The sequence below is a fragment of the Streptomyces sp. NPDC088252 genome, assembly GCF_044740965.1.
Classification (GTDB): Bacteria; Actinomycetota; Actinomycetes; order Streptomycetales; family Streptomycetaceae; genus Streptomyces.
In genome coordinates, this window is sequence record NZ_JBIURS010000005.1 from 1 (window position 1) to 57671 (window position 57671).

Annotated in this window: 45 protein-coding genes, 1 tRNA gene and 3 pseudogenes (1 of these 49 running past the window's edge); 27 read left to right on the top strand and 22 right to left on the bottom strand. The window is 69.9% G+C overall.

Translation table 11 applies throughout. The features are described from left to right. Positions 1-274 precede the first annotated feature (274 nt). Positions 275-347 (top strand) — tRNA-Thr (locus ACIOHC_RS12115). A gap of 58 nt (positions 348-405) precedes the next feature. Here the strand turns inward: ACIOHC_RS12115 and ACIOHC_RS12120 are convergent. Continuing rightward, positions 406-1129, bottom strand: a pseudogene (locus tag ACIOHC_RS12120) (aldo/keto reductase). Between the two features lie 42 nt (positions 1130-1171). Then, the gene (locus tag ACIOHC_RS12125; protein ID WP_389636978.1) at positions 1172-3787 is read right to left on the bottom strand and encodes a SpoIIE family protein phosphatase; all 2616 of its coding nucleotides are present in this window, start codon (positions 3785-3787) and stop codon (positions 1172-1174) included. A gap of 414 nt (positions 3788-4201) precedes the next feature. Between ACIOHC_RS12125 and ACIOHC_RS12130 the strand changes: the two genes are divergently transcribed. The 8 genes from ACIOHC_RS12130 (at position 4202) to ACIOHC_RS12165 (ending at position 18048) form a co-directional block, all read left to right on the top strand. Continuing rightward, complete coding sequence (locus ACIOHC_RS12130; protein ID WP_351086126.1) at positions 4202-9628, top strand: HAMP domain-containing protein; 5427 nt, start codon at positions 4202-4204, stop codon at positions 9626-9628. A gap of 244 nt (positions 9629-9872) precedes the next feature. Further along, positions 9873-10550 carry a response regulator gene (locus tag ACIOHC_RS12135; RefSeq protein ID WP_351086124.1) on the top strand — a complete coding sequence of 226 codons (678 nt, stop codon included), beginning with the start codon at positions 9873-9875 and terminating at the stop codon, positions 10548-10550. 248 nt (positions 10551-10798) lie between these two features. Further along, on the top strand, positions 10799-13564 hold the full coding sequence (locus tag ACIOHC_RS12140; RefSeq protein WP_351086122.1) for a DNA translocase FtsK: 2766 nt from the start codon (positions 10799-10801) through the stop codon (positions 13562-13564). Positions 13565-13768: 204 nt separating this feature from the next. Next, on the top strand, positions 13769-14569 hold the full coding sequence (locus ACIOHC_RS12145; RefSeq protein ID WP_351086120.1) for a RodZ domain-containing protein: 801 nt from the start codon (positions 13769-13771) through the stop codon (positions 14567-14569). Between the two features lie 144 nt (positions 14570-14713). Next, a complete protein-coding gene (gene rimO / locus ACIOHC_RS12150) occupies positions 14714-16198 on the top strand; it encodes a 30S ribosomal protein S12 methylthiotransferase RimO (RefSeq protein ID WP_351086118.1) in 1485 nt (494 codons plus the stop codon). Next, complete coding sequence (gene pgsA / locus ACIOHC_RS12155; protein WP_351086116.1) at positions 16195-17049, top strand: CDP-diacylglycerol--glycerol-3-phosphate 3-phosphatidyltransferase; 855 nt, start codon at positions 16195-16197, stop codon at positions 17047-17049. The genes rimO and pgsA overlap by 4 nt, the downstream gene beginning before the upstream one ends. Beyond that, positions 17046-17555: a CinA family protein gene (locus ACIOHC_RS12160; RefSeq protein ID WP_365691951.1), complete on the top strand. Its 510-nt coding sequence runs from the start codon at positions 17046-17048 to the stop codon at positions 17553-17555. Before pgsA ends, ACIOHC_RS12160 begins: the two co-directional genes overlap by 4 nt. 109 nt (positions 17556-17664) lie before the next feature. Next, a complete protein-coding gene (locus tag ACIOHC_RS12165) occupies positions 17665-18048 on the top strand; it encodes a helix-turn-helix transcriptional regulator (protein WP_351086112.1) in 384 nt (127 codons plus the stop codon). A gap of 58 nt (positions 18049-18106) precedes the next feature. On the opposite strand, the pseudogene ACIOHC_RS12170 reads toward ACIOHC_RS12165, so the two are convergent. The 4 genes and pseudogenes from ACIOHC_RS12170 to ACIOHC_RS12185 all read right to left on the bottom strand — a co-directional run. Further along, positions 18107-18301: pseudogene (locus tag ACIOHC_RS12170) on the bottom strand (hypothetical protein); the annotation flags it as partial. Positions 18302-19063: 762 nt separating this feature from the next. Then, on the bottom strand, positions 19064-19828 hold the full coding sequence (locus ACIOHC_RS12175) for an SDR family NAD(P)-dependent oxidoreductase (RefSeq protein ID WP_351086108.1): 765 nt from the start codon (positions 19826-19828) through the stop codon (positions 19064-19066). 37 nt (positions 19829-19865) lie between these two features. Next, positions 19866-20666, bottom strand: a complete 801-nt coding sequence (locus tag ACIOHC_RS12180) for a DNA-formamidopyrimidine glycosylase family protein (RefSeq protein WP_389636975.1) — start codon at positions 20664-20666, stop codon at positions 19866-19868. A gap of 50 nt (positions 20667-20716) precedes the next feature. Further along, complete coding sequence (locus ACIOHC_RS12185; RefSeq protein WP_401842655.1) at positions 20717-25384, bottom strand: DEAD/DEAH box helicase; 4668 nt, start codon at positions 25382-25384, stop codon at positions 20717-20719. Positions 25385-25465: 81 nt separating this feature from the next. On the opposite strand from ACIOHC_RS12185, the gene ACIOHC_RS12190 reads away from it, so the two are divergent. The 3 genes from ACIOHC_RS12190 to ACIOHC_RS12200 are packed head-to-tail and all read left to right on the top strand — an operon-like array spanning position 25466 to position 27577. Beyond that, the gene (locus tag ACIOHC_RS12190; RefSeq protein WP_351082704.1) at positions 25466-26386 is read left to right on the top strand and encodes an AraC family transcriptional regulator; all 921 of its coding nucleotides are present in this window, start codon (positions 25466-25468) and stop codon (positions 26384-26386) included. Between the two features lie 10 nt (positions 26387-26396). Next, on the top strand, positions 26397-27275 hold the full coding sequence (locus tag ACIOHC_RS12195) for an AzlC family ABC transporter permease (protein WP_389636972.1): 879 nt from the start codon (positions 26397-26399) through the stop codon (positions 27273-27275). Continuing rightward, entirely contained in the window at positions 27272-27577 is a 306-nt protein-coding gene (locus tag ACIOHC_RS12200) for an AzlD domain-containing protein (RefSeq protein ID WP_351082706.1), read from the top strand. The genes ACIOHC_RS12195 and ACIOHC_RS12200 overlap by 4 nt, the downstream gene beginning before the upstream one ends. Here the strand turns inward: ACIOHC_RS12200 and ACIOHC_RS12205 are convergent. Further along, on the bottom strand, positions 27574-28536 hold the full coding sequence (locus ACIOHC_RS12205) for a hypothetical protein (protein ID WP_351082708.1): 963 nt from the start codon (positions 28534-28536) through the stop codon (positions 27574-27576). The genes ACIOHC_RS12200 and ACIOHC_RS12205 overlap by 4 nt on opposite strands. Before the next feature lie 79 nt (positions 28537-28615). On the opposite strand from ACIOHC_RS12205, the gene ACIOHC_RS12210 reads away from it, so the two are divergent. Both ACIOHC_RS12210 and ACIOHC_RS12215 read left to right on the top strand, forming a co-directional pair. Next, positions 28616-28810, top strand: a complete 195-nt coding sequence (locus tag ACIOHC_RS12210; protein ID WP_351082710.1) for a DUF3046 domain-containing protein — start codon at positions 28616-28618, stop codon at positions 28808-28810. A gap of 257 nt (positions 28811-29067) precedes the next feature. Next, complete coding sequence (locus ACIOHC_RS12215) at positions 29068-30243, top strand: AI-2E family transporter (protein ID WP_365691955.1); 1176 nt, start codon at positions 29068-29070, stop codon at positions 30241-30243. A gap of 274 nt (positions 30244-30517) precedes the next feature. Here the strand turns inward: ACIOHC_RS12215 and ACIOHC_RS12220 are convergent. Then, positions 30518-31435: pseudogene (locus tag ACIOHC_RS12220) on the bottom strand (aminoglycoside phosphotransferase family protein). 332 nt (positions 31436-31767) lie between these two features. Here ACIOHC_RS12220 and recA point away from each other — a divergent pair. Both recA and recX read left to right on the top strand, forming a co-directional pair. Further along, the gene (gene recA, locus ACIOHC_RS12225) at positions 31768-32892 is read left to right on the top strand and encodes a recombinase RecA (RefSeq protein ID WP_351082712.1); all 1125 of its coding nucleotides are present in this window, start codon (positions 31768-31770) and stop codon (positions 32890-32892) included. Between the two features lie 3 nt (positions 32893-32895). Next, the gene (gene recX / locus ACIOHC_RS12230; protein ID WP_389636971.1) at positions 32896-33630 is read left to right on the top strand and encodes a recombination regulator RecX; all 735 of its coding nucleotides are present in this window, start codon (positions 32896-32898) and stop codon (positions 33628-33630) included. A 498-nt stretch (positions 33631-34128) separates the two neighbouring features. On the opposite strand, the gene ACIOHC_RS12235 is transcribed toward recX, so the two are convergent. From ACIOHC_RS12235 to ACIOHC_RS12245, 3 genes are all read right to left on the bottom strand, one after another. Next, positions 34129-35724 (bottom strand): MFS transporter, encoded by a 1596-nt coding sequence (locus ACIOHC_RS12235; protein ID WP_351082716.1) that lies wholly within the window; start codon positions 35722-35724, stop codon positions 34129-34131. Between the two features lie 176 nt (positions 35725-35900). Beyond that, positions 35901-36380: a MarR family transcriptional regulator gene (locus ACIOHC_RS12240; RefSeq protein WP_351082717.1), complete on the bottom strand. Its 480-nt coding sequence runs from the start codon at positions 36378-36380 to the stop codon at positions 35901-35903. Between the two features lie 226 nt (positions 36381-36606). Next, entirely contained in the window at positions 36607-38061 is a 1455-nt protein-coding gene (locus ACIOHC_RS12245) for an MFS transporter (protein ID WP_351082719.1), read from the bottom strand. Between the two features lie 161 nt (positions 38062-38222). On the opposite strand from ACIOHC_RS12245, the gene ACIOHC_RS12250 reads away from it, so the two are divergent. Next, entirely contained in the window at positions 38223-38870 is a 648-nt protein-coding gene (locus ACIOHC_RS12250) for a TetR family transcriptional regulator (RefSeq protein ID WP_351082720.1), read from the top strand. 95 nt (positions 38871-38965) lie between these two features. Here ACIOHC_RS12250 and ACIOHC_RS12255 read toward each other — a convergent pair whose 3' ends face one another. From ACIOHC_RS12255 to ACIOHC_RS12295, 9 genes are all read right to left on the bottom strand, one after another. Beyond that, positions 38966-39604: a hypothetical protein gene (locus ACIOHC_RS12255; RefSeq protein ID WP_365691948.1), complete on the bottom strand. Its 639-nt coding sequence runs from the start codon at positions 39602-39604 to the stop codon at positions 38966-38968. Between the two features lie 396 nt (positions 39605-40000). Further along, positions 40001-40408: a rhodanese-like domain-containing protein gene (locus ACIOHC_RS12260; RefSeq protein WP_365691947.1), complete on the bottom strand. Its 408-nt coding sequence runs from the start codon at positions 40406-40408 to the stop codon at positions 40001-40003. Continuing rightward, entirely contained in the window at positions 40405-40962 is a 558-nt protein-coding gene (locus tag ACIOHC_RS12265; RefSeq protein ID WP_351082727.1) for a cysteine dioxygenase, read from the bottom strand. Before ACIOHC_RS12265 ends, ACIOHC_RS12260 begins: the two co-directional genes overlap by 4 nt. A 72-nt stretch (positions 40963-41034) precedes the next feature. Beyond that, entirely contained in the window at positions 41035-41121 is an 87-nt protein-coding gene (locus tag ACIOHC_RS12270) for a putative leader peptide (RefSeq protein ID WP_311605579.1), read from the bottom strand. 32 nt (positions 41122-41153) lie between these two features. Next, positions 41154-42767 carry an FAD-dependent monooxygenase gene (locus ACIOHC_RS12275; protein ID WP_401842660.1) on the bottom strand — a complete coding sequence of 538 codons (1614 nt, stop codon included), beginning with the start codon at positions 42765-42767 and terminating at the stop codon, positions 41154-41156. A gap of 225 nt (positions 42768-42992) precedes the next feature. Further along, a complete protein-coding gene (locus ACIOHC_RS12280) occupies positions 42993-43904 on the bottom strand; it encodes an amino acid ABC transporter permease (protein ID WP_351082731.1) in 912 nt (303 codons plus the stop codon). Continuing rightward, positions 43901-44566 carry an amino acid ABC transporter permease gene (locus ACIOHC_RS12285; RefSeq protein ID WP_351082732.1) on the bottom strand — a complete coding sequence of 222 codons (666 nt, stop codon included), beginning with the start codon at positions 44564-44566 and terminating at the stop codon, positions 43901-43903. Before ACIOHC_RS12285 ends, ACIOHC_RS12280 begins: the two co-directional genes overlap by 4 nt. Positions 44567-44641: 75 nt before the next feature. Then, positions 44642-45487 carry a glutamate ABC transporter substrate-binding protein gene (locus tag ACIOHC_RS12290; RefSeq protein WP_351082733.1) on the bottom strand — a complete coding sequence of 282 codons (846 nt, stop codon included), beginning with the start codon at positions 45485-45487 and terminating at the stop codon, positions 44642-44644. A 69-nt stretch (positions 45488-45556) separates the two neighbouring features. Beyond that, complete coding sequence (locus ACIOHC_RS12295; RefSeq protein ID WP_351082735.1) at positions 45557-46342, bottom strand: amino acid ABC transporter ATP-binding protein; 786 nt, start codon at positions 46340-46342, stop codon at positions 45557-45559. A 349-nt stretch (positions 46343-46691) separates the two neighbouring features. Here ACIOHC_RS12295 and ACIOHC_RS12300 point away from each other — a divergent pair, with 349 nt between their 5' ends. Together ACIOHC_RS12300 and ACIOHC_RS12305 are read left to right on the top strand one after the other, a co-directional pair. Then, positions 46692-47384 carry a response regulator transcription factor gene (locus ACIOHC_RS12300; protein WP_351082737.1) on the top strand — a complete coding sequence of 231 codons (693 nt, stop codon included), beginning with the start codon at positions 46692-46694 and terminating at the stop codon, positions 47382-47384. Positions 47385-47399: 15 nt separating this feature from the next. Further along, positions 47400-48794 (top strand): HAMP domain-containing sensor histidine kinase, encoded by a 1395-nt coding sequence (locus ACIOHC_RS12305; RefSeq protein WP_351082739.1) that lies wholly within the window; start codon positions 47400-47402, stop codon positions 48792-48794. A gap of 76 nt (positions 48795-48870) precedes the next feature. Here the strand turns inward: ACIOHC_RS12305 and ACIOHC_RS12310 are convergent, their stop codons facing one another. Continuing rightward, positions 48871-49869, bottom strand: coding sequence for a TAXI family TRAP transporter solute-binding subunit (locus ACIOHC_RS12310; protein WP_351082741.1), 999 nt, complete (start codon positions 49867-49869; stop codon positions 48871-48873). Positions 49870-50064: 195 nt separating this feature from the next. Here ACIOHC_RS12310 and miaB point away from each other — a divergent pair, with 195 nt between their 5' ends. Further along, on the top strand, positions 50065-51558 hold the full coding sequence (miaB, locus tag ACIOHC_RS12315) for a tRNA (N6-isopentenyl adenosine(37)-C2)-methylthiotransferase MiaB (protein WP_351082783.1): 1494 nt from the start codon (positions 50065-50067) through the stop codon (positions 51556-51558). A gap of 67 nt (positions 51559-51625) precedes the next feature. Next, positions 51626-52339: a class III extradiol dioxygenase subunit B-like domain-containing protein gene (locus ACIOHC_RS12320; RefSeq protein ID WP_351082743.1), complete on the top strand. Its 714-nt coding sequence runs from the start codon at positions 51626-51628 to the stop codon at positions 52337-52339. A gap of 97 nt (positions 52340-52436) precedes the next feature. Here the strand turns inward: ACIOHC_RS12320 and ACIOHC_RS12325 are convergent, their stop codons facing one another. Continuing rightward, on the bottom strand, positions 52437-52712 hold the full coding sequence (locus tag ACIOHC_RS12325; protein WP_389636966.1) for an antitoxin: 276 nt from the start codon (positions 52710-52712) through the stop codon (positions 52437-52439). A 622-nt stretch (positions 52713-53334) separates the two neighbouring features. On the opposite strand from ACIOHC_RS12325, the gene ACIOHC_RS12330 reads away from it, so the two are divergent. From ACIOHC_RS12330 to ACIOHC_RS12355, 6 genes are all read left to right on the top strand, one after another. Continuing rightward, complete coding sequence (locus tag ACIOHC_RS12330) at positions 53335-53529, top strand: hypothetical protein (RefSeq protein ID WP_351082747.1); 195 nt, start codon at positions 53335-53337, stop codon at positions 53527-53529. Between the two features lie 171 nt (positions 53530-53700). After that, positions 53701-54714, top strand: a complete 1014-nt coding sequence (locus tag ACIOHC_RS12335; protein ID WP_351082749.1) for a DUF6879 family protein — start codon at positions 53701-53703, stop codon at positions 54712-54714. 87 nt (positions 54715-54801) lie between these two features. Beyond that, on the top strand, positions 54802-55071 hold the full coding sequence (locus ACIOHC_RS12340; RefSeq protein WP_351082751.1) for an acyl carrier protein: 270 nt from the start codon (positions 54802-54804) through the stop codon (positions 55069-55071). A gap of 37 nt (positions 55072-55108) precedes the next feature. Continuing rightward, the gene (locus tag ACIOHC_RS12345; RefSeq protein WP_351082753.1) at positions 55109-56395 is read left to right on the top strand and encodes a beta-ketoacyl-[acyl-carrier-protein] synthase family protein; all 1287 of its coding nucleotides are present in this window, start codon (positions 55109-55111) and stop codon (positions 56393-56395) included. Then, positions 56392-57588, top strand: coding sequence for a beta-ketoacyl synthase N-terminal-like domain-containing protein (locus tag ACIOHC_RS12350; protein WP_351082755.1), 1197 nt, complete (start codon positions 56392-56394; stop codon positions 57586-57588). The genes ACIOHC_RS12345 and ACIOHC_RS12350 overlap by 4 nt, the downstream gene beginning before the upstream one ends. A gap of 5 nt (positions 57589-57593) precedes the next feature. Then, positions 57594-57671 carry the beginning of a beta-ketoacyl synthase N-terminal-like domain-containing protein gene (locus ACIOHC_RS12355; protein ID WP_351082785.1) on the top strand. 969 nt of this gene lie beyond the right edge of the window, so only the first 78 of its 1047 coding nucleotides appear in the window; the start codon lies at positions 57594-57596; its stop codon lies off the right edge, out of view.

Sequence of the window (57671 nt, forward strand, 5' to 3'; positions counted from 1 at the left end):
GTACTGCAGGGGGGACCCTGTGGGAGAGTAGGACGCCGCCGAACTCCTTTTACGGGAAGCCCCGTGTCCTTGTGGCACGGGGCTTTTCCGCGTTTTAGGACCCACTCATGCTGTCGTTCGGCTGTGCCTGTCCTCCTCCGGGCCGGCGACGTCGGCGCGACGTGGCGAGAGGGCCGGTGGTACGGATGAGAGCTCGTCAGAATCTTCTGTGGCCAGTGGTTTTGAGTACCCCTGAGTTCCGGGTATGCTTTACCTCGTTGCCACAGCGCAGCAGGCCCCAATAGCTCAGTCGGTAGAGCGTCTCCATGGTAAGGAGAAGGTCTGCGGTTCGATTCCGCATTGGGGCTCAGTGAGAAGAAAGGCCCCCGCCAAGCAGCGGGGGCCTTTCGCGTGTTCGGTGCGTCCTTACGCGGCGCCCGTGTGGTGCGAATCGAGGCGGGCGACCTCGTCCGCTGAGAGGCGCAAGGCACCTGCGGCCGCGTTCTCCGTCAAGTGGCCCGGATTACCGGTGCCGGGGATGGCAAGGACGTGTGAATCCTGATGCAGCGTCCAGGCCGGCCGCACCTGCGCCGCTGTCACACCGTGCGCGTGGGCGACGGCGAGCAGTTCGTCCGCGTCGGAGCCCCCGGAGCGCGTGGCACCCACGCCCTGCTCGCGTCCCTGGCCGGCCAGGGCGAAGAAGGGGACGGAATGCGATGCCTCGCTCGCCACAGATTCGCAGGACGTCATCCGTGCCCGCGCTGGGCGTATCGAGGCCGTAGCGGTTCTGTACACAGACCACTGGGGCGATGGCCTGGGCCTCGGTCAGATGGACGGCCTTGACCCCGGAGATGCCGAGGTGGCGTACGGGGCCCGCCTCGCGCAGCTCGGACAGCGCTCCGAAGTGCTCGGAGAGCGATTCCTGGCCCATGAGACGCAGATTCACCAATCGAGGTGGTCGCGGCCCAGTCGGCGCAGATTCTCCCGCCCGTCGGAGCACGCCGATCGACTGTTCACGGTTGCTCGGGGTGCCGGGGTGGAAGGCGGCGCTGCCGGTCAGGCGCATCGCACCGAAGCCGAGCCGATTGACTGTCAGGTCGCCGAGCTCCCACGTACCCGCGGCTGATGCGGTGATCGTCTTTGGGTTCATGGGCCGCAGTTTCACAGGGGCCCGAGCCTTGATGAAATGTGTTCAGGCGGTGGGGGGTTCGGGGACGCGCATGGCGAGGATGGCCATGTCGTCGGAAGCCGGATCCGCGGCGAAGCGTTCGACTGCCCGCAGGATGCGTGCCGCCACCGCGCCGGCCGTCAGACCGGTACACGTGGAGAGGACGTCCGCCAGACCGTCGTCGCCGAGCATGCGGGTGCCCTCACGGCGTTCCGTGACGCCGTCGGTCACGCACAGCAGGACGTCGCCCGGGGCGAGGGTGACCGTCTGCTCGTACAGTTCGAGGTCCTCGATCACGCCCAGCAGCGGCTGAGGTTCGGCCGCCGCCTCGACCGAGCCGTCCTGACGCAGGCGCAGCGGCAGGGGGTGGCCGGCGCAGACCACCTTCAGGAGAGCGCTCCCGTCCTCCTGGGGCCACAGCTCCCCGTACAGGAGGGTCAGGAAGCGACTGCGGGCTCCCTCGTCCAGGATGGCGGCGTTGAGACGCTCCAGGACCGCCGGGCCGCCGAAGCCCTCGCGGGCGAGCAGGCGCAGGGCATGGCGGGCGAGGCCCGTGACGGCCGCGGCCTCCGGACCCGTTCCGCAGACGTCGCCGATGGCGAAGCCGTAGGCACCGTCGCGGATCGGGAAGACGTCGTAGAAGTCGCCGCCGACCTCGTTGCCTTCGCCCGCCGCGCGGTAGATGACCTCGATCTCGACATTGGGGACCTCGGGCAGCCCCGGCGGCAGCAGGCTGCGCTGGAGGGACTGACTGATCGCCATGCGCTCCGAGTAGAGGCGGGCGTTGTCGAGTGCGAGGGCGGCACGGCGGGAGAGGTCCTCGGCCAGCTCCAGGATCTCCTGGCGGAAGTGGTCGTCGGAGGGCTTCCCGAGCGTGATCATGCCGATGACGCGGTTTCGGGCGACGAGTGGCAGGACCACTGTCTCTCCGCCCACCGCGGCGGCGGTGGCGAGTGTCGTGCGGGCGCCGGAACCGAGCCCGCCGGGCTCGCCGAGGCCGAGCGTACGCATGGAGGCGCGCAGGGCCGCCTGGTGGGCGGCCTCGGTCGGGGCCGCCCAGACTCGGGCGCCGGGGGTCGGTACCGGGTCGGGGGGAGCGATCTTGGAGAGCAGAGCCTTCAGACCGTCGATGCGCTCCTCGTCCTCGTGAAGGACGTACGAGAGGTAGGGATCCGAGGACTGGTCGGCGATCGTGTAGACGGCGCACCAGGTGGCCAGGGTAGGAACCGTCATCTGGGCCATCAGGGCCAGGGTCTGGTCCCGGTCCAGGGTGCCGGCGAGCAGATCGGACGCCTCGACGAGGAAGGAGAGGGAACCGCGGCGCAGGCGCTCCAGTTCGCCCAGCCGGGCCGACTCGACGGCCAGCGCGATGCGGTCCGCGGCGAACTGGAGGCGCAGGGCCTCCTCGTTGGAGTAGCGGCCGGCGGCTTCCGCGGCGACGCCGAGCGAGCCCGTCAGACGTCCCTCGACCTTCAACGGGACGGTGACGACCGAGCGCATCCCCGTGCCCCCGAGCAGCGGGACGGCGCCGGGGACGTGGTCGAGGTCTTCGTGGACGGCGGGCATCCGTGCGGAGCCGTAACGTCCGGTACCGGCCTCCACCGGAACCCGGGCGAAACGCTGACGGGCGGAAGGCAGGCCGGTCGTGGCCCGTACCTCCAGTTCCGTCTCGTCGTCCGTCGCCAGCAGCAGGAAGGCCGAGTCGGCGTCGAGCATGTCGCGCGCCCGTTCGACCGTGCGCTGGAGCAGGCCGTCGAGGTCGTCGGGGGCGGGGGAGCCGATGAAGATCTCGAACGGATCCGCCTTGCGGTGCTCGGTGTTCGCGTCGGACACGGGCGCGCGTGCCGGGGACTGGAGGACGGCGCGTTCGTAGTCGCGGACGAGCAGGCAGACCGTGGACGGTTCACCGCCGGTGTCGCGGACCCGGAGGTGCGAGGCGTAGACGGGGATGGTGCGGCCGTCGGCGCCACGGATTCCGTAACTGCCCTCCCAGCGTGAGAGTTGCAGTGCTTCGACGATGCCCGTGTTGGTGCCGGGTGTCTGCGGCCAGGCGGTGAAGTCGGTGAGCTGTTTCCCTGTGACCTGGTCCACGGCGTATCCGAAGAGGAACGCGGCGTCCTCGTTCCAGGCGGCGATGGAGCCGGTGCTGTCGATCTGCACGACGGCCACCCGGACGCGCTCGTCGGCGACCGGGAGCAGGCCGACCGGGAGCAGGGGACCGGCGGAACGGATGCCCACCGGGCGCTCGGGAAGATCGAGCTGGAACCAGACATGTTTGTGGGTGGGCGAATACTCGACGCCCCACCGGGAGGCGAGCGCCGAGCAGAGCAGCAGCCCGCGGCCGTTCTCACGGTCCGGGCTGCCGAATTCCGGGCCCGAGCTCTGGAGCGGGACCTCGCGCTCCGGATAGTGGTCGGAGACCTCGATGCGGACGCCGTCCTCCGTACGCAGACACAGTACGTCCGCGGCGGTGCCCGCGTGCACCACCGCGTTGGTCACGAGCTCGCTGGTGAGGACGACGGCGTCGTCGACGACATCCGTGTATCCCCATCCCTGGAGCGTGTCACGGACGAATGCGCGGGCGGTCGCGACCGAGCGCCCGACCGGGTCGAAGGTGGCAGCCGCGCGCGCGGTGATCACAGCACTCCCCATTTGGTGTCTCGTCGCTTCCCTGAGTCCTGTGCCCGTTTCTCGCCGCTTCGATTCGCCTGCCAGGCTAGACGCTCGGTCTCGGTGCCGGATACACGAGGGCCGACTTCGGGCAGGAACGATGAGAAACAGGCACGTGACGGGACAAGCGTGGGCTTCCCAACAGGGTGATGTGGGGCAACCCTTGGAGGCTGCACCCCGATCGGATGGGGCCTGGTACGTTTCAACGATTTGACGTCCGCATGGTCACCCGTCGACGGTGGGCTGTGGCGGTGAGCCAATGAGGAACTGGGCAAGCTCCCAGATAAGGCCCGAGCTATACGGTCAACCCCTGCGGGAGGGATCACGGTGGAGTCTGGCGTGGCGGCGCGGGGATCAGGCACGCGCACAAAAGGCGGACAGTCCGTGAAGAAGCAGCGCAATGGAACCATCGAGGTCGACGCGGCGGCACTGAACAGATTGCTGGCGGGCCTGGTGGCCATGCGCGACGGGAATTTCCGCAGGCGCCTGACCGTCTCGGGCGACGGCGTGATGACGGAGATCGCGGCAGTCTTCAACGAAGTCGCCGACCGCAATCTCCATCTCACCGGCGAGCTGGCTCGGGTGCGGCGGGTCGTCGGGCGTGAGGGGAAGCTCGCGGAACGGCTGGAGACGGGTGCCTGCGAGGGCTCCTGGGCCGCCGCCATCGACGCCTCCAACGAACTGGTCGACGATCTGGCCCGTCCGGTCTCGGAGGTCGGCCGGGTGCTTTCAGCGGTGGCGGACGGTGATCTGGAACAGCGGATGGAGCTGCGGTCGCACACCTCCGACGAGACGGTGCGCCCGCTGCGCGGTGAGTTCCTGAAGGTTGCCCGTACGGTCAACAACCTGGTCGACCAGCTGTCGGCGTTCACCGAGCAGGTGACGCGGGTCGCGGTCGAGGTGGGTACCGAGGGCAAGCTGGGCGGACAGGCCCAGGTGCGTGGTATGTCCGGTTCGTGGAAGGACCTCACGGACTCCGTGAACACCATGGCGTACCGGCTGACCGCACAGGTGCGGGACATCGCCCTGGTGACGACGGCAGTCGCCAAGGGCGACCTGTCACGGAAGGTCACCGTGCACGTGGCCGGCGAGATGCTTCAGCTGAAGAACACCGTCAACACGATGGTCGACCAGCTGTCGTCGTTCTCCTCCGAGGTGACCCGGGTCGCCCGTGAGGTGGGCACGGAGGGCGAGCTGGGCGGGCAGGCGACCGTGCCCGGTGTGGCAGGGGTCTGGAAGGACCTGACCGACTCCGTCAACACGATGGCCGGGAACCTGACCTCCCAGGTGCGCGGGATCGCCGAGGTGACGACCGCCGTCGCCAACGGTGACCTGTCCCAGAAGGTCACCGTGAGCGCCCGCGGCGAGGTCGCCCAGCTCGCCGAGACGATCAACCAGATGACCGAGACGCTGCGGACCTTCGCCGACGAGGTGACGCGTGTGGCGAGCGAGGTCGGCGGCGAGGGCCTGCTCGGCGGCCAGGCCCAGGTGCCGGGTGCCGCCGGCACCTGGAAGGACCTCACCGATTCGGTGAACACGGTCTTCCGCAACCTGACGACGCAGGTGCGCGACATCGCGCAGGTGACCACGGCAGTGGCCAGTGGTGATCTGTCGCAGAAGGTCACGGTCGACGTGGCCGGCGAGATGCTGGAGCTGAAGAACACCGTCAACACGATGGTGGACCAGCTTCAGTCGTTCGGGTCCGAGGTGACGAGGGTCGCCCGGGAGGTCGGCGTCGAGGGCCGGCTGGGCGGCCAGGCGGAGGTGCCGGGCGCCGCGGGCACGTGGAAGGACCTCACCGATTCGGTGAACACCGCTTTCCGCAACCTGACCGGTCAGGTACGGGACATCGCCCAGGTGACCACGGCGGTCGCCAACGGTGATCTGTCGCAGAAGGTCACCGTCGATGTGGCCGGCGAGATGCTGGAGCTGAAGAACACCGTCAACACCATGGTGGCGCAGCTGTCCAACTTCGCCGACCAGGTGACGCGGATGGCCCGCGACGTGGGGACGGAGGGGCGCCTCGGCGGCCAGGCACGGGTCGACGGTGTCTCCGGTACGTGGAAGGAGCTCACCGACTCCGTCAACTTCATGGCAGGGAACCTGACCTCCCAGGTGCGCCAGATCGCTCAGGTGACCACGGCGGTGGCGCGGGGCGACCTGTCGCAGAAGATCGACGTGGACGCGCGCGGCGAGATCCTGGAGCTGAAGAACACCATCAACACGATGGTCGACCAGCTCTCCGCCTTCGCCGAGCAGGTGACGCGGGTGGCCCGCGAGGTGGGTACGGACGGGCGGCTCGGCGGCCAGGCGCAGGTTCCCGGCGTCGCCGGTGTGTGGCGTGATCTGACGGACTCGGTGAACGGCATGGCCGGCAATCTCACGGATCAGGTCCGCAGCATCGCCCAGGTCGCCACGGCGGTGGCGCGGGGCGACCTGTCGCAGAAGATCGACGTGGACGCGCGCGGCGAGATCCTGGAGCTGAAGAACACCCTCAACACGATGGTCGACCAGCTCTCGAACTTCGCCGAGCAGGTGACGCGGGTCGCCCGTGAGGTGGGCACCGAAGGCATCCTCGGCGGCCAGGCCGAGGTGCAGGGTGTCTCCGGTACGTGGAAGGACCTCACCCAGTCCGTCAACGGCATGGCGAACAACCTGACCCTCCAGGTCCGTAACATCGCCGAGGTCACCACCGCGGTCGCCAAGGGCGATCTGTCCAAGAAGATCACCGTCGACGCCAAGGGCGAGATGCTCGAACTCGTGACGACGGTCAACACCATGGTCGACCAGCTGCTCAACTTCGCCGACGAGGTGACGCGGGTCGCCCGCGAAGTGGGTACCGAGGGAATCCTCGGCGGTCAGGCCCGGGTGCGCGGTGCGACGGGTATCTGGAAGGACCTCAGCGACAACGTCAACCTGATGGCCAACAACCTGACCAGCCAGGTGCGGAACATCTCCCGGGTCTCGTCCGCGGTCGCCACGGGCGACCTGACGAAGAAGGTCACCGTCGAGGCGCGCGGCGAGATTGCCGAGCTCGCCGACACCGTCAACACGATGGTGACGACGCTGTCCTCGTTCGCCGACGAGGTGACGCGAGTCGCCCGTGAGGTGGGCACGGAAGGTGAGCTGGGCGGACAGGCACGCGTTCCGGGCGTCTCCGGTACGTGGAAGGACCTCACCGAGTCCGTGAACTCGATGGCGTCCAATCTGACCGGTCAGGTGCGGCAGATCGCCACGGTCACCACGGCCATCGCCAAGGGCGACCTCACCAAGAAGATCGACATCGACGCGCGCGGTGAGATCCAGGAGCTGAAGAACACCATCAACACGATGGTCGATCAGCTGTCCTCGTTCGCCGAGCAGGTGACCCGCGTGGCCCGTGAGGTGGGCACGGAGGGGCAGTTGGGCGGCCAGGCCCGGGTCCGGGACGTCGACGGCACCTGGCGCGACCTCACCGAGTCGGTGAACGAGATGGCCGGGAACCTCACCCGTCAGGTGCGGGCCATCGCGGCCGTCGCCACGGCGGTGACCCGCGGCGATCTCAATCTCAAGATCGATGTGGACGCGTCCGGCGAGATCCAGGCACTGCAGGACAACATCAATACGATGATCGCCAACCTGCGTGACACCACGGCCACCAACAAGGAGCAGGACTGGCTCAAGGGCAATCTCGCCCGGATCTCCGGCCTGATGCAGGGGCGGCGCGATCTCGACGACGTGGCCTCGCTGATCATGAGCGAGTTGACTCCGGTCGTCTCCGCGCAGCACGGTGCGTTCTTCCTGGCCATGCCGACCGGTGACACCGACGCGGTGGGGCCGGACAGTGACAAGGACAGCTCGTACGAACTCCGGATGAGGGGCAGCTACGGATACTCGGCGGGATCGATGCCGACCTCGTTCCGGCCCGGTGAGACGCTCATCGGCACCGCGGCGGAGGAGAAGCGGACGATTCAGGTGGACAATGTTCCGCCTGGATATCTGAAGATTTCCTCCGGGCTCGGTGAGGCGCCGCCCGCGCATGTGATCGTGCTGCCGGTGCTGTTCGAGGGGAAGGTCCTCGGTGTGATCGAACTGGCCTCGTTCCAGCCGTTCACCCATATCCAGCGGGACTTCCTCAATCAGCTCGCCGAGATGATCGCGACGAGCGTCAACACCATCAGTGTCAACACGAAGACAGAGAAGCTCCTTGAGCAGTCGCAGGAGCTGGCCGAGCAATTGCGGGACCGTTCGAAGGAGCTGGAGATCCGGCAGCAGGCGCTTCAGGCCTCCAACGCCGAACTGGAGGAGAAGGCCGAGCTGCTGGCCCAGCAGAACCGCGACATCGAGGTCAAGAACACCGAGATCGAGGACGCCCGGCAGGTCCTGGAGGAGCGCGCCGAGCAGCTCGCGGTCTCGATGCGCTACAAGTCCGAGTTCCTGGCAAACATGTCGCACGAGTTGCGTACCCCGCTCAACTCGCTGCTCATTCTGGCCAAGCTGCTCGCGGACAACGCCGAGGGGAATCTCTCGCCGAAGCAGGTGGAGTTCGCCGAGACGATCCACGGGGCCGGTTCCGACCTGCTGCAGCTGATCAATGACATCCTCGACCTGACGAAGGTCGAGGCGGGCAAGATGGATGTCAGTCCGACCCGGATCGCGCTGGTCCAGTTGGTCGACTACGTGGAGGCGACATTCCGGCCGCTCACCGCGGAGAAGGGGCTCGACTTCTCCGTACGGGTGTCGCCGGAGCTGCCCGCGACGCTGCACACGGACGAGCAGAGGCTGCTCCAGGTGCTTCGCAATCTCCTTTCCAACGCGGTGAAGTTCACCGACAGCGGAGCGGTCGAGCTGGTGATCCGGCACGCCAGCACGGATGTGCCGAACGCCATTCGTGAGCAGCTGCTGGAGGCCGGATCACTGCATGACGCCGATGCCGATCTGATCGCCTTCTCGGTCACCGACACCGGTATCGGGATCGCGTCCAGCAAGATGCTGGTGATCTTCGAGGCGTTCAAGCAGGCCGACGGGACGACCAGTCGCAAGTACGGCGGCACGGGGCTCGGCCTGTCCATCAGCAGGGAGATCGCCCGGCTGCTGGGCGGTGAGATCCATGCGGCGAGCGAGCCGGGCCGCGGCTCGACGTTCACGCTGTATCTGCCGCTGCACCCGAGCGAGCTGCCGCCGCAGGGCTATCCGCAGGTGGGTCCGGGGACCGTCGAGGCACACGGTGCAGCGGTCGAGGAAGGTCCGTTCACAGACGTCCGTCCGGGCGCCGGCCCGACGGTGACTGTGCACGATTCGGCCGGAGCGGGCGGACCGGCGCGGAGCCGCAAGCCCCTGGGGAGCTCGGAGCGACGGCTCGCGTTGCCGTCGCGCGCCGCCGCTCCGGCGTCTTTGCAGGAGCCGTGGACGCTCGGCGGGCAGGAGGAACCGGAGGTTCGCAGGACGTTCCGGTTCCACGGCGAGAAGGTGCTGATCGTCGACGACGACATCCGTAACGTCTTCGCGCTCACCAGCGTGCTGGAGCAGCACGGTCTCGCGGTGCTGTACGCGGAGAACGGGCGGGTGGGCATCGAAGTCCTGGAGCAGCACGACGATGTGACGGTCGTACTGATGGACATCATGATGCCGGAGATGGACGGCTATGCCACGACGGCGGCGATCCGCAGGATGCCGCAGTTCGCCGGGCTGCCGATCGTCGCGCTCACGGCCAAGGCCATGAAGGGCGACCGGGAGAAGGCCATCGAATCCGGCGCTTCCGACTATGTCACCAAGCCTGTCGATCCTGATCATCTCCTCTCCGTAATGGAGCAGTGGATGCGCGGAGAGTGATCATTTATTGAGAGAATCGCGATGAGTTGATGATTGGCTGTGCCCGCAGGAGTGTGAGAAGGCGCTGTACGGGGAACCTTCTGGTCCCCCACCGCGTTTTTGCTGTGTGCACAGTGACATCGCGGTGACAGGGTGTGGCGACGGGCGGGGTGCGGCTACCATGACCGGCACAAGGACGGACGGCGTAAGGGAGTCGTCCCCTGGGGCGGCGCCCGGTGCAATTCCGGGGCGAGGAGGACGGGCCATGGTGCAGAAGGCCAAGATCCTCCTGGTCGATGACCGGCCGGAGAATCTGCTGGCGCTGGAGGCCATCCTCTCTGCGCTCGATCAGACCCTGGTACGGGCATCGTCAGGGGAGGAGGCGCTCAAAGCGCTGCTCACGGACGACTTCGCGGTCATTCTGCTGGACGTCCAGATGCCGGGCATGGACGGTTTCGAAACGGCCGCGCACATCAAGCGGCGGGAACGGACCCGGGACATCCCGATCATCTTCCTCACCGCGATCAATCACGGTCCGCATCACACCTTCAGGGGTTACGCGGCGGGCGCGGTGGACTACATCTCGAAGCCGTTCGACCCGTGGGTGCTGCGGGCCAAGGTCTCGGTCTTCGTCGAGCTGTACATGAAGAACTGCAAGCTGCGCGAACAGGCGGCGTTGCTGCGGCTCCAGCTCGAAGGCGACGTCAACGGCGACACGGGCCACGAGAAGGAGCCCGCGGGGCTGCTGGCCGAACTCTCGGCGCGTCTCGCAGCCGTCGAGGAGCAGGCCGAAGCGCTGTCCAAGCAGCTCGACGACGAGTCGGCGGACGCCGCGGCCGTGGCCACCGCCGCCCACCTGGAACGGAAGCTGACCGGCCTGCGCCGGGCGCTCGACGCGCTGGAACCCGGCACCGGAAGCGGCGCGAGCGTCGTTCCCTCGTAACGCAGTGCCGCGGCGCGGAGCCACGGCGGGAGCGGTCCGGCCGTGCGACCTGCCGTCGGCGAACGGCGCTTGTCCGGGACGTCGGCCCAACTTCCCTGCCGCCCGGCCCGTTCGACAGCGGGAACGGGGGCTTCCACCGGCGCGGACGCGTGAGAGCGCGTCAGTTTGCCGCCTCTATAAGGCGACACGGACGGGTGAAGCGGCAGGCACGCGTGTTCACGGTCGTCGACACCGGTAACCTCGGCACCATGGCCTCACGTACGTCCGGCAAGGGTTCCCAGGGCACGGCGGGCACCGCGAAGCGCGTCGGCCGTACCGCGGGGCCGGCCAAGAAAGCCGCGCCCGCGAAGAAGACCGCCGCGAAGAAGACCGCGCCCGCGAAGAAGGCTCCCGCCAAGAAGGCGGCCGCGCCCAAACCGGCACCGTCGCCCACCGGTGGTGTGTACCGGGTGGCGCGTGCCGTCTGGCTCGGCGCGGCCCACGCCGTGGGTGCGATGTTCCGCGGCGTGGGCCGCGGGGCCAAGGGACTCGATCCCGCACACCGCAAGGACGGCGTCGCCCTGCTGCTGCTCGGCCTCGCGCTGGTCGTCGCCGCGGGTACCTGGTCGAATCTGCGCGGACCCGTCGGTGACCTCGTCGAGATGCTCGTCACCGGGGCCTTCGGGCGACTCGATCTGCTGGTGCCGATACTGCTCGGCACCATCGCCGTACGGCTGATCCGCTACCCGGAGAAGCCCGAGGCCAACGGCCGTATCGTCATCGGACTCTCCGCCCTGGTCATCGGGGTGCTCGGGCAGGTGCACATCGCATGCGGATCGCCCGGCCGGGGGGACGGCACCACGGCGATGCAGGACGCGGGCGGACTCATCGGCTGGGCGGCCTCCAAGCCGCTGATCTACACGATGGGCGAGGTTCTCGCCGTACCGCTGCTGTTGCTGCTCACCGTCTTCGGACTGCTGGTCGTCACCGCCACCCCGGTGAACGCCATTCCGCAGCGGCTGCGTCTGCTCGGCACCAAGCTGGGCATCCTCGACCCGCTGCACGACCCCGAGGCGGACGAGGAGAACGACGACGAGCGCTACGACGAGCAGTGGCGCGAGGCGCTCCCCGCCCGCTCCCGCCGCTCCTCCGCACGCCGTTCCGAAGCGCCCGCGGAGTACGACCCCGACCGGGCGGAGGCCGACGCTCTCTCCAAGCGCCCGAGGCCGCGCAGGCCTTCCGCGCAGCCCGCGATGAACCGCACCATGGACGCGGTGGATGTGGCGGCGGCCGCGGCCGCGGCGCTCGACGGGGCGGTGCTCAACGGCATGCCGCCCTCTCCGATCGTCGCCGACCTCACCCAGGGCGTCTCCGTCGAGCGTGAACGCCCGGGTACGCCGGTGCCGGGTGCCAGGGAGGGCGAACCCGTCACCGGGGGAGGCAAGCCGGAGAAACGGGCGGTGCCCTCGGGCGGCGTACCCGATCTGACGAAGCCCGCGCCCGACCGGTCGCAGTCCGAGCCGCTGCCGGCCCGCGCCGAACAACTGCAGCTCTCCGGCGACATCACCTACTCGCTGCCCTCGCTCGACCTGTTGGAGCGTGGTGGCCCGGGCAAGACCCGCAGCGCCGCCAACGACGCGATCGTCGCGTCCCTGACGAACGTCTTCACCGAGTTCAAGGTCGACGCCGCCGTGACCGGCTTCACCCGCGGACCGACGGTCACCCGCTACGAGGTGGAGCTCGGTCCCGCGGTGAAGGTCGAGCGGATCACCGCGCTCGCCAAGAACATCGCGTACGCCGTCGCCAGTCCCGACGTCCGGATCATCTCCCCGATCCCGGGCAAGTCGGCGGTCGGCATCGAGATCCCCAACACCGACCGGGAGATGGTCAACCTCGGCGATGTGCTGCGCCTCGCGGACGCCGCCGAGGACGACCACCCGATGCTCGTCGCGCTCGGCAAGGACGTCGAGGGCGGCTATGTGATGGCCAACCTGGCGAAGATGCCGCACGTCCTGGTGGCCGGTGCGACGGGTTCCGGCAAGTCGTCCTGCATCAACTGCCTGATCACCTCGGTCATGGTGCGGGCGACGCCGGACGACGTCCGCATGGTGCTGGTCGACCCCAAGCGGGTCGAGCTGACCGCGTACGAGGGCATCCCGCACCTGATCACACCGATCATCACCAACCCCAAGCGCGCCGCCGAGGCTCTCCAGTGGGTCGTACGGGAGATGGACCTCCGGTACGACGACCTCGCCGCGTTCGGATACCGGCACATCGACGACTTCAACCAGGCCGTCCGCAACGGCAAGGTCAAGCCGCCGGAGGGCAGCGAGCGCGAGCTCTCGCCGTACCCGTACCTGCTCGTGATCGTCGACGAGCTGGCCGACCTGATGATGGTCGCTCCGCGTGATGTGGAGGACGCCATCGTCCGTATCACCCAACTGGCCCGCGCCGCCGGTATCCACCTGGTGCTCGCGACGCAGCGGCCCTCGGTCGACGTCGTCACCGGTCTGATCAAGGCGAACGTGCCTTCACGGCTCGCCTTCGCTACCTCCTCGCTGGCCGACAGCCGCGTCATCCTCGACCAGCCCGGCGCCGAGAAGCTGATCGGAAAGGGTGACGGTCTGTTCCTGCCGATGGGGGCCAACAAGCCGACCCGTATGCAGGGTGCCTTCGTCACCGAGGACGAGGTCGCGGCCATCGTCCAGCACTGCAAGGATCAGATGGCGCCGGTCTTCCGCGAGGACGTGGTGGTCGGCGCGGCCAAGAAGAAGGAGATCGACGAGGACATCGGCGACGACCTGGATCTGCTGTGCCAGGCCGCCGAGCTGGTCGTCTCCACCCAGTTCGGTTCCACCTCGATGCTGCAGCGCAAGCTGCGGGTCGGCTTCGCCAAGGCCGGCCGGCTGATGGACCTGATGGAGTCGCGAAACATCGTCGGTCCGAGTGAGGGATCCAAGGCCCGCGACGTCCTGGTGAAACCGGACGAGCTGGACGGGGTGTTGGCACTGATTCGCGGGGAATCCGCTTCGTAGGTGAAGTGCGGGCAACCGTTTCGCCGGGTCGTACGTCAAGTTGAAGGGAGGGACGGCAAAATTGTCCTTCTCGGGGTGGCCCGGTGAAGCCGACGGCGTTCGAGTCTGATGGCGTACAAAGTCCTTCCTCCCGGTTGCCCCACCCTTTCGTACCCCCCCTAGACTGAACATCCAGCAGGTGGCTCACGCTCGAAAGGCGCCCCCGTGTCCATCGGCAACTCCCCCGAAGACGACCGGCCTTCGATCGGTCGAGTGCTCCAGCAGGCTCGTATCGCCGCAGGTCTCACGGTCGAAGACATCAGTTCGTCCACCCGGGTGCGCATCCCCATCGTGCACGCGATCGAAGAGGACGACTTCTCCCGCTGCGGCGGCGACGTGTATGCGCGCGGCCATATCCGTACCTTGGCGCGTGCCGTCGGCATCGATCCGGAACCGCTGGTTTCGCAGTTCGACGCCGAGCACGGCGGCCGTCCCGCACCCACGCCCGCGGCGCCGCTGTTCGAGGCCGAGAGAATCCGTTCCGAGCCCCGGCGGCCCAACTGGACCGCGGCCATGGTCGCGGCGATCGTCGCCGTCGTCGGGTTCGTCGGCTTCACCTTCTTCAAGGGCGGCGACGACACCCCCAAGACCACTCAGGTCGCCGAGGGCTCGACGCCCAACACGAAGAGCCCCGCGCCGAAGACCAGCAAGTCCGTCGATCCCAAGCCGGCGCCCTCCGACAGTGCCATCGCCGCGGCACCCCGCGACAAGGTGACGGTGAAGCTCAGCGCCAACCAGGGCAAGAGCTGGATCTCCGCCAAGGACCACAACGGCCGGCTGCTCTTCGACGGTCTGCTCCTCCAGGGCCAGTCCAAGACGTTCCAGGACCAGGAGCGGGTCGACCTCGTCCTCGGTGACGCCGGGTCCATCGAGCTCTTTGTGAACGGCAAGAAGGTCGAGGACAAGTTCCAGCCCGGTCAGGTCGAGCGGCTCTCGTACACGAAGGGCGATCCGGCGGTCGGCTGACCAGTACACGCGAGGTTCCGAAGCGGGACCGGCGACAGGGCGGGTGCCCGGCAGGACTGCCGGGCACCCGCCCTCTTGTTACTCGGTGTAACGGGGGAACCCTGCACGGCAGGGCGAGTGCTGGGACAAAGTAGTCTTGAGCCCATGCCCGAACGCCGTACCGTCGCCCTTGTCACTCTTGGCTGCGCCCGTAACGAGGTGGACTCGGAGGAGCTCGCAGGCCGCTTGGCAGCGGACGGCTGGGAGCTCGTCGAGGACGCCTCCGACGCGGATGTCGCAGTCGTCAACACCTGTGGATTCGTCGAGGCCGCCAAGAAGGACTCCGTCGACGCCCTCCTCGAAGCCAATGATCTGAAGGACCACGGCAGAACCCAGGCCGTGGTCGCCGTCGGCTGCATGGCCGAGCGCTACGGCAAGGACCTCGCCGAGGCCCTGCCCGAGGCGGACGGCGTCCTCGGATTCGACGACTACGCCGACATCTCAGACCGCCTCCAGACCATCCTCAACGGTGGCATCCACGCCTCGCACACCCCGCGCGACCGCAGAAAGCTCCTGCCGATCAGCCCGGCCGAGCGGCAGGACGCCGCAGTGGCCCTGCCAGGGCACGCGCAGGACGCCGCACCGGTCCCCGCGCCCGCGGACCTCCCCGAGGGCGTCGCACCGGTCTCCGGACCGCGGGCGCCGCTGCGCCGGCGGCTGGGCACCAGCCCCGTGGCCTCGGTGAAGCTCGCCTCGGGTTGCGACCGTCGCTGCTCGTTCTGCGCCATCCCGTCCTTCCGGGGCTCCTTCATCTCGCGGCGCCCCTCGGACGTGCTGGGGGAGACCCGCTGGCTGGCCGAGCAGGGCGTGAAGGAGGTCATGCTGGTCTCCGAGAACAACACCTCGTACGGCAAGGACCTCGGCGACATCCGGCTGCTGGAGACGCTGCTGCCGGAGCTCGCCGACGTCGAGGGGATCGAGCGGATCCGGGTCAGCTACCTGCAGCCCGCGGAGATGCGGCCGGGCCTCATCGACGTACTGACCTCGACCCCGAAGGTGGCGCCGTACTTCGACCTGTCCTTCCAGCACTCGTCTCCCACCGTGCTGCGGGCGATGCGGCGCTTCGGTGACACCGACCGCTTCCTGGAGCTTCTGGACACCATTCGCGGCAAGGCGCCGCAGGCCGGTGCGCGCTCCAACTTCATCGTGGGCTTCCCCGGCGAGACCGAGGAGGACCTGGCGGAGCTGGAACGCTTCCTCACCGGTGCCCGGCTCGACGCCATCGGCGTCTTCGGCTACTCCGACGAGGAGGGCACCGAGGCGGTCGGTTACGAGAACAAGCTGGACGCCGACGTCATCGCGGAGCGGCTCGCGCACATTTCGCAACTGGCCGAGGAGCTGACCTCGCAGCGTGCGGAGGAGCGCCTCGGGGAGACCCTGCAGGTGCTGGTCGAGTCCGTCGACCCCACCGAGGACGAGCCACGCGCGGTGGGGCGCGCGGCGCACCAGGCCCCCGAGACGGACGGCCAGGTCCTCTTCACCACACGCGAGGGTCTCGCGCCCGGCCGTATGGTCGAGGCAAAGGTGGTGGGCACCGAGGGAGTGGACCTGGTGGCCGAGTGTTCCGAGCTCGTGGAGGCGGCCAGATGACGGGAGCCCCGGCATCCGCGGCAGGCGGCTCCGGCGCGAAGCCGGTCCGCGGCGGCAAGCTGGGCAGTACGGCCGTCAACCAGGCCAGCCTGTGGAACATCGCCAATCTGCTCACCATGCTGCGTCTGGTGCTGGTGCCCGGCTTCGTGATGCTGCTGCTGCACAACGGCGGTTACGACCCGGTCTGGCGGTCGTTCGCCTGGGCGGCGTTCGCCGTCGCCATGATCACCGACCTGTTCGACGGTCATCTCGCGCGCACGTACAACCTGGTCACCGACTTCGGAAAGATCGCCGACCCGATCGCGGACAAGGCGATCATGGGCGCGGCGCTGATCTGCCTGTCGTACCTCGGTGATCTGCCCTGGTGGGTCACGGGTGTGATCCTCTTCCGCGAGATCGGCATCACTCTGATGCGGTTCTGGGTGATACGGCATGCGGTGATTCCGGCCAGTCGTGGCGGAAAGATGAAGACTCTGGCGCAGGGGACGGCTGTCGGGATGTACGTCCTGGCGCTGACCGGTCCACTTGCCACCCTTCGCTTCTGGGTGATGGCAGTGGCGGTCGTGCTGACGGTCGTCACCGGGCTCGACTATGTGCGCCAGGCCGTCGTACTGCGGCGCAAGGGGCTCGCGGCCGAGAAGGCCGCTGGAGCGAATGCCACCTCCGGGGCTGCCGCGGTGACCGCGGGTTCTGTGGGGGCCGCGGGCTCCGGGACGTCCGAGGGAGCTGCCGGTTCCGGGGGAGCCGGGGCGTCCACGCGGGCTGGCGGTTCCGGGGGAGGGGCGACCGAGGGGGCCGGCCCGGTCTCAGGCTCCCCGGGTGGCCGTGGGTCGGCGGAGGCCGAGCGGTGACTGCCGCGGCCCGGGTGCTGGAGCTGCTGGAGGAACGCGGTGAGACCCTTGCCGTCGCCGAATCGCTGACCGGCGGTCTGGTCGCGGCGGAGCTGACGTCCGTACCGGGTGCCTCCCACTCCTTCCGCGGGTCCGTGACGGCGTACGCAACGCCCCTGAAGAGGGAATTGCTGGGTGTGGACGGTGGCCTCCTGGCGGAACGCGGCGCAGTCGACCCGGAGGTGGCGCGACAGATGGCGGCAGGCGTGCGCCGGGTTCTCGGTACAGACTGGGGTATAGCCACCACCGGGGTCGCGGGCCCCGAGTCACAGGACGGCAAGCCCGTCGGCACGGTCTATGTTGCGGTGGCCGGGCCGGACGGCGCGGAGAATGTGGCCGCGCTGCGATTGAACGGCGGGCGTGCGGACATCCGTAGAGAGAGCGTACGGGGCGTGCTCGCATTGCTCTCCGCCGAACTCGGCAAGAATGCAAGCGCACAGGATACGGAACAGAACGGGGGGAATTGATGTTTGCAGCCCTGAGTGAACACGACATCGCTCCCCGCACGGCCGCGGCGCAAGGCGGTACGGTGGGGCGTGAAGGATGCGGCTACGCGGTCCGAGGAGGGAGCCACCGATGATTCTGCTCCGTCGCCTGCTTGGTGACGTGCTGCGTCGGCAGCGCCAGCGCCAAGGCCGTACTCTGCGCGAAGTCTCCTCGTCCGCCCGAGTCTCGCTCGGCTATCTCTCCGAGGTGGAGCGGGGGCAGAAGGAGGCATCCTCCGAACTGCTCTCCGCTATTTGCGACGCGCTTGACGTACGGATGTCCGAGCTCATGCGTGAAGTGAGCGATGAGCTGTCGCTGGCCGAACTGGCCGAGTCGGCAGCAGCCGGCGATCAGGTGCCTGTGCCGGTACGTCCCATGCTCAATTCCGTCTCCGTGACGTCGGTCGCAGGTGTGCCGACGGGACGGGTGACCATCAAGGCGCCCGCGGAAGCGGTGGATGTCGTCGCCGCCTGACCCGCGCGGTCCGGTGTGAATCGGAGCCCCGGTCGGCCCCTCCGGGGTAGGCCGGGGCTTACGCATGTCCTGGTGATCCCGGGCGTGCACAGGCCCCGGTCGATGGGGTTACGGGACAGCACGCAGGCAGCGGACGGTGGAGTGTGTCAGGGCGTTCCTGACTGACCGGATCGGGGTCACCGGTCTCCTCGATCCGGTCCCGCATGCGGCCGATCACCACCCCGAGGGCGCTTACCAGGGCCTTCACCGCGTCCACGTGAGCACGCCTGGATGTTCCAGGCGGAGAGCGCCTGAACCGTTCGGAGCGGCAGGTGCTTTGCCGTCGGCGCTTGTCAGGGCAACTGCATCCGCTCTGCCCTGAACGGGTCCCCTCCGCCGTGGCAAGCACTGAGCGTGCTTGCCGGGCCCCCGGCCGAGGCGGTGGGGCTCAGCGCTTCCGAGACGTCGTTCGCTCTGGATGCGGTATGGGCACTACCGGGTGAGACTGCGGAGAGAAGGGCGCCGACCGGCGGGATCGCACAGGGGTCGCGCATCGGGCCCTCCGCCGGGGAGTCTCCGGCAGAGGCAGGGCACAGCACGCTCGGGGAGTTCCAGGCGAGAGCGCACAACGGTATACGGCTGCGTACTGCGCGCCGGTGGTGCACCGGTGCGCCCTCCCGCCGCGCGAGCGGGCCGGACTAGGTTCGGCCGGAGGAGGCAGCCATGGTACGGCGATGGGTGCCGGCGCTCGTTCTCGGCGGGGCGTGGTGGTGGGCCGTGCTACGGCTCGTGCTGGAACCGGCCCACGCGGGGCTTGTCGAGGGTGCGGTGGCGGCGGGCGGATGGGGGTTGAGCCTGCTGCCCGTGCATGCGGCCGCGACCGCCGGGCCCGCGGGGGCCGGCGGGGCGAATGCGGACACGGGACGGTGGTCCGGTGTCCCGGTACGGTGCGCACGCTGGTGCTCCACTGCCGGAACGCGGTTCGCGGGTCGATGGTCCGGTGTCGCGACACGGGGCGCCGACCGGGCTCGGCGGACTACCAGGGCATGGCTACGCCGCCGTTCGGGCGGAGGATCTGGCCGGTCATGAAGGCCGACGCGTCGGAGGCGAGATACAGCAGGGTGTGGGCGACGTCCTCGGCCTCGCCGACCCGGCCGAGCGGGGACATCCGCGCCATCGTGGTCTCCGCCCGGTGTTGCAGGTCGGCGTCGTGGCGGGCGGTCATGGGTGTACGGATCCAGCCCGGGGCGACGGCGTTGACGCGGATCGAATAGGGTCCCAGCTCGGTCGCCAGGGTCTTCGTCAGCTGGACGGCCGCCGCTTTGGCCGCGCTGTAGCAGAGCAGGCCCGGGCTCGCGGCGTCGACCGCTCCCGAGGCCATGGTGATCAGCGAGCCGGGTGCGCCGCGCGCGATCATGCCGCGCGCCACTTCCTGGCAGGCGTACAGAACACCCTTGAAATTGACGGAGAGGACCCGGTCGAGGTCCTCGTCCGCTGTCTCCAGGACGCTGCTCGTGTGCATGATCCCGGCGACGGCAGCCAGTATGTCGAGGTCGCCCGCGGCGGCGACGGCGGCCCTGATCCGACTGCGGTCGGTGACATCGAGGGTGTGTACGTGGGATGTGCCACCTGCTTCGGCGATCAGGTCCCGGGTCTCCAGCAGGCCCTTCTCGTCGCGGTCCGCGCAGTGCACGGTGGCGCCCGCTGCCGCGAGCAGGACGGCTCCGGCGCGGCCGATGCCGCCGGCCGCGCCGGTGATGAACGCGGAGCGGCCCGTGAGGTCGTACGCGGAGAGGGACATGACCGGGACGGTACGACTGGATCTGACGTATCGTCAACTAATGTGTGGGGCCCGATTGGCAGCGTGGACACCAGTGGGCGGGTCGGGAGTCCTGGTCCGCCGTGCGGATGGGTGTGCCGCAACGCAGGCACGGCCGGCCGGTCCTGCCGTAGACCCAGAGCCGTTCGCGCGGACCGTGTCCGCGGAGTACGGCACCGGTGGTCGTGCGCATGGGGCGGTCACGGTTGGCTTCGAGGAGCTGCTTGGCCGTGGTGACGAGGCGGGCGGCGGTGGGGGCGGCCAGGTCGCCGACGGGGAGCCAGGGGGTGACACGGGCGAGGAAGCAGAGCTCGGCCTTGTAGACGTTTCCGATTCCGGCCAGATTGCGCTGGTCCAGGAGGGCCTCGCCGAGGGGGCGAGCGGGGTCGCTGAGAAGATTGCGCAGAGCGGTGTCGGGGTTCCAGTCGGGGCCCAGCAGATCGGGGCCGAGATGCCCGACCGCCTGATCCTCGTCGCGGGTGCGGAGGAGTTCGAGTACGGGGAGCCGGTAGCCGACGGCCGTGTGCTCCGTGTTGGCGAGGACGGCGCGGATCTGGTGGGTGGGGCCGCCGCGCCAGCGCTCACCCGGGGCGTAGACCCGCCAGGCGCCGTCCATCCGCAGGTGGCTGTGGAGGGTGAGGCCGCCCTCGAGGCGGGTGAGGAGATGTTTTCCGCGCGAAGCGACGTCCAGAACCGTCCTGCCGGTCAGGTCTGCGGTGGCGAACCGGGGGACGCGCAGGTCGGAGCGGGTGAGGATCCGGCCGGCCAGCGCGGTGCGCAGACGTCCGGCAGTCTGCAGGACGGTGTCTCCTTCGGGCATGCCTCCATGATGCGGGGTGCGGGACGGCGGGGCGCGAGGTGTGCGGCGGTTCAGGCGCGCAGGCGGAGTCCTCTCGGCGTGGCCAGGAAGCCGGCCACCTCCAATGTGCGGCCGAGATCAGAGGTCAGGGACGAGGCGCCGTTGGTGCGCTCCACCGTGACCGTGCCGAGCGCCCCTGCTCGGGCGGCGGCCGCCAGCGCCGCGGCCGCCGCGAGAAGCGTCGGATCCTCCGGATCGGTGGGCCAGGCCAGCAGCGTCTTGCCGCCGCGCTCCATGTACATCGTCAGCTCGCCGTCGACCAGCACCACCAGGGCGCCGGCCTTGCGGCCCGGCTTGTGCCCGGCGCCCTGCGGCGGCTCGGGCCAGGGCAGCGCCGCGCCGTAGGCATTGGCCGGGTCCGCCGCGGCGAGAACCAAGGCGTGGGGGGCGGCGCCCGGTTCCGCACGGTCGTGTGCGGTGGAAATGGCACGCAGCCGGTCGACTGCCCCGTCCATCGCGAACTGGGCCGCTCCCAGGCCCTCGACGACGTAGCCGCGCCGGGCCTGCCCGTTGTCCTCGAAGGCGGAGAGGACGCGGTACGTGGCGGAGAAGCCGCCCTCGGCACCCTCGGCCCGGACCGCGCCGCGGGTCACCACCCCGTGACGGTCGAGGAGGGTGCGGGCCAGGGCGTGCGCACGGTGCGTGGGGTCGGGTTCGATGGCGGGGAGCAGGGACCAGCGGCCCGAGACGGTCGGGGGGCCGGTGCGGGACGCGGGCCGGGCGGCGGCGGTGAGCGAGCCGTAACGCCCGCGCGGCACGCTCCGTTTGGCACGGTGGGCGGTCGACCCCGCGGTGCGACCGGAGCCGAGGAGCGAACGCAGCGGGGCGAGTGTGTCATTGGTGAGCCGGCCCGACCAGGCCAGGTCCCATACGGCGTCAGCCAGTTGCGGATCGGTGCAGTCCGGGTGCGTGGTGGCGCGGACCTGATCGGAGATCTGCCGGAAGAACAGTCCGTAGCCGCCGCTCAGGGCGGTCAGGACGGATTCGTGCAACGCGCTGAGTTCGAGCGGGTGCGGCGGCGGGAGGAGCAGAGGTGCGCTGTCGGCGAGGTAGAGGGAGAGCCAGCCGTCCTTTCCGGGAAGGGCACCCGCTCCGGCCCAGACGACCTCTCCGGTGGTGGTCAGTTCGTCCAGCAGCGCGGGGGTATAGCCCGTGACCCGGCTCGGCAGGATCAGCTTCTCCAGAGCCGACGCTGGGACCGGCGCGCCCTGCAACTGCTCGATGGCGCGGGCCAGTCCGTCGATTCCGCGCAGGCTGTTGTTGCCGAGGTGCTGCCACTGCGGAAGGAATCCGGCGAGGGCGGTCGGCGGTACCGGCTCCAACTCGTGGCGGAGCGCGGCGAGCGAGCGGCGGCGCAGTCGGCGCAGCACGGTCGCGTCGCACCACTCCTGACCGATGCCGGCGGGGTGGAACTCACCCTGCACGATCCTGCCGGTCGCGGCGAGCCGCTGCAGTGCGCCGTCCGTGACGGCAGTGCCGAGGCCGAAACGTGCGGCGGCCTCGGTGGAGGTGAACGGCCCGTGCGTACGGGCGTACCGGGCGAGGAGATCACTGAGGGGGTCCTTCACCGGTTCGGTGAAGGCCTCGGGCACGCCGACCGGGAGGGCGGTGCCCAGCGCATCGCGCAGCCGTCCCGCGTCCTCGATCGCGGCCCAGTGGTCCGCTCCGCCGATCCGGACCCGGATGGCCCGGCGGGCGGCGGAGAGCTCCGGAGCCCATGGTGGCCGGGCGCCGCGCTCGACCAACTCCGCTTCGGTGAGCGGGCCGAGAACGCGGAGGAGATCGGCCACCCCCTCGACGTCCTTGACCCGGCGGTCCTCGGTCAGCCACTGGAGCTCCTGCTCCAGCTCGGTCAGGACATCGGCGTCCAGCAGCTCGCGCAGCTCGGTCTGACCGAGGAGTTCGGCCAGGAGGTGGGAGTCGAGGGAGAGCGCGGCGGCCCGCCGCTCGGCGAGGGGCGAGTCGCCCTCGTACAGGAACTGGGCGACATAGCCGAACAGGAGCGAACGGGCGAACGGCGAGGGCTCCGGGGTGGTCACCTCGACCAGCCGGACCCGACGGGCTTCGAGGTCACCCATGAGTTCCGTGAGCCCGGGGACGTCGAAGACGTCCTGGAGGCATTCGCGGACCGCTTCCAGGACGATCGGGAACGACCCGAACTCGGAGGCGACCTGGAGCAGTTGCGCGGCGCGCTGCCGCTGTTGCCAGAGCGGGGTGCGCTTGCCGGGGCTGCGTCGCGGCAGCAACAGGGCCCGCGCCGCGCACTCGCGGAACCGTGAGGCGAACAACGCTGATCCGCCTACCTGGTCGGTGACGATCTGACCGATCTCACCCTGGTCGAAGGTCACGTCCCCGGCGCCGACGGGCGGCTGCTCGCTGTCGTACGAAGGGCCCGGCAGCGGTACCGGATCCCGGACAGGGTCCTGCGCCGCGTCCTGCACCGGATCGAAGTCCAGGAGATCCAGGCCCATCAGGTCCGCGTCGGGCAATCGCAGCACTATGCCGTCGTCGGCATGCATCACCTGGGCATCCATGCCGTACCGCTCGGCGAGGCGGGCGTTCAGCGCCAGCGCCCAGGGGGCGTGCACCTGCGCGCCGAACGGGGAGTGCACGACGACCCGCCAGTCACCCAGCTCGTCACGGAAACGCTCGACGAGGATGGTCCGGTCGTCCGGCACATGACCACAGGCGCGGCGCTGTTCGTCGATGTAGGACAAGGTGTTGTCGGCGGCCCAGGCGTCGAGACCGGCGGCGAGCAGGCGCTGCCGGGCATCCTGCGGAGACATCCCGCCGATTTCCCGGAGGAACGCACCCAGCGCACGTCCCAGCTCCAGCGGACGGCCCAGCTGGTCGCCCTTCCAGAACGGCAGCCGGCCCGGAACGCCGGGGGCGGGAGACACCAGGACCCGGTCGCGGGTGATGTCCTCGATCCGCCAGGACGTGGTGCCCAGCGTGAAGACGTCGCCGACCCTGGACTCGTACACCATCTCCTCGTCCAGCTCACCGACCCGGCCACCGCCCTTCTTGGGGTCGGCACCGGCAAGAAAGACCCCGAAGAGCCCACGGTCGGGGATGGTCCCCCCGGAGGTGACGGCGAGCCGCTGGGCACCGGGGCGGCCCGTGACCGTACCGGCCACCCGGTCCCAGACCACACGCGGGCGCAGTTCGGCGAAGGCGTCGGACGGATAGCGGCCGGCGAGCATGTCCAGCACGGCGGTGAACGCCGACTCGGGCAGGGACGCGAAGGGGGCGGCGCGGCGCGTCAACGCCAGCAGTTCGTCCACCCGCCAGCTGTCCAGGGCGACCATGGCGACGAGCTGCTGGGCCAGCACGTCCAGCGGGTTGGACGGGATACGGAGTGCCTCGATGGAGCCCTCGCGCATCCGCTCGGTGACCACGGCCGCCTGCACCAGATCGCCCCGGTACTTCGGGAAGACCACGCCGGTGGAGACCGCACCGACCTGATGCCCGGCCCGGCCGACCCGTTGCAGACCGGAGGCCACCGACGGCGGCGACTCCACCTGGATCACCAGATCGACCGCTCCCATGTCGATCCCCAGCTCCAGACTGGAGGTGGCGACCACGGCCGGCAGCCGCCCCGCCTTGAGATCCTCCTCGACCTGGGCACGCTGTTCCTTGGAGACCGAGCCGTGGTGGGCGCGGGCGAGCAGCGCGGGGGCGCCCTTCGCCGCGCCGGACTCGGCCATGATCTCGGCGGGGGAGTGGGCCTCGGCGATCGTCTCACCGGTGAGCCGCTCGTACGCGATCTCGTTGAGCCGGTTGCACAGCCGCTCCGCGAGGCGGCGGGAATTGGCGAAGACGATCGTGGAGCGATGCTCCTGGACGAGGTCGACGATGCGTTCCTCGACATGGGGCCAGATCGACGGCTTGTCCGCCTGGCCCGCCTGGTCGGTGTCGGTGGTGGGCGAGCCGCCGAGTTCGCCCAGATCCTCGACCGGCACGACCACCGACAGGTCGAACCGCTTGGTGGACGGTGGCTGGACGATCTCCACCTTCCGCTGCGGTGAGAGGAATCGCGCGACCTCGTCGACCGGACGCACCGTCGCCGACAGCCCGATCCGACGGGCGGGCCGCGGAAGCAGTTCGTCGAGACGCTCCAGCGATACGGCGAGGTGCGCGCCCCGCTTCGTACCCGCCACGGCATGCACCTCGTCGAGGATCACCGTCTCGATGCCGGACAGCGCCTCCCGGGCGGAGGAGGTCAGCATCAGGAACAGCGATTCGGGCGTGGTGATCAGGATGTCCGGCGGCCGGGTCGCCATCGAACGACGCTCGGCGGCGGGGGTGTCGCCGGAGCGGATTCCCACGCGGACCTCGGGCTCGGGCAGCCCCAGTCGCATCGACTCCTGGCGGATGCCGGTCAGCGGTGAGCGGAGATTGCGCTCGACATCGACCGCGAGGGCCTTGAGCGGCGACACGTACAGCACACGGCAGCGCTTCTTCGCCTCGGCGGGCGGCGGGACGGACGCCAGCCCGTCCAGCGCGGCGAGAAACGCGGCCAGGGTCTTGCCGGAGCCGGTGGGCGCGACGACCAGCACGTCCGAGCCCTCGCCGATCGCGCGCCAGGCGCCTTCCTGCGCGGCGGTGGGCGCGCTGAAGGCCCCCGCGAACCAGCCGCGGGTCGCGGGGGAGAACGAATCGAGCGCAGAGCCGACCATGTCCCCCATCGTGCACCCCGCCACTGACAACGGTGGTGACGGCCACCGTCGACCCCGTCCGGGGCCTGCGAGAATTCGCCCATGGGAGCCGGACCGGAGCCGGGATCGGGAGAGTGGGCGAGGTACTGGCAGCACGCGGAGCTGCCCGGCCTCGATCTGCTGCGTGCCCGGTACGTGCGCCACACCTTCCCGCGCCACAGCCACGAGGGTTACGTCCTCGGCACCATCACCCGCGGGGTGGAGGACGTCGGGCTGCCGGGCGGCACCGTCCACGCGGGCCCCGGAGTCGTCGTCATGATCAATCCGGAGGTGCCGCACACCGCCCGCGCGGGTGTTCCCGAGGGCTGGGTGTACGCCACGCTGTACCCGTCCGCGCGGGTGATCAACGACATCGCGGCCGATACGACGAGCCTGCGCGGCACGGTCGGTTTCGCCGAGACCGGCGTCGTGGACGCGTACGCGGCCCGGCTGATCGGTGAGGTCCACCGGGCCGCGGAGGAGGGCAACGCGCTCGCCGCCGACACCGTGCTGCGGGTCATGGTCGCGCGGCTGCTCAGCCGGCACGGCGGCGCGCTGCCCGCCCGCGTGCCCCGCTCGGCCGGTGCCCGCGACGCCGCGCGGGCCCGCGTGCTGCTGGAAGACCGGATGGCGCGGCCGCCCACGCTGACCGCGCTGGCCGCGGAACTCGGCACCAGTCCGTTCGCGCTGCTGAGAGCCTTCAAGAAGCAGTACGGGATGCCCCCGCACGCCTGGCTCACCGATGCCCGTGTGCGGGCCGCACGCCGGATGCTCGACAAGGGGAGGGCGCCCGCGGAGGCGGCCGCCGAGGTCGGCTTCACCGATCAGCCGCATCTCAATCGTCATTTCACCCGGATCGTGGGGGTGCCACCCGGCGCGTACCAGCGCGAACGTGCGAGAACGAACCAGCGCGAACGTGCAAGGACCTGGAACCAGCGCGAACGTGCAAGAACGTACAAGACCGGTCCGGATCTGCCCCCGTAACGTTCCGGTCGTGGCAGAACAGACAACATTTCCAGAGGGCGTCGGCAGAGCAGCCGGCCTGCCCCACGGGGGCCCGGCGCTCTCCGGGGCGCAGCCGGACGTGGCCGCGACGAAGTCGGACGCGGCCGTGGTGCGCGACGCACTCGGGGTCGGCATAGCCGTCGGACTCTCCGGTTTCGCGTTCGGCGTGACCTCGGCCGGCTCCGGACTGAGCCTGCTGCAGACCTGCGTGCTCAGCCTCGCCGTGTTCACCGGCGCCTCGCAGTTCGCCCTCGTGGGCGCTCTCGCCGCGGGCGGCAATCCGTACACCGCGGCGGCCGGGGCCTTCTTCCTCGGCGTACGCAACTCTTTCTACGGCCTGCGGCTGTCGCAGCTTCTCGCGCTTCCGCGCACGCTCCGCCCCTTTGCCGCCCAGTGGGTCATCGACGAGACCACCGCCGTCACACTGCCGCAGCCCACCCGGCGGGCCGCACGGATCGGTTTCGCCGTCACCGGACTCACCCTCTACGCCTTGTGGAACCTGACGACGCTGTTGGGGGCCCTCGGTGCCAAGGCGCTCGGCGACACCGACGCCTGGGGGCTGGACGCGGCGTCGCCCGCGGTCTTCCTCGCTCTGCTCGCGCCGATGCTCAAGACCACGACGGAGCGGATCACCGCCGCCGTCGCGGTCCTGCTCGCGCTCGGACTGCTGCCCGTACTGCCCGCAGGTGTCCCCGTCCTGCTGTCCGCACTCGCCGCACCCGCCGTCCTCTTCCTGGGCGGGCGCCGGAACGGAACGAACGGGAGCACGGCCACGACGCGGACGAACACGGCGGACTCGTCCACGGCGAAGACGACAACTGCGGACACGACAACTGCGGACACGACCGCGGCGGAGGCGAACCGATGAACGTCTGGATCGCCATCGCGCTGACCGCCGTCGGCTGCTACCTCGCCAAACTGCTCGGACTCCTGGTGCCCGCCGGTGTCCTGGAACGTCCGCTCGTACAGCGGCTCGCCGCGCTCCTGCCCGTGGCACTGCTGGCCGCCCTCACCGCGCAGCAGACGTTCGGAGCCGGCCAGCACCTGACGCTCGACGCCAGGGGCGCGGGGCTTGCCGCGGCCGCGCTCGCACTCGTCCTTCGCGCGCCCTTCCTCGTGGTCGTGGGGGCCGCCGTGGTCGTGACCGCGGGGGTACGCGCCCTCGGTTAGACACCGCGGTCGGGCTCGCGCTCCCCGTTTCGTCGCTCCCGGTCCCAGTCGAGACTGCGTCCATGGGCCCGCAGCGTCATGAGCGCCTTGAGCGTCACGATGGGGCGCCCCTCCAGAGCCGTTCCCGGCGCCCATTGCCGCCAGTTCACCGGCCAGCCGCCGTCCGCCTGCTGCTCGGCCGCGAGATGGTCGAGCGAGCGCTCCAGCTCCTCGTCGGTGAACCAGCGGCGGGCGAGCGAGTCGGGTGTACGGGCGTAGTCGTACGGGAAGTGCTGCTCGGCCGGTGCGTATCCGGCCGCCACCGGGTACTCCGCGCGCCGCTGCGGATCGAGCACGGCGAGCCGCTGGTCCCGCACCAGCCGGCCGAGCCGGTCGGCCGCAGCCTCCGCACGGGCCCGGTCCGGAGCGCCGTCCAGAAAGGCGATCGCCGCCTCGATCTCGTACGGATGCGACCGGTCCAGGGCGTCGATCGCGGCCCAGCAGAAATCGGTGGCCCGGAACAGCCAGGCATGCCACACCGCGTTGCGGTGCAGAAGCCCGACGACGGGGCCGGTGGCCAACAGCTCCGCGGGCGGATCGTCGAGGATCGGGATGAACGGCGCGGCCGGATAGCCGCGCTGCGACGGCAGGAGAGCGGGCAGAGCCCCCTCCTTGGTGGACACCTCGGTCAGGAAGCGGCAGATCCGCTCCACCCGGATCCCGCCGCAGCGGCCGATGGAATCGAGGACGTTGAGCGCGTGCGCGGTGTGCAGCGGCTGACTTACGGGGCCGCGCAGATCGGGTTCGAGCGCGTGTCCGTACCCGCCGTCCTCGTTCAGATAGGCGGCGAGCGCCGTTTCCACGGCATCCGCACTTCCTTCCAGGAAGTGATGGGCGAACCGCCGCTGTTCTAGGACACGGGCCGTGAGCCAAATGAACTGCTCGGCACGGTTGAGGGGACTTGTTCCGGTTCCAGCCATGGACCGACCGTAGGGCGGTAAGCGCTCTCGACAAGACGTAGCGGCCCGGCTGCACTCTCAGGAGCGGGATACTGAGGTCATGCGGTTGACGATTTTCTGGGAACGGATGGCGGACCACTTCGGCGCGGGTTACGCCGATTCCTTCGCGCGCGATCATGTGATGGCCGAACTGGGCGGACGGACGGTGCACCAGGCGCTGGCCGCGGGCTGGGACGCCAAGGATGTCTGGCGCGGTGTCTGTGCGGCGGTCGACATTCCCGCCGACAAGCGCTGATCCCGGCCGGTCCGGTCGCACCCGCCGACGAACGTCGGCCCCGGCCGGTCCGGTCGCATCCGCCGACAGGCGCTGATTTCCGGCTCGTCAGCGGTCGGACCTGTGCTGTTGTCCGGGGTGGGCCGCTGTCTGTCACTGTCGTAGGCGAGACTGGAGCCGTGTCACCGACAGACGAGACAGCCCAGACCCAGACGACTTTCCCCCAGCCCGCCCCGTCCGCCGCGCCGGCCGCGCCGTCCGGCAATGGGCCGACCCGTATGCCCGCATGGCTGCCGCGTGCCATGGTGCTCGCCCTGACGCTCTACGCCTGTTTCCAGCTCGGCAGCTGGGCGTTCGACCAGCTCATCGGGCTGCTGATCAACGTGCTGATCGCGTTCTTCCTGGCGCTCGCCATCGAGCCCGCGGTGAGCCGGATGGCGGCGCGCGGCATGCGCCGCGGCATGGCCACCTTCCTGGTCTTTCTTGCCGTACTGACAGCCGGCGCCGGTTTTGTCGTACTGCTCGGATCCATGCTCGCGGGCCAGATAGTCGACATGGTCGAGGAGTTCCCGAAGTATCTGGACTCGGTGATCAACTGGGTCAACCAGAACTTCCACACCGAGCTCTCCCGTGTCGAGGTCCAGGACAGCCTCCTGCACTCGGACTGGCTGCAGAAGTACGTCCAGAACAGTGCGACCGGGGTGCTCGACATCTCCACCACCGTGCTCGGAGGGTTGTTCCGTCTTCTGACGATCTTCCTGTTCTCGTTCTACTTCGCCGCCGACGGCCCCAGGCTGCGGCGTGCCCTGTGCTCCGTACTGCCGCCCGCCCGGCAGGCCGAGGTCCTGCGGGCCTGGGAGATCGCGGTCGACAAAACCGGTGGCTATCTCTACTCGCGCAGCCTGATGGCACTCATCTCCGGGATCGCGCACTACATCCTGCTGGTGATCCTCGGCGTTCCGTACGCGCCCGCGCTCGCCATCTGGGTCGGACTGGTCTCCCAGTTCATCCCCACGATCGGTACGTATCTCGCAGGCGCCCTGCCGATGCTGATCGCGTTCACTGTCGACCCCTGGTACGCCGTGTGGGTGCTCGGCTTCGTCGTGGTCTACCAGCAGTTCGAGAACTACGCGCTGCAGCCCAAGCTCACCGCCAAGACCGTCGACATCCATCCGGCGGTCGCCTTCGGATCGGTCATCGCGGGCACGGCGTTGATGGGCGCTGTGGGCGCGCTGATCGCGATTCCGGCCGTCGCCACGCTCCAGGCGTTCCTCGGTGCCTACGTGAAGCGGTACGACGTGACGGACGACCCGCGGGTGCACGGCCGCCACCAGCAGCAGCGCGGCGGGACGGTGCTCGCACGGCTGCGTCGCTCCCTGGGGGCCGCCGAGAGCGATGAGGCCCGGGGCGGGCCGGGCGGGGCCGGGACACCGGAGGAACCGGGGCGTGCCTGACCGCCTCGGTGGGCGGGGCCGCTTCAGCGGCTTCTCGTCGTGTCGGCCGACGAACCTCAAGCGTTTGTCATCGGAGGTCGAGGACGTGCTGGGCGATGAAGACCGCCTGGTGAGCGGCCACGTGCAGGGTCTCTCGTCCGGATCAGGCCGGATCCGGACGAGAGATCCCGGCTCGCGTCATGGGCGAGTGCGCGGCCGAGGGAGGGGGCCGCGGCGCTCGGTCTCACCGAGGTCAGCCCTGATCGGTGTCAAGGCAGGCACGTGGCTCGGTTGATCAGCGTTCAGCCGTTGCGACGAGGCGTCGCAGCGTGGCGTGGGCAGGTGGGCCCCAGGTGGGCTTGCCGCCGGGGCGGCCATGGATGCCGGCGTCTCCGACGAGGACGCCGACGAGGGCGCGCAGCACCGCCCAGCCGCGGGCGCGACGCAAGGTCGCGGGGTCCGGGGTCGGCTGGTAGGCCCCGTAGAAGCGATCGGCGGCGCCGTCCGGCAGCAGCGTCCAGGCGGAGGCGAGGTCGGTGGCCGGGGCGCCCGCTCAGAGGTCGCCGAAGTCGATCACGCCGCAGAAGGTGCCGTCCGTGGTGAGGATGTTGGCCGGATGCAGGTCGCCGTGGAGCCACAGCGCGGGCCCCGCCCAGGTGGGTGCGGTGGCGGCGTCTTCCCAGATGGCGCGGACGGCGTCCGGGTCGGGGATCAGCCCCAGCTCGGTGGCTGAGGCCAGCTGCTGGGCGAACGGCTCGGCGCAGTCGATCAGCGGACCCCCACGGCCGCGGCCGGTCGGCACCCCGTCGGGGGCAGGTCGGTGAAGAGCGTTGAGGAAAGCGGCCAAGGTGTCGGCCGCGTCCGCGGCGCGCGTGGCGGGGGCGCGGTCGGCGGGCTCGCCCGGCACCCACGTGGTGACGATCCAGGGTCGCGGAAACCGCTCGGAAGGCTCGCCGAGGCGCTGCGGGACGGGGACCGGCAAAGGAAGCTGCGGGGCGAGGGAGGGCAGCCAGGCATACTCCTTGCGTAGGAGCGCGTCCGCAGACAATGTCGCCCAGGGCAACCGGACGGCGAGGTCGTCGCCGAGCCACCACAGCTGGTTGTCCCAACCACGAGCGCCGAGCGTCAGGGGGTGATCGGCCAGGTCAGGGTGCTGGTCACGCAGAAGGTCCCGGACCAACTCCGCTGTGATCTCGATCTCGGTATGGGGCATGCGGAGCAACGGTAGCCGGAGAGTGGTCCACCGTTTGTGACGCCCAGGACTCCGTGCCGCTCAACTTTCGACTCGCACGAACTCACGTCATCAACCTTCGACGGCAGAGACCTCGGTGGCGCAGGGCAGGGACACTTGAGGGGCGGTTCGGTCCGGCGCGGTGCGCTTGACACTAAAATCGAACATCCATTCTTATGGGATTCCGGCCGGGTTTTCCCGGGCCCGACCGTGGAGTTGTCCACAGGCCGGGAGGACGTCGAGGCCCATTGTCAGTGGCAGGGGTTAGCGTCTTTGACGTGAAGCGATCGACTCAAGCAAATCGGGTGGAACCCATGGCAGGAACCGACCGCGAGAAGGCGCTGGACGCCGCACTCGCACAGATTGAACGGCAATTCGGCAAGGGCGCGGTGATGCGCCTCGGTGAGCGGCCGAACGAGCCGATCGAGGTGATCCCCACCGGGTCGACCGCCCTCGATGTGGCCCTCGGCGTCGGCGGACTGCCGCGCGGCCGTGTGGTGGAGGTGTACGGACCGGAGTCCTCCGGTAAGACGACGCTGACGCTGCACGCGGTGGCGAACGCGCAGAAGCTCGGCGGCTCGGTGGCCTTCATCGACGCGGAGCACGCCCTCGACCCCGAGTACGCGAAGAAGCTCGGCGTCGACATCGACAGCCTCATCCTGTCCCAGCCGGACAACGGTGAGCAGGCTCTCGAAATCGTGGACATGCTGGTTCGTTCCGGCGCCCTCGATCTGATCGTCATCGACTCCGTCGCGGCGCTCGTGCCGCGTGCGGAGATCGAGGGCGAGATGGGCGACTCGCACGTGGGCCTGCAGGCCCGCCTGATGAGCCAGGCACTCCGCAAGATCACCAGCGCGCTCAACCAGTCCAAGACCACCGCGATCTTCATCAACCAGCTCCGCGAGAAGATCGGTGTGATGTTCGGCTCGCCCGAGACCACGACCGGTGGCCGGGCGCTCAAGTTCTACGCCTCGGTGCGCCTCGACATCCGACGGATCGAGACGCTGAAGGACGGCACCGACGCCGTCGGCAACCGCACCCGTGTCAAGGTCGTGAAGAACAAGGTCGCGCCGCCCTTCAAGCAGGCAGAGTTCGACATCCTCTACGGCCAGGGCATCAGCCGCGAGGGTGGTCTGATCGACATGGGTGTGGAGCACGGCTTCGTCCGCAAGGCGGGCGCCTGGTACACGTACGAGGGCGACCAGCTCGGACAGGGCAAGGAGAACGCCCGCAACTTCCTCAAGGACAACCCCGATCTCGCCAACGAGATCGAGAAGAAGATCCTTGAGAAGCTCGGGGTCGGCGTCAGGCCGGATGCCGATGCCGGCGAACCCGGTGCGGATGCGGCGGGCGGCGCCGCGGCTCCGGCCGACAGCGCGAAGTCGGTGCCCGCTCCGGCCGGCAAGACCAAGCCGGCCAAGGCTGCGGCCAAGAGCTAGACCGTGACGCGTCGTACGGAATGGCCGGTCAGCGCCCATGACCATGGCGCCGGTACCGGTTCCGAATTCGCCGTCACGAGACACACGGCCGAGTCCGAAGGCGGGTACGAGCCGGAGGCCGGTCCAGCCCGTGGCACCGGCTCGGACGCCGGATTCGGTGAGGGGGCGGGGCATCGTGCCCGCTCCCGCTCCAGGAGCAGCGGCTCCCCTTCCTCGTCGAGGGCCGAGAAGGGGGAGCCGCGAGACCCGGTCGAACAGGCGCGCAACATCTGTCTGCGGCTGCTCACCGGGACGCCACGCACCCGAAAGCAACTCGCGGATGCCTTGCGCAAGCGGGAGATCCCGGATGAGGCGGCCGAAGAAGTGCTGTCGCGCTTCGAGGATGTCGGGTTGATCGACGATGCCGCTTTCGCGGACGCCTGGGTGGAGTCCCGCCATCACGGACGAGGGCTGGCGCGCCGCGCGCTCGTCCGTGAACTGCGTACCAAGGGGGTGGACTCCGCCGTCATCGACGAGGCGGTCGGACAGCTCGACTCCGAGCAGGAGGAGGAGACGGCCCGTGAGCTGGTCGCGCGCAAGCTGCGCTCCACTCGCGGCCTGGACCGGGACAAGCGGCTGCGCCGACTCGCGGGCATGCTCGCCCGCAAGGGATACGGGGAAGGCATGGCCCTGCGCGTGGTGCGGCAGGCGCTGGCGGAGGAGGGCGAGGACACCGAGGGCTTGGACGAGCCCTTCTGAACGGCGGCCCGTACCGCGCGATGAACGTGCGGGAACCATGACACGGGGCGGACGGGGCGGACGGGGTAAGTGGATCGTCCGGGTTCCTTCATGCCGACGAGGCGCGGGCGGGGGACAGCGGTGGGCGCATTGCCGGGCACGGCCAGTCGTGCAGGACCGGGGCCTGGGACCGGCGTGCGGGATCAGGGTCTGTCGTGTGGGACCGGAGCCTGTTGTTACGGGGATCGAGGTCGGTCGTACGGTTGTGGAGTTCGGCGTTGTGCATCCGCTCCCTCTCCGGCCCGCGGCTGAACCCGGGGCGGACGGCCCGGCGGCCGGCCCTGCGGGGTCGGGGACGGGGGCGTGACCGGACGATGGACGCAGTGTTCGCGGGAAGCGGCCCGCGCCGACCGCGTACGACAGGGCCCTTCGGCGTCGATCTCGGGAGCGGCAGGCGGATGAGGCGGTGGGAGACGGCCCGTGTCCGCTCCGGCCGGGGCGGACACGGGCCATCGGTGTTCAGTGCCGCGCGGACGCCGGGGCGCGCCGGAGGCCGACCGCCGCGACGACGGCGCCCAGCAGGCAGAGCACCCCGGTGACGGTGACGGCCGTGTGCACACCGTTCATGAAGGCCTGGCCACTGCCTTCCACGACGGCCGCCCGGAGCCCGGCCGACATGTCGGGCGAGACCGGCGCGACCCCCATCGCCACCGCGTCCTTGGCCTCCGCCATCCCGGCAGCCACCTCCGCCGGCACACCCGCCCCGGTCAACTCGCCGCTCAGTGTCGAGCCGACCCGGCTGCTGATCAGCGAGACCAGTACGGACGTGCCCAGTGCGCCACCGATCTGCAGAGCGGTGGCCTGGATGCCGCCCGCCACGCCGCCGTCCTCGACGGGTGCCTGGCCGACGATGGCGTCGGAGGAGGCGGACAGCACCATGCCGACGCCGAGGCCGAGCGCGACGAACGGCGGCCACATGGTGGCGTAGGAGGAGCCGGTGTCCCAGGTGAGCATGCCGAATGCGGCCGCGGCCTGGAGCAGCATGCCCAGCGGCATGGAGAGACGGGGTCCGAAGCGGGCGGTCAGGGCCGCACCCAGGGGAGAGGCCACCAGGGAGGCGAGGCTGAGCGGCAGCGTGCGCACACCGGCCTCGACGGGAGTGAAGCCCCGCACGTTCTGCAGGTACAGCATCACGAAGAAGATCAGGCCGAGCATCACGAAGAAGTTCAGCGCGGTGATGACCGTACCGGTGGTCAGCGCTCGGTTGCGGAACAGCCGCATCGGCAGCAGCGGGTGCTCGACCCGGTTCTCGTACCGGCCGAAGGCGGCCAGGATCAGCAAGCCCGCCGCGACGGACCCCAGAGTGCCCGCCGAGGACCAGCCCCAGGTCTCACCCTTGACGACGCCGAAGACCACGCACAGCAGCCCGAGCGCCAGCAGCACGACGCCGGGGACGTCGAAGCGGTGCCGGCGGCCGGTCGCGTTCTTGCTCTGCGGCAGCACAGCGGCGCTGACCAGGAGCGCGATCACGCCGATGGGGGCGTTGATGTAGAAGACGGATTCCCAGTCGATGTGCTCGATCAGCAGGCCGCCGACGATCGGGCCGAGCGCGGTCGAGACCGCCGAGACCATGGCCCAGATGCCCACGGCCATGCCGAACCTCCGCGGCGGGAAGACCGCGCGCAGCAGGCCGAGTGTGTTGGGCATCAGCAGGCCTCCGAAGAAGCCCTGTGCCGCACGGAAGGCGATGACGCCCTCGATCGAGCCCGACAGGCCGATGGCGACCGACGCGAGGGTGAACCCGACGACGCCGACCAGGTAGTAGGTGCGCCGTCCGAAGCGGTCGCCGAGCTTGCCGCCCAGGATCAGCGAGGCCGCCAGAGCGAGCAGATAGGCGTTGGTCACCCACTGCAGGTCGGCGGTCGACGCCTTGAGCGCGCGGCCGATCTCGGGGTTGGCGATCGCCACGACGGACGCGTCGAGCTGGACCATGAAGAGGCCGAAAGCGACCGCCAGGAGGGTCGGCCAGGGGTTGGAGCGTCTGCCCCGGCGCGGGCTCGCGTCCGGCGGTGACACGGCGGGCAGGGATGAGTGATCCACGGTGGTGGACGGCATGGAGGTGCCTTGTCTGTCGGGAGTGCTACGGGAATCAGAGCGGGAACAGAGAGCGCCGGGCCCCGGCCGCCGGTGCGTCCGGATTCGGACCTGTCTCCGGGCACAGGAGATTCCCGCGGGCACGGAGAAGGCCGTGCGCACGATCGGTCGTGTCCCCGATGGGGAATCGCGGGGGGCTACTCGGCGGCGGGCACGGGGCGCAGAAGGCACGTGAGCGATGTCAGCGCACCGACGGCCGACCCGAGAGCGTCCATCTCACCGTCGGTGAGGGACCGGAGGGCATGGGCGAGATGTGCGCCCTCAAGGCGTCGGACCTCGGCCAGCTCCCGCCGGGCCCTGGGGGTCGGATACAGGTGGGCGATCCGCTTGTCGCCGGTGTCCTGTCGGCGCTCCAGCAGTCCCTGCTCGGTGAGCTGGGAGACGAGCGCGCTGACGTTGTTCGGCCGCATCAGCAGCGCGTCGGCGGCCTCGCGCACGGTGGCGCCCTCCTGCTGCGACACGAAGCGCAGCAGCGCGAGCTGTCCCTCGGGCGGCTTGGGCCGCTCGAAGTCCTGGGCGATCCGCCGGTCGAGAGCCCGGTTCAGCGCGGGCAGGCACGCCGCGAGCGCAGAGGCCACACGGTCGAGATCCTGGACGGACGCGCGGGAAGCGGACATGGTCCGACATATTAATCTGAAGATATAGCTATGTCAAAGGATGTATCGGGGGGTGCCTGCGTGTGCGGTGCACCCGTGCCGACGGACGGGGTCCTGCTCCCGTGCCCGGTACGCCGCCCACGGAGGCTCACCGGCCGGCGTACCGGGTGGCGCCGGGCGGCTTCCGCCGGCCCCGCGGCGGGGGCCGGCGGGGTCGACGGAAGCCGCTGAGGGGCTGACGCCCGGATCAGACTTCGGCCGTGGCCTGCTCGGGTGCGGCGGCCCTGTTCCCGCCGTCGGTGCTCGACATGGCGCGGGCGGCCGGGATGACACTCGCGAAGACTGCGGCGACCAGTGCGATGCCGCAGCCGATGATCAGGCCCGTGCGGAAGCCGTTCTCGGAGGTGAAGGTGTGACCGCCCATGGTGACCGTCAGCTGGGAAAGGACCACGCCCATCACGGCGGCGCCGACCGAGGTGCCCAGTGAACGCATGAGGGTGTTGAACCCGTTGGCGGCGGCAGTCTCGGAGAGCGGCACCGAGCTCATGATCAGTGCGGGCATCGAACCGTAGGCGAGGCCCACTCCGCTGTTGATGACCATGAGGGCCAGCATGAGGCCCCACGCGGAGCCCATGAGCATCAGTGACAGGCCGTACCCGACGGCCAGCACCAGGACACCGCAGATCAGGGTGAACTTCGGGCCGCGGGCGTCGGTGAGCTTCCCGCCGAACGGCGAGACGATCATCATCATGACGCCGCCGGGCGCCATCCACAGGCCGGCGGCGAGCATCGACTGGCCCAGGCCGTAGCCGGTGGCCTCCGGGAACTGGAGCAGCTGCGGCACGACCAGCATGCTCGCGTACATCCCGAAGCCGACGAAGATCGAGGCGACATTGGTGAGCAGCACCCGGGGGCGGGCCGTGGTGCGCAGGTCGATCAGCGGCTCCCGAGTGCGCAGTTCCCAGGCGCCCCAGGCCAGCAGGATCACGACGGCGGCGGCGAACAGTCCGAGGGTGGTCGCCGAACCCCAGCCCCAGTTGGCGCCCTTCGACACGGCTAGCAGCAGGCAGATCAGTCCCGCGCCGAGGCCGACCGCGCCGAGGGCGTCGAAGCGCTGGCCCTTGGCGCCGGGCGGGACATCGGGGATGAGGAACCAGATCGCCGCGGCGATCAGCGCGGCCAGGACGGTGGACCCCCAGAACAGCGCGCGCCAGTTGGCGTACTGGGCGACCGCCGCGGCGATCGGCAGGCCGAGCCCGCCCCCGATGCCCATGGAGGCGCTCACCAGCGCGATGGAGGAGCTGAGCTTCTCCGCCGGGACCACGTCGCGCAGCAGGGCGATGCCCAGGGGCACCATGCCCATGCCCATGCCTTGCAGCCCGCGCCCGATGATCATGGGCACGACGGAGGAGGCGAGGGCGCAGACCAGTGAGCCGGCCACGAGCGGTACGGAGCACGCGAGAAGCATGCGGCGCTTGCCGATCAGGTCGCCGAGGCGCCCGGAGATCGGTACGCAGATCGCCCCTGCCAGCAGGGTGACGGTGATCACCCATGCCGCGTTCGACGGGGTGGTGTGCAGGATCTCGGGCAGCTCCGCGATGAGCGGCGTGACCAGCGTCTGCATGATCGCGGCAGTGATGCCGGCGAGGGCCAGCGTGGCGACCACACCGCCGGTGCGGGCCGTGGGCTGGGGGGCGTCCATTCGGGACTCCAGAAGGTGAGGGGGCCGCCGGGCATCTTTCGCTCGCCCGGAGCCATAAGTAAACATCTGCTTACATAGACGCTAGGGCAGGTGCGGGAGCTAGGTCAACATCTGTTTACCCACGGCGTGGGCGGTACCGTTCGAGCAGAGAGAGGACAGCCATGAAAGCCAGCAGTTCCCAGGCAGGTCCCGCGCCCCTGACGCCGACGGACAACAGCCCGCCGCCATCCCGGCGGGGTGCCGCTGCCAGGACCCGTGGGCTTCTGCTCGACTCGGCCCGCCGCCGCTTCGCGTACGACGGGTACGCGGCCACCACCGTGCGTGACATCGCCGATGACGCCGGCGTCAACGTCGCGCTCATCAACCGCTACTTCCGGTCCAAGGAAGGCCTCTTCGAAGCCTGTCTGAAGGCGGTCATCGACGAACTCGTCCACGCGGCCCGCACGGTGGCCGACCTGGAACAGATCCCGGAGATCATCGTCAGCCACACCGCGGGCGTGCTCGCCGTGGACGGTCCCAGGGACGCCCTTCTCCTGCTGCTGCGCTCCTCCGGCGACGAGCGCACCGAGCAGATGCGCACCGGCCTGTTGCGCACATTCAGCGAACGGCTCGCCGCGGCGGCCGGTTGGCGGCCGGACGACCCCACCGGCGACCAACTGCTCCTGCGCGCCCAACTCGTGCTGTCCGTGGCCTTCGGTATCACGGTGCTGCGCGCCTCTCCGGGGCTGGAGCCGCTCGGATCGGCCACCGAGCAGGACCTCACCGGTCCGCTGCGCGATCTGGTCGAAGCGCTGCTCACCCGCCACTGAGACGAGGCGTCGCGGCCGGTCACCGGCCGCGCCCCCGCCCTCGCACGCCCTCGTCGATCGCGGGACCCGGCGGTGCGTGGCTGTCGTGGGGCGGGTCACTGCCCGGCGCGGGCGGCGCGTTCGATGGTGGCATCGATCAGGGCGAGCGCCTCGTCGGCCGTACGTCCGGGCTGCCGGTTCCACAGCCCGATCAGCCCGGTCCAGCCCCGTGAGCGGAGCTCGGCGACGAGCCAGGCGCCGGCCCGGTCCACGGTGTCGAGGGAGCCGTAACCCAGGCGGTGTGCGGTCAGCATGGCCCCGCAGACGCACCGGGCGCCGCGGGCGTTGCGGAGTCGGTACGGGGTGTTCTGCCAGCCCCACTCGGTCAGGATCCGCCGTGCGTGGGCGAGGTGGGTGGAGGGCCGCACCTCGGGCTGCCCGACGCGCCGCCAGGAGTGGAGCCGGTCGGGGAGGATCGCGCCCAGCCGACCGGGAAGGGGCCGTTCGCGCGGTGCGGCGGCAGGCAGAGCACGCACGGATTCGGCGATGAGCTGATCGACGGGTACGGACAGCAGGTCGCGCCAGTCGGCGGGTTGACGGCCCGGCAGCTGATCCGCGGTGCCGGGGGAGACGGGGCGTACGGGTTCGGCGGCGGTGAGATCCCAACCGGTGACGATCTGCTGCCATGCACCGGTGTCGTGCAGGCGGGCGACCCGGTCGTCGAGCCGGTCGGGAGTCAGGGTGGGCATCGGCATGGGTGCGAGCTCTCCGTCACGTCGGTCCTTGGCGTTGAGCCGAATGTCCGTCGGTTACGGGGATCGCTCCACCGGAGCGTGGCGTTCGGGTGTGTCGCCGCGGGTTCGGGGACCGGCGAGCGGCGCGAAGGGCGGCGCGGCACGGTGCCGGGGCATGCGAGCCCGGCATATCCGGACGAGAGGCACCGGCCGGCGCGAAGGGCGGCGGGGAGCGGTTCCGCACCGCACGGAGCCCGGAGTCACCGGGAACACGGAGCGGGGGACCTGCCGACCGGCTGTATGACCGCCCGCGGAGCGGGCGAGCGCCCCGGATCAGGAGGGCGAGTCCCGGTCCGGGCACGTACGGATCCGGAGAGGGCACCTCCGAGGTGGGACGTCCCGCCCCGGACCCCTCCCTCACGCCTCGACGGGAAGTCCCGCCGCGCGCCACGCCTGGAATCCGCCGATCAGATCCGTCGCCCGGTGCAGTCCCAACTGACGCAGGGACGCCACGGCCAGGCTCGACGCGTAGCCCTCGTTGCAGACGACCACGATGCGCAGATCGTGGCTCACCGCCTCCGGAGCCCGATGGCTGCCCTGTGGATCGAGGCGCCACTCCAGTTCATTGCGCTCGACGACGAGCGCCCCCGGAATGAGTCCGTCCCGTTCTCGCAGCTCCGCGTAGCGTATGTCCACGAGCAGCGCACCGTCCGCGGCGGCGGCGGTCGCCTCCTGAGGTCCGACCCGGACGAACCCCGCCCGGACCCGTTCCAGCAGTTCGTCGATCCCCACCGGTCCCGGACCGCTCCCACGGTTGTCGCTCACTGCCAGTCCTCCGGGCGTTCGACCTGTTCGAGGCGGAGCACCGCACCGGTACGGCTGTAGCGCCGGATCCGAGGCAGCGGCGGGTAGTACGCGTGGACGGATACGGCGTGCTCGGTGCCGGACTCGTTCAGCACCTCGTGGACGTGGTGGCGGCCGAACGCCCTGCCCTGCCCGGTGGCCAAGTGCCGGGAACGGTCGATGCCTTCGGTGAGTTCGAGGGTCTTCCAGCCGTCGGTGGGCAGCCGGGCGGCGAGCGACAGCTCCTTGAGGGCGCCGGCCGCGGTGGTGAAGGCGCCGATCGAGTCGGCGTGGTCGTGCCAGCCGGTGCCGCTGCCGGGCGGCCAGCCGATCAGCCAGACCTCGCTGCCGCCGGGCCCTTCGAGCGGGATCCAGGTGCGGCCCTCGGGATCGAGCGGGAGCGCGGCGACGATCTCGGTGTCGGCGGCGACGCGGCGGACGAATTCGAGCAGCTCCGCGGCCGACGGGCCGGAGCCACGAGCGCGTCCGGATGCGGGTGCGGGCGTGCGTACAGAGGGTGACGAAGGGGCAGACACAGAGACCGTCCTGGGAGTTCGCGCGGATGCCCGGCCGTACGGTGGAGCGCACGGCGGGGCAGGGAGAGCGATTCAGCAGGACGGGCGACACACGCAGCCCGCATAGCGGACGAGGTCCATATGGACCCTCCGCCACAGGCGCACATCGGTGTCGGTCACGTTCCGGAGTACACCATGCGCGCCCGCGACGGTCAATTGATGCCCGCAGTCTGGTCCGGGCGTACGGAGCCGCGCGCCGGTCCGCCGCGCACCGTGTCCGCCGCCGCGAAGAGCTCCCGGGGCCGGACCCCGCCGAACGACGCCACGAGATGACCGTCCGGCCTGATCAGCAGCACGGTGTGGGCCGCCGCCCCCGGATAGCTCTCGGTCACCAGCAGTTCGCCCTTCACCGGCATCGCGTCGACGGCCGCGACCAGACGGGGCATGACACCCGCGCTCATCCAGTGACGCCGGTCCCACACCCCCGTGCCGGGCGCCACCAGGACCACCAGCAGGTGCCCCTGCCCCAGCCGCTCGCGCAACCGCACGGTCGTGCCGTCGGGTGCGGTCACCCGTACATCGGCGACCGGCGCACCAGGGGGCGTATCCACGGACGTGTGCGCCTCGGCGCGTGGGGGCGCAAGGGGCGAGTGCGAGTACGAGGGGGGCGCACCGAGCGGGCCCCGGCCCAGATGTCCGTCGGTGAGCAGCGAGTCGTGCCCCCGTGCGCTCCCCGGGACCAGGGTCCGCAGACCGCCGCCGCCGCGCAGTATCGGCAGCGACTGGTCCGCGGCGCGCAGCCGCGCGGCGACGGCCGCCCGGCGCTCCGCCTGGTAACTGTCCAGCAGTACGTCCGAGGCGCCGTGGTGCCAGGCCTGGCCCAGCTTCCAGGCCAGGTTCTCGGCGTCCCGCAGTCCTTCGTCGAGCCCCTGGGTGCCCAGGGCGCCCAGCAGATGGGCGGCGTCCCCGGCCAGGAAGGCCCGGTCGACCCGCCAGCGCAGGGCGAGCCGGTGGTGCAGCGTGTACACGCCCGTGTCCAGCAGTTCGTACGGCGGTGTCTCGCCGCACCAGCCCGCCAGGGTGTCCCGGATCCGGGTGATCAGGGCATCCGGAGTGACGAGCTCGCCGCGCGGCGGCAGCAGCCAGTCCAGCCGCCAGGCACCGTCCGGCAGCGGTCGTGCGGTCACCTCGGCGCCCCCGGTGCGCCAGGGCGGCAGCCGGTGCAGCACGGCCTGCCCCGGCCAGGGAAGCTCGGTGCGCAGTGCCGCGACGGCATGCCGCTCCACCGCCGTCCTGCCGGGGAAGCGGATGTCGAGGAGCTTGCGCACGGTGGACCTGGCACCGTCGCAGCCCACCAGGTAACTCCCGTGCCACCAGGTCGCGTTCGGCTCCCTGGTGCGGACCGTGACCCCGGTCGCGTCCTGCTCCAGCGTGTCGATCCGGCTGTACGGGGCAACCCGCACCAGCTCCTGTGCGGCCACCGCGTCCCGCAGCCCGCGCGTCAGGACGTGCTGCGGCAGATGGATGGGGGCCAGCAACGGATCTCCCTCGGGAGAGTCCTCGCCGAGTTGCAGCTCGCGCACCAACTGCCTGCGCCGCACGGACCGCCAGCCGGACCACCGGATGCTCTCGTGGTGGAGCGCCTTGCAGCCGAGCCGCTCCACCAGGGCCGCGGTGTCCTCGCGCAGCACCACCGTGCGGGCCGGACGCGTCTCGTCCTTGGCCGGGTCCTCGTCGAGAAGGACGGAGGGAACGCCCTGTGTCGCGAGGGCGAGCGACAGCGTCAGGCCGACGGGCCCGGCGCCGACGACGATCACCGGGTCCACGGGGCGGCTCCTCGGATCCGTGCGAACGACGCCGAGGACGCGGACGAAGGGAGCCGGCGGCTCGAAAGAGGGGTGGGCGGCGGAGGAAGTGTGGCGGCGGGGGCAGGGGGCGCGATCACAGAACGTATGCAACCTACTGCCGGTGCCTGCGTCAAGCGACACCGGAAGGCGGCGAGGGGCGGTGGCGGATGTGCCACCGCCCCTCGGGCGCAGATCGACGAGCCGTCAGACGGCGCGTCCGTCATCTATGACGAGCGACGGCGTACCGATGGTCTCCGGTGCGCCCCCGGGCGCGGTGCCGGCCGGGGAACCCTTGCTCTTCCTGCTGCGCCGGAGCCACCGCTCCAGCCAGCTCGCGAACGACGTGAGCGCGAAGTTCAGCATGAGGAAGATCAGAGCCACGATGGTGAAGCACGCGATGGTGTTCGCGCCGTAGTTCGCACTCATCGGACGGATCGAGGCCAGCAGCTCGGGGAAGGTCATCATGGCGCCACCGAGCGCGGTGTCCTTCACGATGACCACGAGCTGGCTGACGATCGCCGGCAGCATGGCCGTCACCGCCTGCGGCAGCAGCACGGACAGCATGATCTGGCTCTTGCGCATGCCGAGCGCCTTGGCCGCCTCCGCCTGGCCCTTCGGCAGGGACTCGATTCCGGCCCGCACGATCTCGGCGAGCACCGAGAAGTTGTACAGCACCAGTCCGGTCACCACGGCGTACAGCGGACGCACATCGGTGTCGATGGTGGTGTACTCCGCGTACACCGCGTTCGCGGTGATCATCAGGATCAGTACCGGGACGGCGCGGAAGAGCTCCACGACGAAGCCCGCCGGCATCCGCACCCAGCGGTGGTCCGAGAGCCTGCCGATCCCGAACAGGGCGCCCAGTGGCAGTGCGATGATCAGGGCGAAGAACGCTGCCTTGAGCGTGTTCTGGAGGCCCGGCCAGATGTACGTCTCCCAGGGCTGGGAGCTGGTGAAGAAGGGCTTCCACTTGATCCAGTCGAGCTGGTGCTTGGAAGCGAGGCCGTCGTAGACCCACCACACCACCGCCGCGGCGCACAGGACGAACAGCACCGTGTACAGGATGTTGCGCCGCTTGGCGCGCGGTCCCTGGGCGTCGTAGAGGACGGAACTCATCGCTTCACCGCCACCTTCTTGCTCACCCAGCCGAGGATCAGGCCGGTCGGGAGGGTCAGAACGACGAATCCGAACGCGAAGACGGCGGAGATGAGCATCAGTTGGGCCTCGGCCTCGATCATGTCCTTCATCAGGTACGAGGCTTCGGCGACGCCGATCGCGGAGGCGACCGTGGTGTTCTTCGTCAACGCGATCAGCACGTTGGACAACGGGTTTACCACCGCACGGAACGCCTGCGGGAGGACGACCAGCCGCAGTACCTGTGTGAAGCTCAGCCCGAGCGCACGCGCCGCCTCCGCCTGGCCGACCGGGACGGTGTTGATGCCGGAGCGCAGTGCCTCGCACACGAAGGCGGCGGTGTAGGCGACCAGGGCGAGCACCGCCAGCCGGAAGTTGATGTCAGCGAAATCGCTGGCACCGAGGCTGACGCTCAGAGTCTGGAACAGACCCAGCGACGAGAACACCATGATCACGGTCAGCGGAATGCTCCGGACCACGTTCACGTACGCGGTGGAGAAGCCGCGCATCAGGGGGACCGGGCTGACCTTCATGCCGGCCAGTAGCGTTCCCCATATGAGGGAGCCGAGGGCGGAGTAGACGGTGAGCTGCACCGTCACCCAGAAGGCCCCCAGCAGGTCGTAACCTTCAAGAAAGTCGAACACGATCTCCCGCGCTTCCGCGTGTCGGAGGGCACGGCGCGCCGCCGCTCAAGGACGGCGCGCCCGGTCAGCCCTGCTTCACTTGACGACGTTGCCGATCTTCGGGGCGGGCTCGTACTTGTAGTTCGCCGGGCCGAAGTTGGCCTTCACGGCCTTGTCCCAGGAACCGTCCGAGACCATCTTGGTGAGCGCGTCGTCGATCTTCTTCTTGAGATCGGCGTCACCCTTCTTCAGGCCGATGCCGTAGTTCTCGTTGGTCATCTTGAAGCCGGCCAGCTTGAACTTGCCCTGGAACTCCTTCTGCGCCGCGAAGCCGGCCAGGATGGAGTCGTCGGTGGTCAGCGCGTCGACGGCCTTGTTCTCCAGGCCTGTCAGACACTCCGAGTAGCCGCCGTACTCCAGGAGCTGCGCCTTCGGCGCCAGCTTGTCATGGACGTTCTTCGCCGAGGTCGACCCGGCGACCGAACACAGCTTCTTGTTGTTCAGGTCCTCCGGCGACTTGAACGAGTTGTCGTCGGCACGGACGAGGATGTCCTGGTGCGCCAGCAGGTACGGGCCCGCGAAGTCGACCTTCTGCAGCCGCTCGTCGTTGATCGAGTAGGAGGCGGCGATGAACTTCACGTCACCGCGCTCGATCGCCGTCTCGCGGTCGGCGCTCTTGGTCTCCTTGAAGACGATGTCCTTGGCGTCGTAGCCGAGTTCCTTGGCGACGTACGTGGCGACATCGACGTCGAAGCCGGTGTACTTGCCATCGGGGGTCTTCAGGCCGATGCCCGGCTGGTCGATCTTGATGCCGATGGTGATCTTCTTGCCGCCGCCCGCACTGTCCGAGCCGCCGTCCTTCTTGTCGGAACCACAGGCGGTGGCGGTCAGGGCGAGGGCGAGCACGGCGGCCGAGGCGGCGGTGACCTTACGAAGCTGCATGATGAATTTCCCTAGAGTTGACGCGATGTGAGTGATCAGCCGGTGCGGGAACCGGTGGTGAAGGCTCCATCAGTGGTGAAGGATCTTCGACAGGAAGTCCTTGGCCCGGTCACTGCGCGGGTTGCTGAAGAACTGGTCGGGCGTGGCTTCTTCGACGATCTTTCCGTCCGCCATGAAGACGACGCGGTTCGCGGCCGAGCGCGCGAAGCCCATCTCATGGGTGACGACGACCATCGTCATGCCGTCCCGGGCGAGCTGCTGCATGACGTCCAGCACTTCGTTGATCATCTCCGGGTCGAGCGCGGAGGTCGGCTCGTCGAAGAGGATCACCTTCGGGTCCATCGCCAACGCCCGCGCGATGGCCACGCGTTGCTGCTGACCGCCGGAGAGCTGGGCGGGGTACTTGTCGGCCTGCGTGGCCACGCCCACGCGGTCCAGCAGCGAGCGGGCCTTGTCCTCGGCCGCCTTCTTGTCCGTCCTGCGGACCTTGAGCTGGCCCAGCATCACGTTTTCGAGCACCGTCTTGTGCGCGAAGAGATTGAACGACTGGAAGACCATGCCGACATCGGCGCGCAGCCTGGCCAGCTCCCTGCCCTCCTCGGGCAGCGGCTTGCCGTCGATCGAGATGTCGCCCGAGTCGATCGTCTCCAAGCGGTTGATCGTGCGGCACAGCGTGGACTTCCCGGACCCGGAGGGCCCGATGACGACCACGACCTCGCCACGGGCGATGGTCAGGTCGATGTCCTGGAGCACATGCAGCGCGCCGAAGTGCTTGTTGACGTTGCTCAGTACGACAAGGTCGTTCGCCGCGGGTGCGGCGTCCTCGGCGCCCTTGGTCACTGAAACTCCGCTCATCGGCTTCTTGCTCCGTCCTCCTCGGTTGGGAAGGACCCTAGGACGCGGTGAGATCAGCGTCATCACATCTGAGCGAGAATTGAGGATAACGATCCGGCGGCACTCGGACACACCGTGTGAACAGGGCGACAGGCGGTGCGCCCCGGGCGTACCGGGTGCATAACGGATGGCTCGATGCGAGGGGCGGGCCCTTGACTGACGTACCGGTCATCGGAGTGGATGCCCTGGTACGCCATGACGTGAAACACCTCGGTACGGGGAAGTGACGAGAGGTGTACGAAGGCGTACAGGAGACCGCACCGGCACCCCGTCCACGGGAACCGGCATCGAACCATCGGAAGGGGGGGGCATGAGACTGCTGCTCGTCGAGGACGACAACCATGTGGCGGCCGCCCTCTCCGCGGTCCTCACCCGGCACGGCTTCCGGGTCGTGCATGCCCGTAGCGGCGAGGAGGCGCTGCAGGCGCTGCTGCCCGCGGACACGGAGCCCTTCGGCGTCGTGCTCCTCGACCTCGGCCTGCCCGACCAGGACGGCTACGAGGTGTGCGGGAAGATCCGCAAGCGCACCTCCACCCCGGTGATCATGGTGACCGCGCGTGCCGATGTCCGGTCGCGGATCCACGGCCTCAATCTCGGGGCCGACGACTACGTGGTCAAGCCGTACGACACCGGCGAGCTCCTCGCCCGCATCCATGCCGTCAGCCGCCGCAAACCGGCCGGCGAGGACACCGTGCCCACACCCGTCGCAGCCCTTCGGCTCGGGCACGTCCGGATCGAGCTGCCGACCCGGCGAGTCAGTGTCGACGGCTGCGAAGTCCAGCTCACCCGCAAGGAGTTCGACCTGCTCGCGCTGCTCGCCCAGCGCCCCGGGGTGGTCTTCCGCCGGGAGCAGATCATCAGTGAGGTGTGGCGCACGAGCTGGGAGGGAACGGGGCGCACCCTCGAAGTGCACGTCGCGTCCCTGCGTTCCAAACTGCGGCTGCCCGCACTGATCGAGACGGTGCGCGGGGTCGGCTACCGCCTCGTCGCCCCGTCCGCGTAGAGGCGTACGTCCCAGGTGCGCACCCGGCTGCTACCCCTGCTCATCATCCTCATGGCGAGCGTGCTGCTCGCCCTCGGCTTCCCGCTGGCCGTCAGCGTGGCCGGTGCTCAGCAGCAGCGCGTCGTCATCGACCGCATCGACGACACGGCACGCTTCGCCGCGCTCGCCCAGTTCATCGCCGAACGGACCCCCGGCTACGACGAGCGCCGCCGCATCCTGCGCAGCGAACTGGACACCTACGCCTCGGTGTACGGCATCCGCGCCGGTGTCTTCTACCGGGACGACAGCGCCATGGCGAAGGCCCCGGCCACCTGGCAGCTGCCGATCGAGGGGGAGGGGAGGGAGGCCTTCAAGGAGGCGCTCCTCGGGCGTCGCAGCCACGATCCGCCGCAGGTCTGGCCCTGGCAGCGGGGCAGGGTCGTCGTCGCCTCGCCCGTCGTGCGGGACGGCGATGTGGTCGCCGTCGTGGTCATCGACTCGCCCACCACCGAGATGCGCACGCGCGCGCTGCGCGGCTGGCTGCTCATCGCGGCCGGCGAAGTGGTAGCGATGCTGGTGGCGGTCGGCGCCGCGATCCGGCTCACCGGCTGGGTGCTGCTGCCCGTACGGACCCTGGACGCGGCCACCCACGACATCGCCAGTGGCCGGATGCGATCCCGGGTCGCGGCCTCCGGAGGGCCGCCGGAACTCAGGCGCCTGGCCCGCTCGTTCAACGAGATGGCCGACAATGTCGAGAACGTGCTGGAGCAGCAGCGCGCCTTTGTCGCCGACGCCTCGCACCAGCTGCGCAACCCCCTGGCCGCCCTGCTGCTCCGCATCGAGCTCCTCGCGCTCGAACTCCCCGAGGGCAACGAGGAGATCGCCTCCGTGCGCACGGAGGGCAAGCGCCTCGCACAGGTCCTGGACGACCTGCTCGATCTGGCGCTGGCCGAGCACGCGGGGGCCGACCTGCAGCTCACGGACATAGGTGCCCTCACCGCGGAACGCGTCGCCTCCTGGCGGCCGGTGGCCGAGGAGAGGGGGGTGGCGCTCAGGGCGGACGGTTCAGCCGCCGTGACGGCCTGGGCGGACCCCATCGCGCTGTCGAGCGCCCTCGACGCCATCATCGACAACGCCCTGAAGTTCACCCCGGCCGACGAGGAGGTCCGCGTCACGGTCGCCTCCGGCCGCGACGACGTCACGGTCGTCGTCGCCGACCGCGGACCGGGCCTCACCGCACAGGAGATGGAACGCGTCGGCGACCGCTTCTGGCGCAGCACCCGGCACCAGAACGTGCAGGGTTCCGGCCTCGGGCTCTCCATCGCCCAGGCCCTCCTGGCCGCCGGGGGCGGCTCCCTGCGCTATGCCGCCCATGAGCCGCACGGGCTGCGGGTGACGGTGTCGGTGCCGCGCGACAACCTGCAGGGCTGAGGGTCTGTCGGGCGACCTGAGACCGAAGGTCACCCGACAGGCCCTGAGCGGGGCGGGCAGGGGAGCGGCACGACGATCAGGGCTTGACCGACCGGTAGTAGCGCCTGGCCCCTTCGTGCAGCGGCAGCGGATCGGTGTAGATCGCCGTACGCAGATCCACCAGCTGGGCGGCGTGCACCTCGCGCCCGATCCGGTCCCGGCTGTCGATCACGGTCCGGGTGAACGCCTCGGTCATCGCCGCATCCGTACGGTCCGTGGTCACCAGCACATTGGCGACCGCCACCGTCGGCACCGCCTGCCCCTGCTGGGCGTTGCGGTAGGCGTCGGCGGGCATCACGGCCGAGCGGTAGTAACGGGCGGAGCCGCCCACGGACTGGAGCTCCTTGATCAGCGGGGCCTCCAGCGGCACCAGCCGGATCGCGAACCGGTCCGACAGTTCCTGCACGGCGGAGGTGGGCAGTCCGCCGGACCAGAAGAAGGCATCGATCCGGCCGTTCTCCAGCTCCTTCGGCATGGTGTCGATGCCGTTGGGGACCGGCGTCACATCGGCGGTGGGATCGAGACCCGCGGCCGTCATCAGCCGGTCGGCGACCAGTCGCACGCCCGATCCCGGCTGGCCCACCCCGACGCGCTTGCCGAGCAGGTCCGAGACCTTCCGTACCTCCGAGTCCCGGGGCACCACCAGCTGGATGTAGTCGTCGTACAACCGCACACAGCCCCGCAGCCGTTCGGCTCCGGGACCGCCGCTGCGCAGATAGGTGGCGAGGGCGTCGGTGGTGGCGATGGTGAAGTCGGCCTTGCCGGTCGCCACCCGGGCGATGTTCTGCTGCGAACCCTCACTGGTCTGCAGTTGTATCGACACCTTCGGCAGATCCTTGGCCAGATCCCCCCGGAGCCGCTCGCCGTAGCGCTGGTAGACGCCGCTGCGCACGCCGGTGCTGAAGGTCAGCGTGCCGCTCGGCGCCGGTTTCCCGAGCGGGAGCAGCCACCACAGCAGCAGCCCGAGCACGACGACGAGGGCCGCGCACGCCTGGAGGGTGCGCCGCCGGCCGATACGGGACAGTGCCTGGAGCATGGCGGCGATCCTGCCAGCCCGTCCCGGCGATGACCAGGGCCGGGCGCCGGGGCGCCGGCCGGTGGGGCGTCCATCGTCGCGGCCCGGCCGGAGCCCTTACGGCCTGGTGCACGATGGCGAGCGGGCTCCACTCTCCATCGTCCACCAGACCGTTACCCTGGACGGGTGAGCGGCAACGACGTGGCTGGTGGAGTAGTGGACGGTTTGAAAACGTACGAGGTGCGCACCTACGGGTGCCAGATGAACGTCCACGACTCCGAGCGGCTGTCGGGGCTGCTGGAGGACGCGGGTTACGTACGTGCCGCCGAGGGCTCCGACGGCGACGCCGACGTCGTCGTCTTCAACACCTGCGCGGTCCGGGAGAACGCCGACAACAAGCTCTACGGCAACCTCGGCCGGCTCGCCCCGATGAAGACCAGGCGCCCCGGCATGCAGATCGCCGTCGGCGGCTGCCTGGCCCAGAAGGACCGCGACACCATCGTCCGTCGGGCCCCCTGGGTGGACGTCGTCTTCGGCACGCACAACATCGGCAAGCTGCCGGTGCTGCTGGAGCGCGCCCGTATCCAGGAGGAGGCGCAGATCGAGATCGCCGAATCCCTGGAGGCCTTCCCCTCCACGCTCCCCACCCGCCGCGAGTCCGCCTACGCGGCGTGGGTCTCCATCTCCGTCGGCTGCAACAACACCTGCACCTTCTGCATCGTCCCGGCGCTGCGCGGCAAGGAGAAGGACCGCCGCACCGGCGACATCCTCGCCGAGATCGAGGCACTGGTCGCCGAGGGCGTCTCGGAGATCACCCTGCTCGGCCAGAACGTGAACGCCTACGGCTCCGACATCGGCGACCGGGAGGCCTTCTCCAAGCTGCTGCGCGCCTGCGGGAGGATCGAGGGCCTGGAGCGGGTCCGTTTCACCTCGCCGCATCCCCGCGACTTCACGGACGACGTGATCGCGGCGATGGCCGAGACCCCCAACGTGATGCCTCAGCTGCACATGCCGATGCAGTCGGGTTCGGACACGATCCTCAAGGCGATGCGGCGCTCGTACCGCCAGGAGCGTTTCCTCGGCATCATCGAGAAGGTGCGCGCCGCGATGCCGGACGCCGCCATCTCCACCGACATCATCGTGGGCTTCCCCGGCGAGACCGAGGAAGACTTCGAGCAGACCATGCACGCGGTCCGCGAGGCGCGCTTCGCCAACGCCTTCACCTTCCAGTACTCCAAGCGCCCCGGAACCCCGGCCGCCGAGATGGACGGGCAGATTCCCAAGGAGGTCGTCCAGGAGCGGTACATGCGCCTGTCCGCCCTCCAGGAGGAGATCTCCTGGGAGGAGAACAAGAAGCAGGTCGGCCGGACGCTGGAGATCATGGTCGCGGAGGGCGAGGGCCGCAAGGACGGCGCCACCCACCGCCTCTCCGGCCGTGCCCCCGACAATCGCCTGGTCCACTTCACCAAGCCGGACGAGGACGTACGGCCGGGCGACGTGGTGACCGTCGAGATCACCTACGCCGCCCCGCACCACCTGCTCGCCGAGGGTGCTCCGGTGGGCGTGCGGCGGACCCGCGCAGGGGACGCCTGGGAGAAGCGCACCGCCACCGAGGCCGCCAAGCCGGCCGGAGTGATGCTGGGGCTTCCGGGTATCGGCGCCCCGGCGCCGCTGCCGGAAGCGGCCGCCCCCGGCTGCGGCTGCGACTGACGCCGGAGCGGGCGCGCGGCGGCGGTGGCCGACGGCGGCGTCGTGCCCACGCAGTACGCTGCCCACCATGCTTGTCGCCGCCGCTGTCTGCCCCTGTCCGCCGCTGCTGGTGCCCGAGGTTGCGGCCGGTGCCGCCCCCGAGCTCGACACCCTGCGGGACGCCTGCGCCGATGCCCTCGGCGTACTGGCCGCCGCCCGGCCGGATCTGCTGATCGTGATCGGGACCGCGGACCACGAGGGCCGTGGCCCGCACCCCGAAGGGGCCACCGGCACCTTCCAGGGCTTCGGCGTGGATCTCGGCGTACGGCTCGGGCGTGACCGCGGACCTGTGGCGGACCGGCCGCTTCCGCCGTCCCTGGCCGTCGGTGCCTGGCTGCTCGCCCGCGCGGGCTGGGCCGCCGCGCCGGTCGAGGGGCTCGCCGTGGGGGCGCCGCTCGAAACCGAACGCTGCATGAGCACCGGACGGGACCTCGCCGCCAGGGCGGACCGGTTGGCACTGCTGGTGATGGGCGACGGCAGCGCCTGCCGCACGCTCAAGGCCCCCGGCTACCTGGACGACCGCGCCGAGGCGTTCGACGCGGCGGCCGCCCGCGCGCTGGCCGCGGCGGATCCAGGGGCGCTGTCAGGGCTGGACGCGTCGCTGGCGTACGAACTGAAGGCGGCGGGCCGGGCGCCGTGGCAGGTGCTCGCGGGCGCGGCCGAGGGGACGGGCCTGGGCGGGCGGCTGCTGTACGAGGACGCCCCGTACGGCGTCGGCTACCTGGTGGCGGCCTGGTCCTGAGTCCCTGCCCCACCCCGGCGCAGGCGCCTGACGGCGGCCGCGCGGCGTTGTCGCCGTACGGCCGCCGGTCGGTGCCGAGCGGTTGAACGGCCGCTGTTCAGGAAGCGGGCGGTGTACCCGGCGGCGTACCGCCCTCGTCGTGTTTGGGCGTTCCGCCCTCGTCGTGTCTGTGGGACAGGCGCTCGACCGCTTCCCTGGCCTTCCTCGTGCCGGACTCGATCTTGTCGCTGTACTTGCCCTTGGTCTTTTGGTCGACCGTCCGTGCGGCTTTTTCGAGCCCGTGGTCGATCTTCTCCCCGTGCTGCTGCGCGAGATCGCCGACCTTGTCCTTGGCGGGGCTCAGCTTGGCCTTCAGATTGTCCAGGAAGCCCATCGGACACCTTCCCTGCTGGGGGACTACGGTCGGGCGTCCTCTCCGGCCGCGCTGCCGACCGCTCGTCGGGCGGTCCTGCACAAACGACAAACCATGAAAAACGCCCTTATTCACCTACGAATTCTACTGGCATGGGCGTGGATCCGCGTGGGCCGGAACGTGCCGGCTCCCTGTCTCGCGCATGCCCCGGGGCCGGCACGGCAAGCGGCTCCTCGTCCGGGTACCGCTTTCCGGCTCGCGTCGGCTCCCGCGCCGGCCGGCCGTGTCCGCCGCGCCCGAAAGAAGGGGTGGCCGGCCGGGCTGGCATCATGCTGCACGTCGAGGGGGCCGGGGCGGGATGCACCGCCCGATCGCTCATGGCCGTCACGGCTCGACCGGGCGGTGCGGGAGGGTGTGAAAGGGCGCAACTCCCACCTCGGAGGCGGGCGAGTTCCCTCGCAGGGTCGTCCGGATGAGAAGTGGGAGTCACAATTCCGCTGTCAGTACCTTGTCAGCGCAGTTCCCTGCCGGTGAATCCGCTGGTCTCCGGTGGAGGGTTTCGGCGAGGATTCCATCACCGGCCGACGCGAGTCGGACGAGGGAATCGACAAGGAATCAATACTCCCGGGGGGGCGTACGTTTCATGGGCAAGATGCAGGTGCGTGCTGTTGTTGTCACACTGGCCTTCTTCGCTGCCGCTTTCGGTGCCGCCGGCACCGTCGGCGCGGCTGCGGCCGACCGATCGAATGCGTTGTCCGCGGTGGTTTCGGTGACAACTCCGCAGGACCCCATCTGGGGAGTGGAGCCGACCGACCCTCAGGACCCGATCTGGGGATGACATTCGCATCGTGAGACATGAATAGATGCAGGGTTGCGCAACTGTGCAGCCCTGCACCCATGTCATCTCTGTGCTACCGTGCGGTTCATACGTATGTTCGTTGCTAAATCCTTTCGAATTCTTCATGATGCTTCATGCTTCGTGGAGATCGGCGAAGGGTGGGGGACGTACATGCTTGAACCGTTGGGGATCGGGCCCCGCGCGGCCGAGGTCTATCGAGCCGTACTCGGACGGCCGAATTCCGATGTGGAGAGCCTCGCCGAGGCACTGGGCTGGAATGTGGAGCAGGTCCGTTCCGCGCTCGACGAATGTGTGCGCCTCTTACTTGTGAAGCCTGCGTGGGACTCGCCCGGAAGGGTCAGACCGGTCAGTCCCGAAGTCGGCCTGCAGGCGCTTCTCGCGCGTCAGGAGAGTGAACTCCTGGAGCGGCAGCGGAAAATATCCGAGACGCGGGTCGAAGTTGCTCGTTTCATCGACGAGTACACCGAAGTACAGCAGAAATTACGGAGTTTCCTTGTGGAGCGACTCACAGGGATCGAGGAAATCCGTTCCCGTATCGAGGAACTCACCCAGGACTGCTCCTCCGAACTGCTCACCTTCGCGGCCGGAGGCCGGCAGGCGGAGGCCAGCCGGCAGGCCAGTCGCCCCTTGCTGGAGGATCTGGCCGCGCGTGGTGTCGTCATGCGCAGCATCTATCTGGACAGCGTCCACAACGACCCCGCCACCGTGGAGCACCTGCGCTGGTTGCACACCCATGGCGATCAGGTGCGCACCACTCCCTCGCTGCCGTCGCGCATGCTCCTGTTCGACCGCACTCACGTGGTCCTGCCCATCGATCCGGACGACTCCGCTTCCGGCGCGCTCGTGCTGAGCGGTGCGGGCGTCATCACGGCGCTGTGCGAACTCTTCGACCGGATCTGGGACAGCGCCGTCCCGTTCAGCGGCTACCGGCCGCCGTCGCGCGAGCCGGGGAACGAGAGTCTCTCCGTGCAGGAGCAGGCCGTGCTGCGGTTGCTCAGCGAGGGGCTCACCGACGAGGTCGTGGCCCGCAAGCTGGGCATCTCCGTGCGCACCGGGCGTCGTATCACCGCCGATCTCATGGGGCGGCTCGGCGCGCGCAGCCGTTTCCAGGCGGGCCTGCGAGCCGTGCAGCTGGGCTGGCTGGAGGGGCCAGAAACCGTATAGGGCGCGTATAGCCGCCGATCCCACCCTCGACTCATCACATGGATGGCGGAGTCGCCTGACTCCGGTTCCGATCCCGAGGGAGTCGAGATGACCAACGCGAACGTGACGACCGGACTTGACGCTGCCCGCAAGCAGGAGATCAAGGAGATCGTCTGCGACATTCTTGAGATCGACGAGGACGAGGTCACCGAGACCAGCCTCTTCAAGGAGGAGCACGACGCGGACTCGCTCCGCGCCATCGAGATTCTCGCCGCTCTTGAGCGCACCCAGAAGGTGACCATCGACCAGGCGGAGCTGAGCCGGATGGTCAACCTGGAGGGTGTGTACGTCGTGGTGTCCGAAGCCGCCCGTAACTGATCTGCCGTCCCGATCGCCAGCAGATGGGTGAGCTTCGATGAACGCTTCGATCAAGACAGACGCGCGAGGTCACGGCGGACACGACGGTCCTTTCACCGAGACCGCAGGACGACGGGTGGTCATCACCGGACTCGGTGTGGTCACCAGCATCGGGATCGGTGTCGAGGCCTTCACCGCCGGCCTTCGCGAGGGACGCAGTGGCGTCAAGCCGATCACCGCGTTCGACACGACCGGGTTCGCCCATGCCAACGGCTGCGAGGTCACCGACTTCGAGCCGGAGCGCTGGATCGTCGGGCAGCCCGTGGAAGAGCTGGGCCGGGCCGGCCAGTTCTCGGTGGCGGCCGCCCGCATGGCGGTCGAGGACGCGGGGCTGAGCGCGCAGGACGTGCGGGCCCGCCGCTCCCTGGTGTCCGTCGGCACCACGGACGGTGAGTCCCGCGACCTCGACCAGCTCGTCGCCACGGGCCTGGAGGGCGGGCCCGAGGAGTACGACCCGGTCGTCGCCCGGCGCTTCTCCGCCGGACGGCTGTCCGCGGGCATCGTGCGCGAGCTGCAGCTGGAGGACGTGGAGGCCGTGACGATCCCGACCGCGTGCGCGGCCGGCAACTACGCGGTCGGATACGGCTACGACGCGCTGCGCAGCGGGGACGTGGACATCGCCCTGTGCGGCGGCGCCGACGCGGCCTGCCGCAAGACGTTCACCGGGTTCTACCGGCTCGGCACCATCGCCCCCGAGGTGTGCCGGCCATTCGACAAGGACCGGGAGGGCATCCTCACCGGCGAGGGAGCGGGCATCCTCCTCATGGAGAGTCTCGACTCGGCACTGGCGCGCGGTGCCCGCATCTACGCAGAGGTCCTCGGGTACGGGCTCGCCTGCGACGCCCTGCATCCCGTCGCCCCGGACCGGGACAGCATCGCGCGGACCATCCGGATCGCCCACCGGAACGCGGGCATCACGCCGGACCAGGTCGATTTCGTGTCCGCGCACGGCACCGGCACCAAGGCCAACGACATCACCGAGGCCGGTGCCATCCGGCAGGTGTTCGGCGCGGACACCATGCCCCGCACCGTGTCCATCAAGTCGATGATCGGCCACAGCATGGGCGCGGCCAGCGCCGTCTCCGCCGCAGCCTGCGCGCTCGCCCTGACGGAGGGGTTCATCCCGCCGACGGTCAATCACCGGGAGACCGATCCGGAGTGCGGCGTCGACTGCGTACCCAACGAGGCGGTCGAGGCGGAGCTGTCCGTCGTGCAGAACAACGCGCTCGCCTTCGGCGGCAACAACGCGGTCCTGGTCCTCGGGGCCCACCGGAGCGCGTCATGAGCTGGATCGTGACCGGTATGGGCGCCGTCGCCAGCATCGGCGGCAGCGTCGAGGAGATCTTCGGTTCGCTGGTCGCGGGCCGCAGCGGGCTCGCCCCGCTGCGCGGCTACGACCCCGCCAACTTCCGTGCGCGGGTGGCCTACGAGATCGACGACCGGCCCGCGCCGGGCGTCGACGAGCCGCTGCGCGCCACCCGGTGGCTGGAGCGGGCCGTCGCACAGGCGGCGGCGGACGCCGGACTCGGCGACGACCTGTCCGGGGTGCCGGTCCTGATCGGCACCACCCTGCGCGAACTGCGCTCGGTGGAACTGTCCTGGCGCGACGACGTGCCCTTCGACGTACGGGACCTGCACTTCGGAACGGCCCTGCGCAGGCGTTTCGGCGCGGACGACACCCACACCGTCGCCAACGCCTGCTCCGCCTCGCTGTACGCGCTCGGCCTCGGCGCCGACCTGCTCGACCTGGGAGCCGCGGACACCGTCGTCGTCGCCGGGGTCGACACCATCACCGAGAGCACCTACGGCCTGCTCGACCGCTGCTACCCCGAACCCCCCGACCGGGTCCGGCCGTTCGACCGGGCCCGGCGCGGCATGCTGCAGGGCGAGGGTGCGGTGGCCGTGGTGCTGCGCAGGGAGGCGGACGGGCCCGGAGCGGGCGCCCGGGTCCACGCGCGGGTGCGGGGCGTCGCCGTCAACTGCGATGCCCACCACCCGTCCGCGCCCGACGCGAAGAACATCGCCGCGGCCGTCCACGAGGCGCACGAGCGGGCCGGGGTACGGCCCGCCGACATCGATCTCGTGATGCTGCACGGCACCGGCACACCGCTCAACGACGAGGCCGAGTCCACGGCCCTGAACACCGTGTTCGCCGGCCTCGACCCGACCCCGTACATGACGGCCATCAAGTCGATGACCGGACACACCGCAGGGGCCTCCGGACTGCACAGCCTGGTCGCCGCCGTGGACGCGATGCGCACGGGGACCGTCCCGCCGACGGTGTACCTCGACGACCCCGTGGACGCCGTGGCCGGATTCCGGCTGGTCCGGGGCCGTGCCGAGCGGCCCGGACAGCCGCTGAGGCTCGCGCAGATCGACTCGTTCGGATTCGGCGGGCTCAACGCGGTCGCGGTCGTGGAACGGGTCGACGGACACCCGGCCTGCCTCGGGGAACCGGACGAAGGAGCGGGCCAGTGAGCACCATGCCCACGGCACGCGCCGTGATCACCGGGATCGGTACGGCCGTGCGCGGCCTGACGGAGCCCGCCGGACTGCTCGGG

Bases quoted from the DNA above. Each gene is read 5' to 3' on its own strand.
- ACIOHC_RS12250 (WP_351082720.1), top strand. From the start codon at position 38,223: ATGAAAGCCAGCAGTTCCCAGGCAGGTCCCGCGCCCCTGACGCCGACG.
- ACIOHC_RS12165 (WP_351086112.1), top strand. From the start codon at position 17,665: ATGATTCTGCTCCGTCGCCTGCTTGGTGACGTGCTGCGTCGGCAGCGC.
- ACIOHC_RS12140 (WP_351086122.1), top strand. From the start codon at position 10,799: ATGGCCTCACGTACGTCCGGCAAGGGTTCCCAGGGCACGGCGGGCACC.
- ACIOHC_RS12330 (WP_351082747.1), top strand. From the start codon at position 53,335: ATGGGCAAGATGCAGGTGCGTGCTGTTGTTGTCACACTGGCCTTCTTC.
- ACIOHC_RS12180 (WP_389636975.1), bottom strand. From the start codon at position 20,666: ATGCCCGAAGGAGACACCGTCCTGCAGACTGCCGGACGTCTGCGCACC.
- ACIOHC_RS12175 (WP_351086108.1), bottom strand. From the start codon at position 19,828: ATGTCCCTCTCCGCGTACGACCTCACGGGCCGCTCCGCGTTCATCACC.
- ACIOHC_RS12310 (WP_351082741.1), bottom strand. From the start codon at position 49,869: ATGCTCCAGGCACTGTCCCGTATCGGCCGGCGGCGCACCCTCCAGGCG.
- ACIOHC_RS12295 (WP_351082735.1), bottom strand. From the start codon at position 46,342: ATGAGCGGAGTTTCAGTGACCAAGGGCGCCGAGGACGCCGCACCCGCG.
- ACIOHC_RS12205 (WP_351082708.1), bottom strand. From the start codon at position 28,536: ATGGCTGGAACCGGAACAAGTCCCCTCAACCGTGCCGAGCAGTTCATT.
- ACIOHC_RS12345 (WP_351082753.1), top strand. From the start codon at position 55,109: ATGAACGCTTCGATCAAGACAGACGCGCGAGGTCACGGCGGACACGAC.
- ACIOHC_RS12325 (WP_389636966.1), bottom strand. From the start codon at position 52,712: ATGGGCTTCCTGGACAATCTGAAGGCCAAGCTGAGCCCCGCCAAGGAC.
- ACIOHC_RS12255 (WP_365691948.1), bottom strand. From the start codon at position 39,604: ATGCCGATGCCCACCCTGACTCCCGACCGGCTCGACGACCGGGTCGCC.
- ACIOHC_RS12350 (WP_351082755.1), top strand. From the start codon at position 56,392: ATGAGCTGGATCGTGACCGGTATGGGCGCCGTCGCCAGCATCGGCGGC.
- recA (WP_351082712.1), top strand. From the start codon at position 31,768: ATGGCAGGAACCGACCGCGAGAAGGCGCTGGACGCCGCACTCGCACAG.
- ACIOHC_RS12245 (WP_351082719.1), bottom strand. From the start codon at position 38,061: ATGGACGCCCCCCAGCCCACGGCCCGCACCGGCGGTGTGGTCGCCACG.
- ACIOHC_RS12335 (WP_351082749.1), top strand. From the start codon at position 53,701: ATGCTTGAACCGTTGGGGATCGGGCCCCGCGCGGCCGAGGTCTATCGA.
- ACIOHC_RS12200 (WP_351082706.1), top strand. From the start codon at position 27,272: ATGAACGTCTGGATCGCCATCGCGCTGACCGCCGTCGGCTGCTACCTC.
- ACIOHC_RS12135 (WP_351086124.1), top strand. From the start codon at position 9,873: ATGGTGCAGAAGGCCAAGATCCTCCTGGTCGATGACCGGCCGGAGAAT.
- pgsA (WP_351086116.1), top strand. From the start codon at position 16,195: ATGACGGGAGCCCCGGCATCCGCGGCAGGCGGCTCCGGCGCGAAGCCG.
- ACIOHC_RS12210 (WP_351082710.1), top strand. From the start codon at position 28,616: ATGCGGTTGACGATTTTCTGGGAACGGATGGCGGACCACTTCGGCGCG.
- ACIOHC_RS12215 (WP_365691955.1), top strand. From the start codon at position 29,068: ATGCCCGCATGGCTGCCGCGTGCCATGGTGCTCGCCCTGACGCTCTAC.
- ACIOHC_RS12185 (WP_401842655.1), bottom strand. From the start codon at position 25,384: ATGGTCGGCTCTGCGCTCGATTCGTTCTCCCCCGCGACCCGCGGCTGG.
- ACIOHC_RS12320 (WP_351082743.1), top strand. From the start codon at position 51,626: ATGCTTGTCGCCGCCGCTGTCTGCCCCTGTCCGCCGCTGCTGGTGCCC.
- ACIOHC_RS12240 (WP_351082717.1), bottom strand. From the start codon at position 36,380: ATGTCCGCTTCCCGCGCGTCCGTCCAGGATCTCGACCGTGTGGCCTCT.
- ACIOHC_RS12280 (WP_351082731.1), bottom strand. From the start codon at position 43,904: ATGAGTTCCGTCCTCTACGACGCCCAGGGACCGCGCGCCAAGCGGCGC.
- ACIOHC_RS12235 (WP_351082716.1), bottom strand. From the start codon at position 35,724: ATGCCGTCCACCACCGTGGATCACTCATCCCTGCCCGCCGTGTCACCG.
- ACIOHC_RS12300 (WP_351082737.1), top strand. From the start codon at position 46,692: ATGAGACTGCTGCTCGTCGAGGACGACAACCATGTGGCGGCCGCCCTC.
- ACIOHC_RS12190 (WP_351082704.1), top strand. From the start codon at position 25,466: ATGGGAGCCGGACCGGAGCCGGGATCGGGAGAGTGGGCGAGGTACTGG.
- ACIOHC_RS12290 (WP_351082733.1), bottom strand. From the start codon at position 45,487: ATGCAGCTTCGTAAGGTCACCGCCGCCTCGGCCGCCGTGCTCGCCCTC.
- ACIOHC_RS12340 (WP_351082751.1), top strand. From the start codon at position 54,802: ATGACCAACGCGAACGTGACGACCGGACTTGACGCTGCCCGCAAGCAG.
- rimO (WP_351086118.1), top strand. From the start codon at position 14,714: ATGCCCGAACGCCGTACCGTCGCCCTTGTCACTCTTGGCTGCGCCCGT.